General features: G+C 61.5%; 46 protein-coding genes (1 of these 46 only partly in view). 21 read left to right on the top strand and 25 right to left on the bottom strand.

Features of this window, described 5'->3' with window-relative positions; genetic code table 11:
• The 4 genes from HGP12_RS26095 to HGP12_RS26110 form a co-directional block, all read left to right on the top strand.
• Positions 1–459, top strand: partial view of a fumarylacetoacetate hydrolase family protein gene (locus HGP12_RS26095; protein ID WP_168841892.1) — the 3' portion only. It extends 384 nt beyond the left edge of the window; the window shows 459 of its 843 coding nt (coding positions 385–843); the start codon falls outside the window, past its left edge; its stop codon occupies positions 457–459.
• Between the two features lie 294 nt (positions 460–753).
• Positions 754–2031 carry a polyhydroxyalkanoate depolymerase gene (locus HGP12_RS26100; protein WP_168841891.1) on the top strand — a complete coding sequence of 426 codons (1278 nt, stop codon included), beginning with the start codon at positions 754–756 and terminating at the stop codon, positions 2029–2031.
• A gap of 321 nt (positions 2032–2352) precedes the next feature.
• Entirely contained in the window at positions 2353–2790 is a 438-nt protein-coding gene (locus HGP12_RS26105) for a DUF2852 domain-containing protein (RefSeq protein ID WP_168841890.1), read from the top strand.
• 191 nt (positions 2791–2981) lie between these two features.
• Positions 2982–3743, top strand: a complete 762-nt coding sequence (locus HGP12_RS26110; protein WP_168841889.1) for a M48 family metallopeptidase — start codon at positions 2982–2984, stop codon at positions 3741–3743.
• A 69-nt stretch (positions 3744–3812) separates the two neighbouring features.
• Here the strand turns inward: HGP12_RS26110 and HGP12_RS26115 are convergent, their stop codons facing one another.
• On the bottom strand, positions 3813–4244 hold the full coding sequence (locus tag HGP12_RS26115) for a helix-turn-helix domain-containing protein (protein WP_168841888.1): 432 nt from the start codon (positions 4242–4244) through the stop codon (positions 3813–3815).
• An 89-nt stretch (positions 4245–4333) separates the two neighbouring features.
• Between HGP12_RS26115 and HGP12_RS26120 the strand changes: the two genes are divergently transcribed.
• The 7 genes from HGP12_RS26120 to HGP12_RS26150 all read left to right on the top strand — a co-directional run bounded on the left by HGP12_RS26120 (position 4334) and on the right by HGP12_RS26150 (position 11442).
• On the top strand, positions 4334–5149 hold the full coding sequence (locus HGP12_RS26120) for an oxidoreductase (protein WP_168841887.1): 816 nt from the start codon (positions 4334–4336) through the stop codon (positions 5147–5149).
• 40 nt (positions 5150–5189) lie between these two features.
• Positions 5190–6191 (top strand): NADP-dependent oxidoreductase, encoded by a 1002-nt coding sequence (locus tag HGP12_RS26125; protein ID WP_168841886.1) that lies wholly within the window; start codon positions 5190–5192, stop codon positions 6189–6191.
• Positions 6192–6301: 110 nt separating this feature from the next.
• Complete coding sequence (locus HGP12_RS26130; RefSeq protein WP_168841885.1) at positions 6302–6976, top strand: phosphoribosylanthranilate isomerase; 675 nt, start codon at positions 6302–6304, stop codon at positions 6974–6976.
• Positions 6973–8187, top strand: a complete 1215-nt coding sequence (trpB, locus tag HGP12_RS26135) for a tryptophan synthase subunit beta (RefSeq protein ID WP_168841884.1) — start codon at positions 6973–6975, stop codon at positions 8185–8187. Before HGP12_RS26130 ends, trpB begins: the two co-directional genes overlap by 4 nt.
• Positions 8188–8197: 10 nt before the next feature.
• Complete coding sequence (gene trpA, locus HGP12_RS26140) at positions 8198–9037, top strand: tryptophan synthase subunit alpha (RefSeq protein ID WP_168841883.1); 840 nt, start codon at positions 8198–8200, stop codon at positions 9035–9037.
• A gap of 108 nt (positions 9038–9145) precedes the next feature.
• Positions 9146–10057: an acetyl-CoA carboxylase, carboxyltransferase subunit beta gene (accD, locus tag HGP12_RS26145; protein WP_168841882.1), complete on the top strand. Its 912-nt coding sequence runs from the start codon at positions 9146–9148 to the stop codon at positions 10055–10057.
• Positions 10058–10113: 56 nt separating this feature from the next.
• On the top strand, positions 10114–11442 hold the full coding sequence (locus HGP12_RS26150; protein ID WP_205926648.1) for a bifunctional folylpolyglutamate synthase/dihydrofolate synthase: 1329 nt from the start codon (positions 10114–10116) through the stop codon (positions 11440–11442).
• A gap of 260 nt (positions 11443–11702) precedes the next feature.
• Here HGP12_RS26150 and trxA read toward each other — a convergent pair whose 3' ends face one another.
• The 12 genes from trxA to HGP12_RS26210 form a co-directional block, all read right to left on the bottom strand.
• On the bottom strand, positions 11703–12023 hold the full coding sequence (gene trxA, locus HGP12_RS26155; RefSeq protein ID WP_004127513.1) for a thioredoxin: 321 nt from the start codon (positions 12021–12023) through the stop codon (positions 11703–11705).
• Between the two features lie 75 nt (positions 12024–12098).
• Positions 12099–15665, bottom strand: a complete 3567-nt coding sequence (gene addA / locus HGP12_RS26160; RefSeq protein ID WP_168841881.1) for a double-strand break repair helicase AddA — start codon at positions 15663–15665, stop codon at positions 12099–12101.
• Positions 15658–18849 (bottom strand): double-strand break repair protein AddB, encoded by a 3192-nt coding sequence (gene addB, locus HGP12_RS26165; RefSeq protein WP_168841880.1) that lies wholly within the window; start codon positions 18847–18849, stop codon positions 15658–15660. The genes addA and addB overlap by 8 nt, the downstream gene beginning before the upstream one ends.
• Positions 18850–18853: 4 nt before the next feature.
• Positions 18854–19585 carry a nucleotidyltransferase family protein gene (locus tag HGP12_RS26170; RefSeq protein ID WP_168841879.1) on the bottom strand — a complete coding sequence of 244 codons (732 nt, stop codon included), beginning with the start codon at positions 19583–19585 and terminating at the stop codon, positions 18854–18856.
• Positions 19586–19660: 75 nt separating this feature from the next.
• Positions 19661–21172 (bottom strand): tRNA (adenosine(37)-N6)-threonylcarbamoyltransferase complex ATPase subunit type 1 TsaE, encoded by a 1512-nt coding sequence (gene tsaE, locus HGP12_RS26175; RefSeq protein WP_168841878.1) that lies wholly within the window; start codon positions 21170–21172, stop codon positions 19661–19663.
• The gene (locus HGP12_RS26180) at positions 21169–23748 is read right to left on the bottom strand and encodes a PAS domain-containing sensor histidine kinase (RefSeq protein WP_168841877.1); all 2580 of its coding nucleotides are present in this window, start codon (positions 23746–23748) and stop codon (positions 21169–21171) included. Before HGP12_RS26180 ends, tsaE begins: the two co-directional genes overlap by 4 nt.
• A 205-nt stretch (positions 23749–23953) precedes the next feature.
• Positions 23954–25354 (bottom strand): adenosylhomocysteinase, encoded by a 1401-nt coding sequence (gene ahcY / locus HGP12_RS26185; protein WP_168841876.1) that lies wholly within the window; start codon positions 25352–25354, stop codon positions 23954–23956.
• Positions 25355–25533: 179 nt separating this feature from the next.
• Entirely contained in the window at positions 25534–25809 is a 276-nt protein-coding gene (locus tag HGP12_RS26190) for an HPr family phosphocarrier protein (RefSeq protein WP_168841875.1), read from the bottom strand.
• Positions 25810–25828: 19 nt separating this feature from the next.
• Positions 25829–26230, bottom strand: coding sequence for a PTS sugar transporter subunit IIA (locus HGP12_RS26195; RefSeq protein ID WP_015338202.1), 402 nt, complete (start codon positions 26228–26230; stop codon positions 25829–25831).
• Between the two features lie 152 nt (positions 26231–26382).
• Positions 26383–26835, bottom strand: a complete 453-nt coding sequence (locus tag HGP12_RS26200; RefSeq protein WP_168841874.1) for an HPr kinase/phosphorylase — start codon at positions 26833–26835, stop codon at positions 26383–26385.
• 8 nt (positions 26836–26843) lie between these two features.
• Positions 26844–28637: a sensor histidine kinase gene (locus HGP12_RS26205; RefSeq protein WP_205926649.1), complete on the bottom strand. Its 1794-nt coding sequence runs from the start codon at positions 28635–28637 to the stop codon at positions 26844–26846.
• Between the two features lie 91 nt (positions 28638–28728).
• Complete coding sequence (locus tag HGP12_RS26210; RefSeq protein WP_205926650.1) at positions 28729–29460, bottom strand: response regulator transcription factor; 732 nt, start codon at positions 29458–29460, stop codon at positions 28729–28731.
• Between the two features lie 351 nt (positions 29461–29811).
• On the opposite strand from HGP12_RS26210, the gene HGP12_RS26215 reads away from it, so the two are divergent.
• From HGP12_RS26215 to HGP12_RS26225, 3 genes are all read left to right on the top strand, one after another.
• The gene (locus HGP12_RS26215; protein ID WP_168841871.1) at positions 29812–31422 is read left to right on the top strand and encodes a phosphoenolpyruvate carboxykinase; all 1611 of its coding nucleotides are present in this window, start codon (positions 29812–29814) and stop codon (positions 31420–31422) included.
• A gap of 118 nt (positions 31423–31540) precedes the next feature.
• Complete coding sequence (gene arfB / locus HGP12_RS26220) at positions 31541–31975, top strand: alternative ribosome rescue aminoacyl-tRNA hydrolase ArfB (protein ID WP_168841870.1); 435 nt, start codon at positions 31541–31543, stop codon at positions 31973–31975.
• 291 nt (positions 31976–32266) lie between these two features.
• Complete coding sequence (locus tag HGP12_RS26225; protein WP_168841869.1) at positions 32267–32875, top strand: alpha-ketoglutarate-dependent dioxygenase AlkB; 609 nt, start codon at positions 32267–32269, stop codon at positions 32873–32875.
• Between the two features lie 3 nt (positions 32876–32878).
• Here the strand turns inward: HGP12_RS26225 and coaA are convergent, their stop codons facing one another.
• Genes coaA through hisB form a run of 7 tightly spaced genes read right to left on the bottom strand, consistent with a single transcriptional unit; the run spans position 32879 to position 37549 of the window.
• Complete coding sequence (gene coaA, locus HGP12_RS26230) at positions 32879–33874, bottom strand: type I pantothenate kinase (RefSeq protein ID WP_168841868.1); 996 nt, start codon at positions 33872–33874, stop codon at positions 32879–32881.
• A gap of 6 nt (positions 33875–33880) precedes the next feature.
• Positions 33881–34195, bottom strand: coding sequence for a phosphoribosyl-ATP diphosphatase (locus HGP12_RS26235; protein WP_168841867.1), 315 nt, complete (start codon positions 34193–34195; stop codon positions 33881–33883).
• Between the two features lie 13 nt (positions 34196–34208).
• Entirely contained in the window at positions 34209–34997 is a 789-nt protein-coding gene (hisF, locus tag HGP12_RS26240; protein WP_168841866.1) for an imidazole glycerol phosphate synthase subunit HisF, read from the bottom strand.
• Positions 34994–35737 carry a 1-(5-phosphoribosyl)-5-[(5-phosphoribosylamino)methylideneamino]imidazole-4-carboxamide isomerase gene (hisA, locus tag HGP12_RS26245; protein WP_168841865.1) on the bottom strand — a complete coding sequence of 248 codons (744 nt, stop codon included), beginning with the start codon at positions 35735–35737 and terminating at the stop codon, positions 34994–34996. Before hisA ends, hisF begins: the two co-directional genes overlap by 4 nt.
• Before the next feature lie 27 nt (positions 35738–35764).
• Positions 35765–36415 carry an imidazole glycerol phosphate synthase subunit HisH gene (gene hisH / locus HGP12_RS26250; protein ID WP_168841864.1) on the bottom strand — a complete coding sequence of 217 codons (651 nt, stop codon included), beginning with the start codon at positions 36413–36415 and terminating at the stop codon, positions 35765–35767.
• Between the two features lie 2 nt (positions 36416–36417).
• Positions 36418–36915 carry a DUF2628 domain-containing protein gene (locus HGP12_RS26255; RefSeq protein WP_168841863.1) on the bottom strand — a complete coding sequence of 166 codons (498 nt, stop codon included), beginning with the start codon at positions 36913–36915 and terminating at the stop codon, positions 36418–36420.
• A gap of 25 nt (positions 36916–36940) precedes the next feature.
• On the bottom strand, positions 36941–37549 hold the full coding sequence (gene hisB, locus HGP12_RS26260) for an imidazoleglycerol-phosphate dehydratase HisB (RefSeq protein WP_015338215.1): 609 nt from the start codon (positions 37547–37549) through the stop codon (positions 36941–36943).
• Positions 37550–37763: 214 nt separating this feature from the next.
• Here hisB and hslV point away from each other — a divergent pair, with 214 nt between their 5' ends.
• The 6 genes from hslV (at position 37764) to HGP12_RS26290 (ending at position 46636) form a co-directional block, all read left to right on the top strand.
• Positions 37764–38291, top strand: a complete 528-nt coding sequence (gene hslV, locus HGP12_RS26265; protein WP_168841862.1) for an ATP-dependent protease subunit HslV — start codon at positions 37764–37766, stop codon at positions 38289–38291.
• A 44-nt stretch (positions 38292–38335) separates the two neighbouring features.
• A complete protein-coding gene (hslU, locus tag HGP12_RS26270) occupies positions 38336–39646 on the top strand; it encodes an ATP-dependent protease ATPase subunit HslU (protein ID WP_168841861.1) in 1311 nt (436 codons plus the stop codon).
• A gap of 163 nt (positions 39647–39809) precedes the next feature.
• Positions 39810–40763, top strand: coding sequence for a DUF1402 family protein (locus HGP12_RS26275; protein ID WP_168841860.1), 954 nt, complete (start codon positions 39810–39812; stop codon positions 40761–40763).
• A gap of 118 nt (positions 40764–40881) precedes the next feature.
• Positions 40882–42276: a cytochrome P450 gene (locus tag HGP12_RS26280; protein ID WP_168841859.1), complete on the top strand. Its 1395-nt coding sequence runs from the start codon at positions 40882–40884 to the stop codon at positions 42274–42276.
• A 69-nt stretch (positions 42277–42345) separates the two neighbouring features.
• Positions 42346–44349, top strand: coding sequence for a hydantoinase/oxoprolinase N-terminal domain-containing protein (locus HGP12_RS26285; protein WP_168879647.1), 2004 nt, complete (start codon positions 42346–42348; stop codon positions 44347–44349).
• Between the two features lie 118 nt (positions 44350–44467).
• Complete coding sequence (locus tag HGP12_RS26290) at positions 44468–46636, top strand: malate synthase G (RefSeq protein WP_168841857.1); 2169 nt, start codon at positions 44468–44470, stop codon at positions 46634–46636.
• Between the two features lie 366 nt (positions 46637–47002).
• Here the strand turns inward: HGP12_RS26290 and HGP12_RS26295 are convergent, their stop codons facing one another.
• A complete protein-coding gene (locus HGP12_RS26295) occupies positions 47003–47695 on the bottom strand; it encodes a L,D-transpeptidase (protein WP_168841856.1) in 693 nt (230 codons plus the stop codon).
• Between the two features lie 181 nt (positions 47696–47876).
• Here HGP12_RS26295 and HGP12_RS26300 point away from each other — a divergent pair, with 181 nt between their 5' ends.
• Entirely contained in the window at positions 47877–48365 is a 489-nt protein-coding gene (locus tag HGP12_RS26300; protein ID WP_113233570.1) for an MmcB family DNA repair protein, read from the top strand.
• Position 48366: 1 nt separating this feature from the next.
• On the opposite strand, the gene HGP12_RS26305 is transcribed toward HGP12_RS26300, so the two are convergent.
• From HGP12_RS26305 to HGP12_RS34530, 4 genes are all read right to left on the bottom strand, one after another.
• On the bottom strand, positions 48367–48954 hold the full coding sequence (locus tag HGP12_RS26305; RefSeq protein ID WP_168841855.1) for an ActR/PrrA/RegA family redox response regulator transcription factor: 588 nt from the start codon (positions 48952–48954) through the stop codon (positions 48367–48369).
• A 75-nt stretch (positions 48955–49029) separates the two neighbouring features.
• Positions 49030–50322: an ActS/PrrB/RegB family redox-sensitive histidine kinase gene (locus HGP12_RS26310; RefSeq protein ID WP_205926652.1), complete on the bottom strand. Its 1293-nt coding sequence runs from the start codon at positions 50320–50322 to the stop codon at positions 49030–49032.
• A gap of 47 nt (positions 50323–50369) precedes the next feature.
• Positions 50370–52847 carry an ATP-dependent helicase HrpB gene (hrpB, locus tag HGP12_RS26315; protein WP_168841853.1) on the bottom strand — a complete coding sequence of 826 codons (2478 nt, stop codon included), beginning with the start codon at positions 52845–52847 and terminating at the stop codon, positions 50370–50372.
• Complete coding sequence (locus HGP12_RS34530; protein ID WP_281408238.1) at positions 52844–52966, bottom strand: hypothetical protein; 123 nt, start codon at positions 52964–52966, stop codon at positions 52844–52846. Before HGP12_RS34530 ends, hrpB begins: the two co-directional genes overlap by 4 nt.
• Between the last annotated feature and the right edge of the window lie 396 nt (positions 52967–53362).

Here is a 53362-nt window from a genome sequence, read left to right on the forward strand (position 1 = left end):
GTCATCGGCAAGAAGGCGAAATATGTCAGCGAAGCCGATGCGCTGGAGTATGTCGCCGGTTACTGCGTCTCGCACGACGTATCCGAACGCGCCTTCCAGACCGAGCGCTCGGGGCAATGGACCAAGGGCAAGTCCTGCGACACCTTCGGCCCGATCGGCCCCTGGCTCGTCACCAAGGACGAGATTGCCGATCCGCAGAATCTCGGCATGTGGCTCAAGGTCAACGGCAAGATGATGCAGAACGGTTCGACCAGGACCATGGTCTATGGCGTAGCCTACCTCGTATCCTATCTCAGCCAGTTCATGTCGCTGCACCCGGGCGATGTCATTTCCACCGGCACGCCACCCGGCGTCGGCATGGGCATGAAGCCGCCGCAATATCTCAAGCCGGGCGATGTCGTCGAACTCGGCATGGAAGGCCTGGGCTCCCAGCGGCAGACCTTCCTGGCTGACGCATGACGCGTAAAGCTCGGGAACTTTAACTTTTTGAGATCATTGTTGATGCCGGAGAAGCGATTCTCCGGCGTTTTTTACAGGAAGAATCGGCAGCCGTTATGTTGCTCTGCAGCAAAAGCTGCTAGGTTGGATAGTAAGAGCTTAAAGGATGAGGCGCAGAGGAGCCGCGATCATCCTGCTGCGCAGGGCGACTGGAGAAGCGCCACAGCGAAGATAGCGACACGCAAGGCGCGTGCGTTTTAATGATTTAGGTGATTTGCGTGGTCGCATACCCGCATCACGAAAGGTAAAGCCCCCATGTTTTATCAGTTTTACGAACTCAATCATGCCGCTCTCGCCCCTTTTCGCGCTGCTGCGGACATGATGCGCCTGGCCTATGCCAATCCGCTTAATCCTCTTTCGCACACCGTCTTCGGCCGCACCTTAACGGCCAGCCTCGAGGTTTTCGAGCGCACGACCAGGCGCTACGGCAAGCCGCAATTCGGGCTGCATGAGACGACGATTGAGGACAAGCCGGTCTCGGTGCATGAGAAGATCGTCTGGAAGAAGCCGTTCTGCAATCTCATCCATTTCGAGCGCAGCCTGCCCGCCGGCCATGGGGCGGATCCCCGCATCCTGATCGTCGCGCCGATGTCGGGCCATTATGCCACGCTGCTGCGCGGCACGGTGGAAGCCCTGCTGCCGGGCGCCGATATCTACATCACTGACTGGATCGATGCCCGCATGGTGCCGATGACCGATGGCACTTTCGATCTGGAGGACTATATCGATTACGTCATCGAAATATTGCATCATCTCGGGCCGGATACGCATGTGGTCGCCGTCTGTCAGCCCTCGGTGCCTGTCCTGGCGGCCGCCGCCGTGATGGAAGCGGCGGGCGACCGCCTGGCGCCTTCGTCGATGACGCTGATGGGAGGCCCGATCGACACCCGCATCAACCCGACCGCCGTCAACCAGCTCGCCAAGGAAAAGCCGCTGGAATGGTTTGCCGACAATGTCGTCATGAACGTGCCCTGGCCGCAGCCGGGCTTTATGCGGCCAGTCTATCCCGGCTTCCTGCAGCTTTCCGGCTTCATGTCGATGAACCTCGATCGCCATATGATCGCCCACAAGGACTTTTTCGTCCATCTCGTCAAGAATGACGGCGAGCCGGCTGAGAAGCACCGCGATTTCTATGACGAATATCTGGCCGTCATGGATCTGACGGCGGAATTCTATCTGCAGACCGTCGATCAGGTGTTCATCAAGCATGCGCTGCCCAAGGGCGAACTCATGCATCATGGCGAGCGCGTCGATCCCTCCGCCATCCGCAACATCGCGTTGCTGACCGTCGAAGGCGAGAACGACGATATTTCCGGCGTCGGCCAGACCCATGCGGCGCAGACAATCTGCACCAACATCCCAGAGCACATGCGCATGCACTATCTGCAGCCGGATGTCGGCCATTACGGGGTCTTCAACGGCTCGCGCTTCCGCCGCGAAATCGCGCCGCGCATTCTGGCCTTCACGCGCGAGCATGCCCGCACCGGCAGGCCAATCGTCAAGAGGGTCATCAAGGGCGGAAAATCTGCCTGAGAGCACATAAAATCAAATAGATAGCGCGACCGGACTGCGGATGGGAAGCCAAGCCGCCCCGGCAGCGCAAACTATTAGCTTTTGTTGAATTAATCTGGCGGATTCAAACACTTGTCCGATTCCGCCTGGCGATGCCATTGAAGCCTCACGAAGAGGTTACCATCTCGATTCCAGCGGTACCGCAGAGATGTCGGGCCGTTTACCGCGCCGCGCGTCCTTGGAACGCGCTGAGATGCAGGTAGAGCTTTAAAAACCGCGCAGAAGCCTTTCCATCGATCGCTGTCGGTCGAGGGGCAATGCGCCGTGCGAGGATACCTGACAATGAACCAATCTGCATTGCTTCGCCCGGATTGGACTCCGGCTACTATTGCCCTGATGGTGCTCGGCTTCGTGGTCTTCTGGCCGCTGGGCTTCGCCATGCTCGCCTATATTCTCTTCGGAGAACGTTTGCGGGATTTCAAACGGGACGTGAATGAAAGAACCGACGGCATGTTCGCCGGCTGCGGCCGTCATCGCGGCCGTCACCGCCATTCCTTCTCCACCGGTAACGTCGCCTTCGACGATTGGCGCAAGGCTGAACTCGAGCGCCTCGAAGAGGAGCGCCGCAAGCTCGACGAGATGCGTGCCGAGTTCGACACCTATGCCCGCGAGCTGCGCCGTGCCAAGGACCAGGAAGAGTTCGACCGCTTCATGCGCGAGCGCAACAGCGTCAAGCGCAATGACAATGGCGGCTCGCCGACTGAATTCCAGACGCCGTGACGGAAGTTCCGTCACGAGGTCAAAACCGGCATCGTTCGATGCCGGTTTTTCTTTGGCAGAAACCGCAAAGCAAGTCGCGCAAAAATGCGCAGCGGTTTTGCGATAACGACATGCGTAAATCAAAGACCAAAGCGCACGGAGCGAATCTGAAAGATTGCGACGCGCTTTGGCGAATCATATAAAACTGCCTCATGTTTCCGCTGCTCTCCAGATCCCGCAAACCGCCGGCCAAGCCGCCCGCGCCGGAAACGCGCACCCTCGATGTCGCCGGCCGGCTGATGCCGCTGACGATCCGCCAGCATGAGCGGGCGACGCGCATAACGCTTAGGATCGAGCCCGGCGGGCGATCGCTGAAGATGACCATTCCGCGCGGCCTTGCCGCCCGCGAGGTCAACGCCTTTCTCGACCGGCACCAGGGTTGGCTTCTGACCAAGCTGGCGAGGTTTACTGTCGACAACGGCCTGCGCAGCGGCAGCGAAATCCTCCTGCGTGGCGTGCGTCACCGCATCGAGCATACGGGCAGCCTGCGCGGCCTGACCGAAGCTATCGTCGTCGAGGGCGTTCCGGTGCTGCGCGTCAGCGGAATGCCGGAACATGCCGGCCGCCGCATCGCGACCTTCCTGAAGAAGGAGGCCCGCGCCGATCTGGAAAAACTCGTGGCGGTGCATGCCAAGTCCATCCGCGCCACGGTCACCTCCATCGCCATGAAGGATACCCGCAGCCGCTGGGGTTCCTGTTCCTCTCAGGGAAATCTGAGCTTTTCCTGGCGCATCGTCATGGCGCCGCCGCTGGTCATCGATTACCTCGCCGCCCACGAGGTCGCGCATTTGCGCGAAATGAACCACGGCCCGCGCTTCTGGGCGCTCTGTCGCAAGCTCTGCCCCGACATGGACGAGGCCAAGGCCTGGCTGAAGCGCCATGGCAGCCAGCTGCACGCGATCGATTTCGATTGAGAAGGCTACTTGGGCCGACAGAGACATGTTACCCCGCCTAAGGCCTTTGCCCCTCGCACACGGAACGGTTCATTCAGGTGCGACAATGCGGATGGGACGTGTTCCGATCGGGGCGCCGGTCGCACGATCAATGGTAATGGGGTCGATCTCACTACCAGTTTCAGCGTCAAAGAACCGGGTCACCCCGTCGCTTGAGCGATGCTTTCGCCCCCATGCGCCAATCGCAAACAAGACCGGCAGAAAGTCCTGTCCGGCCGCAGTCAGCACGTATTCATCGCGCGGAGGCCGCTCGGAGTAGCGGCGTTTCTCCAGCAGACCGTCTCCCGTAAGCGCGGCTAGTCGAGCGGTCAGCATCGTCGGCGCGATGCCAAGGCTCTTGCGAAACTCGTCGAAGCGAGTGAGCCCCGCATGGGCGTCTCGCATGATCAGCATGCTCCACGCGTCTCCCACCAGTGCAAGGCTGCGGGCAATCAGGCAAGGCTGGTTTGAAAGATTCTTCATGTCGATATCTTTTTGATAGTGACTTACTACGGATTTGATAGTAACAGAATGTCCATCGATGTTCCATGTCAAAATGAAAGCTGAAACCGATGAGCAAGACAGAACGCGGCGTCGCCCTGGTCACGGGCGCTTCTTCCGGCATTGGGCTGGTGACCGCACTGGCGTTGCAGCGCGATGGATATAGGGTATTTGGAACCAGCCGGAAGCCGATGGTCGCCGCTCCTGCAGGCGTGACAATGCTGGTCTGCGACGTCACTGACGACGAATCCGTGCAGCAAGCAGTTGATGAGATACTGGTCACCGCGGGACGGATCGATCTGCTCGTTAACAATGCCGGGATTGGATTGCTTGGCGGCGCGGAGGAATCCTCCGCGGTGCAGGCGAGGGCTCTTTTCGACGTGAACGTGTTCGGTGTCCTGCGGATGACGAATGCTGCCCTGCCTGTCATGCGACGCCAGCGAAAAGGCAGGATCGTCAATATGAGCTCTATACTTGGGCTGATTCCCGCTCCCTTCAACGCTCTCTATGCATCGACGAAGCATGCGATCGAGGGCTATTCCGAATCCCTCGACCATGAAGTCCGCACGCTGGGCATTCGCGTCGTTCTCGTCGAACCGGGTGTCACCCGAACATCCTTCGAAGAGAACATCACGCGGCCGGATCGGCCGCTCCTTCCGTACGATGCGGCTCGCGCCGACGCTGAGAAGCTGATGCGAGAAATCGTCGAGACAGGGGATGCGCCGGAGGTGGTCGCCGCCATTGTGGTCAAAGCCGCCAACGCCGCTTCACCCAAGAGGCGCTATACTGCAGGCAATGCGGCAAGACAGGTCCGCTTCCTGCGCCGGTTCCTGCCCGAATCATTGGTCGACAAGAGCCTTCGCAAATTTAACAGACTTCCCGCTTGATCTCCGCCACCGTAACCTCAGAAGAAGAAAGCTATGACTCATGAAGGCATTCCTGATCGATCGCTATACAAAAGGCGGCACTCTGCGACTTGGTACAGTACCCGAGCCGGAGTTGCGGGAACATGATGTCCTGGTCCAGATCCATGCCGCCAGCGTGAACATCCTGGATGCCAAGATCAGGAATGGCGAGTTCAAAGTCATCCTGCCCTATAGGCTACCGCTGATCCTCGGCAACGATGTCGCTGGGGTCGTGGTCCGAGTCGGCTCCAGGGTCCGCGGCTTTAAGCCCGGCGACGAAGTGTATGCGCGTCCGGCCCAGGATCGCATCGGCACGTTCGCGGAGTTCATCGCGATGAACGAGGCGGATGTGGCAATGAAGCCGCAGAACCTGACGATGGAAGAGGCAGCGTCTTTGCCTCTCGTTGCATTGACCGCCTGGCAGGTGCTCGTTGAGCGGGCAAATCTGAAGAAAGGGCAAAAGGTACTTATCCACGCTGGCTCCGGCGGCGTGGGGACGGTTGCCATTCAGCTCGCCAAATACCTCGGAGCGCATGTTGCGACGACGACGAGCACTGCCAATGTCGATCTCGTCAAAAGTCTCGGCGCGGATGTGGTCGTCGACTATAAGAAGGACGATTTCGAGAAGGTACTGCAGGGATATGACGTCGTTTTGAACAGCCTTGGCAAGGACACGCTGGAGAAATCGCTTCGCGTCCTGAAGCCCGGTGGAAAGCTCATATCGATTTCCGGTCCGCCGGATGCGGCATTTGCCAGGCAGAATGGTTCCGGATGGTTGCTTCAGCAGCTCATGGGGCTGCTGAGCTCCGGCATTCGTAGAAAATCAAAACGTCACGGCGTCAGCTATTCGTTCCTCTTCATGACCGCGAATGGCGGGCAGCTCGGCAAGATCACCTCGTTGATAGAAGCAGGGGTCATGAGAGCAGTCGTTGATCGGGTCTTCCCGTTCCAGAGCACGAATGAGGCGCTGGCTTATGCTGAGACCGGTCGCGCCAAGGGCAAGGTCGTGATTGCCGTGAAGTGAGCGCGAACTGTTGTTTCAGAAGGCCACCGCGTGGGGCTCAGGCCGAAAAACCGCGCCTGACCGTCGCCTTTAGGCTCGACTCTTTTGAAATTTCATGTCACTCCGCTGCCATGAACCCCGATGTCAAAATTTGTGGTCTGAAGACTCCGGAAGCGGTGGATCGTGCTCTTGAGCGCGGCGCTACCCATATCGGTTTCATCTTCTTTGAAAAAAGCCCGCGCTATATCGAGCCCGATCTGGCCGGCCAGCTGGCGGAGCGCGCGCGCGGCAAGGCGAAGATCGTTGCCGTCACGGTCAATCCCACCAATGACGATCTCGATGAGATCATGGCTCTGGTGAAGCCGGATATGTTGCAGCTTCATGGCAATGAAAGCCCGGAGCGCGTGCTGACCATCAAGGCGGTCCACAATGTTCCGGTCATGAAGGCCATGTCGGTGCGCGAGGCCGATGACCTGAAGCGGGTGGAATCCTATATCGGCATTGCCGACCGTTTCCTGTTCGACGCCAAGCCGCCCGCCGGCTCTGTGCTGCCGGGCGGAAACGGCGTATCCTTCGATTGGAGCCTGATGAGCTGGCTCGACGATCGCGTGGATTACATGCTGTCGGGCGGCGTCAACAAGGACAATGTCGCCGAGGCGCTGGCCTCCACCAAGGCCACCGGCATCGACCTTTCCTCCGCGCTGGAAAGTGCGCCGGGCGTGAAGGATCTCGGCAAGATCGACCAGTTTTTCGACGCTTTTGCAGAAGCATGTCTGCCGGAACCGGCAGCAGGGAGTAGAGAGTGAACCAGACGCCCAAACCCAATTCCTTCCGCTCCGGCCCCGATGAGGACGGTCGTTTCGGCATTTACGGCGGTCGTTTCGTAGCCGAAACGCTCATGCCGCTAATCCTGGATCTGCAGGAGGAATGGAATAGGGCAAAGGACGATCCAGCCTTCCAGGCGGAGTTGAAATCGCTCGGCACGCATTATATCGGCCGTCCGAGCCCGCTCTATTTCGCCGAACGCCTGACGGCCGAGCTTGGCGGCGCCAAGATCTACTTCAAGCGCGAGGAGCTGAACCACACCGGTTCGCACAAGATCAACAATTGCATCGGCCAGATCCTGCTCGCCAAGCGCATGGGCAAGACCCGCATCATCGCTGAAACCGGCGCCGGCCAGCATGGCGTCGCGTCCGCAACCGTTGCCGCCCGCTTCGGCCTGCCCTGCGTCGTCTACATGGGTGCGACCGATGTCGAGCGCCAGGCGCCGAACGTCTTCCGCATGAAGCTGCTGGGCGCCGAGGTCATTCCGGTGACGGCCGGCAGCGGCACGCTGAAGGACGCTATGAACGAAGCCCTTCGCGATTGGGTCACCAATGTCGATGACACCTATTATCTGATCGGCACGGCCGCCGGCCCGCATCCCTATCCGGAAATGGTTCGCGATTTCCAGGCTGTGATCGGCACCGAAGCCCGCGCGCAAATGTTGGAAGCCGAAGGCCGCCTGCCGGATCTCGTTATCGCTGCCGTCGGCGGCGGCTCGAACGCCATCGGCATCTTCCATCCCTTCCTCGATGACGAAAGCGTCAAGATCGTCGGCGTCGAAGCCGGCGGCAAGGGCCTGCAAGGCGATGAGCATTGCGCCTCGATCACCGCCGGTTCGCCCGGCGTGCTGCATGGCAACCGTACCTACCTGCTGCAGGACGGCGACGGCCAGATCAAAGAGGGCCATTCGATTTCGGCCGGTCTCGACTATCCCGGCATCGGTCCGGAACATTCCTGGCTGAACGATATCGGCCGCGCCGAATATGTGCCGATCATGGACCATGAGGCGCTGGAAGCCTTCCAGACGCTGACGCGCCTCGAAGGCATCATTCCGGCGCTCGAGCCGAGCCATGCGCTCGCCGAGGTGATCAAGCGCGCCCCGAAGATGGGCAAGGACGAGATCATCCTGATGAACCTCTCCGGCCGCGGCGACAAGGATATCTTCACCGTCGGCAAGATTCTGGGAATGTGAGTTAGACGCCATGACCGCACGTATGGACAAACGCTTCGCCGCTTTGAAGGCTGAAGGCCGCCCGGCACTCGTCACCTATTTCATGGGTGGCGATCCCGATTACGACACCTCGCTCGGCATCATGAAGGCACTGCCGGAAGCCGGCGCCGACGTCATCGAGCTCGGCATGCCTTTCTCCGATCCGATGGCAGACGGCCCGGCGATCCAGCTCGCCGGCCAGCGTGCCCTGAAGGCCGGCCAGACGCTGAAGAAGACGCTGCAGCTCGCCGCCGATTTCCGTAATGTCGATGCCGATACGCCGATCGTAATGATGGGCTATTACAATCCGATCTATATCTACGGCGTCGAAAACTTCCTCGATGACGCGATTGCCGCCGGCATCGACGGCCTGATCGTCGTCGACCTGCCGCCGGAAATGGATGACGAGCTCTGCATCCCGGCGATCCGCAAGGGCATCAACTTCATCCGCCTCGCGACGCCGACCACCGATGACAAGCGACTGCCGACGGTTTTGAAGAACACGACCGGCTTCGTCTACTACGTCTCGATGAACGGCATCACCGGCTCGGCCCTGCCGGATCCGTCGCTGGTCTCCGGCGCCGTCAAGCGGATCAAGCAGCACACGGACCTGCCGGTTTGCGTCGGCTTCGGCGTCAAGACGGCCGAACATGCCAAGCTGATCGGCGCTTCCGCCGACGGCGTGGTCGTCGGCACCGCGATCGTCAACCAGATCGCCACCAGCCTGACCAAGGACGGCAATGCAACGGCCGATACCATCCAGGCCGTGGCCACCCTGGTGCGCGGCCTGTCGACAGGCACCCGTTCCGCCCGCCTTGTTGCCGCCGAATAGTTTCCCCATATAGGCTTTTCGGCAATCCCCTGCGGATTGATGAAAAGGCCTATGGGCATTTGGTGACGACTGAGCTATCGATTAATTCGGTCGATTAGGAGTTTCGAATTGAACTGGATCACGAACTACGTCCGCCCGCGGATCAATTCCATGCTGGGCCGTCGCGAGGTTCCGGAGAATCTCTGGATCAAGTGCCCGGAAACCGGCGAAATGGTCTTCCACAAGGATCTGGAGGACAACAAGTGGGTCATCCCCGCTTCCGGCTTCCACATGAAAATGCCGGCCAAGGCCCGTCTTGTCGATCTATTCGACAATGGCGAATATGAAGCCCTGCCGCAGCCGAAGGTCGCTCAGGACCCGCTGAAGTTCCGCGACTCGAAAAAATACACCGATCGCCTCAAGGATAGCCGCATCAAGACCGAGCAGGAGGATACGATCCTTTCCGGCCTCGGCAAGGTTCGCGGCTTGAAGCTCGTCGCGATCGTGCATGAATTCAACTTCATCGGCGGTTCGCTCGGCATGGCGGCCGGCGAAGCCATCGTGAAGGCTTTCGAGCGCGCGATCGCCGAAAAATGTCCCGTTGTCATGTTCCCGGCTTCGGGTGGCGCGCGCATGCAGGAGGGCATCCTGTCGCTGATGCAGCTGCCGCGCACGACCGTTGCCGTCGACATGCTGAAGGAATCGGGCCAGCCCTATGTCGTGGTTCTGACCAATCCGACGACCGGCGGCGTCACGGCCTCCTATGCCATGCTCGGCGATATTCATCTCGCCGAACCCGGCGCCGAAATCGGCTTTGCCGGCAAGCGCGTGATCGAGCAGACGCTGCGTGAAAAACTTCCAGAAGGCTTCCAGACATCGGAATACCTGCTGGAGCACGGCATGGTCGACATGGTCGTCAAGCGTCACGACATTCCGGACACCTTGGCAACCCTTTTGAAGATCCTGACCAAGGTGCCCGCCAACGACGTGTCCGCCAAGAGCAAGAACGGTGCTGCGCTGGCGGTGGCGGCGAGCGCCTGACATTATCGATTGCGGACTGGCGGAGGTGCGGGATGACGGCTATGGATCAATCCGCAATGAGCGAGGCAGCACGGGAAATCGAGAAGCTCATGGGATTGCATCCCAAGGGCTTCGACCTCTCTTTGGAGAGAATTACCCGGCTCCTCGACGTCCTCGGCAACCCTCATAAAAAATTGCCGCCGGTGATCCATGTCGCCGGCACCAACGGCAAGGGCTCGGTGACGGCCTTCTGCCGCGCCCTGCTCGAAGCCGGCGGCTATAGCGTGCATGTCCACACCTCGCCGCATCTCGTCAACTGGCACGAGCGTTATCGCATCGGCGTCAAGGGCGGTCGCGGCAAGCTTGTCGACGATGCCGTGTTCGCCGATGTGCTCAGGCGCATCGCCAAGGCCAATGACGGGCAGAAGATCACCGTCTTCGAAATCTTGACGGCCGCGACTTTCCTCCTTTTTGCCGCGCATCCGGCCGATGCCGTCGTCATCGAGGTCGGCCTTGGCGGCCGCTTCGATGCCACCAATGTCATTTCCGATCCCGCCGTCTCGGTCATCATGCCGATTTCGCTCGATCACCAGCCCTATCTCGGCGATCGCGTCGAGCTGATCGCGGCCGAGAAGGCGGGCATTCTCAAGGCCGGCCATCCTGTCGTCATCGGCCATCAGGAATATGACGCCGCGCTCGACGTGCTGATATCGACGGCCGAGCGCCTTCGTTGCCCGACCGCCGTGTTCGGCCAGGATTTTTCCGCCCATGAGGAATATGGCAAGCTGGTCTATCAAGACGAGTTCGGCCTGGCCGACCTGCCGCTGCCGCGCTTGCCGGGCCGCCACCAATATGGCAACGCCGCTGCCGCCATACGGGCGGTAAAGGCCGCCGGTTTCGTCGTCACCGAAGCGATGATGGAAAAGGCGATGACATCGGTGGAGTGGCCGGGACGCCTGCAGCGGCTGACGGAGGGCGAGCTGATGCCGCATGCCCCCGAGCGCGCGGAAATCTGGGTCGATGGCGGCCACAATCCCGGCGCCGGCGAAGTCATCGCGGAGGCCATGGCGAATTTCGAGGAGCGTCGGCCACGGCCTCTGTTCCTGATCATCGGCATGATCAACACCAAGGACCCCGTGGGATACTTCAAGGCCTTCGCCGGCCTTGCGGAGAAGGTCTATTGCGTGCCGATCCGCGGCAGCGATGCGATGATCGACCCGGTTATCCTGGCCAATGCCGCCTATGATGCCGGCCTGATAGCCGAACCGATGTCGAGCGTGGTCGAGGCGCTGGATGCGATCAAGTCTGTGGCTGTGCCGAATGCGCCAGCGCCACGCATTCTGATCGGCGGCTCCCTCTATCTGGTCGGCGATGTCCTTGCCGACAACGGCACGCCGCCGCGTTAATTCCGGGGGGTTACTCACCACCCGCCCTCGTGGTTCGAGACGGCTCTGAGGGCCTCCTCACCATGAGAGCTATACTCTTACCCGGCTCGCAACTCACTCCGTCCTCATCCTGAGCCTGTCGAAGGATCAGGGCGGCCATGGGCAAGCGCAAACACGGCACGATTGCCGAGGTGCGAAGCCTCGAAAAGCGAGGATGGTCACTCTTTGACCAAAAAAAGCCCCGCCGAAGCGGGGCCTTTGTTCTATACGATCGATACCGATCAGGATGCGCTGGAAATCCAGTTCTGCAGGGCCGTCTTGGGAGCGGCGCCGACCTTGATGTCGGCGACTTCGCCGGCCTTGAACATGGCAAGCGTCGGGATCGAGCGAACGCCGAACTGTGCGGCCAGTTCCGGATTTTCGTCGATGTTGAGCTTGGCAACCTTGACCTTGCCTTCGAACTGCACGGCGAGCTCTTCGAGAGCCGGAGCGATCATCTTGCACGGACCACACCACTCGGCCCAGAAATCAACGACGACAGGCTCTGCAGACTGCAGCACTTCGGTGGCGAAGTTGGAGGTATCGACTTTAACGGTAGCCATAGGCTGCTCCTTACCAGAATTTACGAGTTGCTAGATATGTGATGGTGCGGTGCCCGGATGTCAATATTTGGTAGTTCACTTTGTCTCGATCTCTGCAAGCGTCAATGCAAGAGCCCTGTCGGACAGCCTGTAGATTGAGGCGTTTTCGGTGTAGACCAGCATGCAGTCGATGCGCTTTCCCGGATAAAGCGGCGAAAGGATCTCGCGGTAAATCGCAAGCTGTGCCTTATGCGCGAAGGGAATGGTGTTTTCCTCGCCGGGCGGCACGCGATTCGTCTTGTAGTCGAGAATGACGACCCGATCGTCCAGGTCAGCCAGGCGATCGATGCGGCCCGAGACGGCGTAGGACTGATTGGCGAGTTTCAGCGTGCCCATGATCGAGACTTCGGCCTGCGCGTGGGTGCTGAAAGTGCCCTGCAGATCCGGATGCGACAGCAGTGCCATGACGGACTTCACCAGCGCCTCCTGCTCGGCCTGCGGCCAGAAGCGCGCTGCCCGCTGGGCATAGCGCCGGGCAGCATCGGCGCGGTCCTCGGGCGCGATCTCGGGCAATGTCTGTAGCATGCGGTGAATGAAACGGCCCTTTTGCAGGGCGCGGTCGGACCTGGCTTTTTCGCCGAAGAGCGCGGACGTGACGAGCAGATCATCGGCCTCCTCATCGATGACTGTGCCGACGCCGGACGGGCTCAGCGGCCGAGGCAGGCTCTTTTGCGGCGGCAGCGGCCGGCTGAGACTGTCAGGCAGGCCAACGCGTTCCGAGCGCTTTTCATGCTCTCTCGCCGTCTCGAATTCGAGCTGCACCTGGGCAACCCGCCAGCTTAAGCCCTCCCAGTCTCCATCGGGGCCTGAAAAGGTCCTTTGGGTGCAATGCTGCTCATCCTGACGCAAGGCGGCGGAGATCATGGAATGCCAGGTATCGGCATTTTCCCGGATACCGCGGTAGCCGCAGATGATCAGCCGGTCGGCGGCGCGCGTCATGCCGACATAGAGCAGGCGGCGATATTCGTCCTCCGCCAGCGCCTGCAGCCGGGCCGTATCCGCTTGCGTCAGCGAATTGGCAAGCGCCGAGACTGGAACCCACACCGGCAGCGGGATCTCATTCGCACTGGTTTCGATCAGCCGCAGCTTCGGCAGATGCGTATGGGTGAAGGCCTTGCCGCCGCCATCGACGAGGAAGACGATCGGCGCCTCCAGCCCCTTCGAAGCATGCACCGTCATGATCCGCACTTCGTTGCGGCCCTTGTCCTGCTCGCGCTTGACCGTCGGCGCCTCCAGTTCCAGCGTCGAGATGAAGGACTGCAGACCGGGCAGGCCGCTGGTCTCATGATCGAGCGCGAAGGTCAGGAATTCGTCGAGGATATCGCTGACCTCGGTGCCGAGCCGCGCCAGGAACTGCCGTCGGCCGCCAAAGCTGCCAAGCGCGCGGGCATAGAAATCATGCACGGGAAGGCTCTTCGACAAAGCAAGGAAGGTTCGCAGCCGTTCGACCACGTTGACAAAGCGTTCGTGGCCGTCTCCGGCAAATCTTTGCAGGTGGCTCCAGACGCTTTCCTCGTCGTCGCGGTAGGCGGCAACCGCGAAGACATCTTCTTCGCTGAGGTCGAACAACGGGCTCTTTAGCAGCGCGCAGAGCGAGAGATCGTCTTCCGGCAACAGCAGGAAGCGGCCGAGCGCGAGAAGATCCTGGATGGCGATATGGCTGGTCAGGACAAGACGATCGGCGCCGGCGACGGGAATGTTGCCGCGTCGTTTCAGGGCGCGGGTCAGCGCGTTGACGAAGCTGTCACGCTTGCGCACGAGCACGAGAATGTCGCCGGCTTCGATGAAGCGGGCGTTGCCCTTCTCGATGATCTTTTCTCGCCCGACAAGATTGCCGATCGTCTGCGCCATCCGCCGCGCTAGAATGGCGGGAGGTGCACTCTCCGGCGTCGAATCGAAAGGCGCCGTCCAGTCTTCCTCCTTGGTGGCCGGTTCCGGCGCGATCATCTCCCAGAGATCGACGGCGCCGGGATGGCCGATACGGCTGGAGCGATGCACCACTGGTTCGTTGACGGCGCTGAGGCCCTTGGCATTGCCCGGGCTCGTGAAGACGTGGTCGACGGCGCCGAGCACGTCGGCTGTCGAGCGGAAGGAGAGTGGCAGGCGGATCGACGAGAATTGCTGGCCGCTGGCCGCCACACGCCGCCGGGTGCGGTCGCTCTCCTCGGAAAAGCGTTCGGGACGTGCACCCTGGAACGAATAGATCGATTGCTTCTCGTCGCCGACGGCAAAGATCGTGCGCAGCGTCGGTCGGGCGCTGTCGCCGGAGAAGAAATCCTCCGCCAGTGATTGGATGACGCTCCACTGGATCGGGCTGGTATCCTGCGCCTCGTCCACCAGAATGTGGTCGATGCCCTGATCGAGCTTGTAGTGGATCCACGGCCCGACATCCTTCTTGGTCAGAAGATCGGCGGTGCGGGTAATGAGATCCTCGAAATCGAGCTGGCTGCGCCGCTTCTTCAGCTCCTCATAGTCGCGGTTCAGGCGATCGGCGAGAACGAGGGCGGCGTGCGTGGCGCGATACATCCGCATCAGCTTCAGCCGGTCGCGGCAGGCAACGACATGGGCGCGCGCCGCAGCCACGGCATCGGCCAAGGCTGGCGCATCGGCCAGCATCGCCTTGACGAAGAACTGGCTGTCCGATTTCGGTTCGCCCTTGGCAGTCAGGACGGCTTTTTCGAGGATTTCGGCGCGGGCGAGCGGATTTGCCTCGCGCTTGGCAAGGCGCAGCGCATAGGCAACTTCCTGCGCCTTCGCGCCGCCCTTATCGTCCGCGAGCGTGAGATAAAGCTCCAGTGTCGCGCCAGACAGACCGGGAAGCGGCCAATATTGCTCCGCAATGCTCGTTTCCGTCTCGCCGGGGGAAAGGCCGAGCCGGGCAAGCAGCGCGGTTTCAATGCCGCTCTTGCGGCCGGCACTCTCGGTGAAGCGGCGGATCGCATTGCGATTGGCGACAATATCGCCGAGCAGCGTCTCGAGGCCGGATTCGTCGCCGAGGTCGAGTACATAGTCGAAGGCCCGAGCCAATTCGGCATCGCAATGTGGGCTGGTGGATGTTAGCAGCGCGCGTCGCGCGTCGTCGAGCAAGGTCTCCGCCGCACGATCGTCGAGAACGGAGAAGTGACCAGCGACGTTAGCCTCGAGCGGGAACTGATGCAGCAGGGCCTCGCAAAATGCATGGATAGTTTGGATCTTCAGCCCGCCGGGTGTTTCCAGCGCCTTGGCAAACAGCCGGCGTGCCTCGGCAAGCTTGAAGAGATCCGGCTCCCTGCCTTCGATATCGGCAATGCGTGTCTTCAGCTCCTCGTCCGGCATGGTCGCCCAGGCGGCCAACCGGTCGAAGACGCGGTTCGACATTTCGGAGGCCGCAGCCTTGGTATAGGTGAGGCAGAGGATGGCCGAGGGGCGCGCGCCAGCCAGAAGCAGGCGAATGACGCGCTGCGTCAGCACGTGCGTCTTGCCGGAGCCGGCATTGGCCGAGACCCAGGCCGAGCGCTCGGGGTCGGAGGCGATGGATTGCTGGATCGTCGTCCAGCTGATCCAGACGCCGGGATCGTCGCTTTCGGGTAGGGTGGCGATAGCGTCGGCGGGAAAATCACTCATCGCCGCCGCCTTCCTGCTCGGTCTCGGCTGTCGACCATTCCGAGACGCGGGCGAGGTGATCGTAATCCCCGCCATACTCGAACTGCTGCGCCGGAATCAGCCGTGAGGAAAAACCCTTCTCGCCGGATTGCAGGAGCGAGACGAACTTCACCAGCTGGTCCATCGACTCTTGCGCCAGATCCATAGCCGACTTCGTTTCCGTCTTGCCGCCGCGGCTGGAATGCTCGTTGTTGACCTGATCGACCTTGAAGCGGTCACCGGGCCGCAAGCGGACATAGAGCAGGTTTTCAGGGATCAGCGCGCCGATATTGCGGAAGGCACCGGCCTTCAGCGCATAGGCTTCCAGCGCCAGCTGCGGATCGAGCAGCGCGCGGGCCTGTAACGGAGAGGGATTATAGCCGGTCTTGTAGTCGATAAGGTCGGCGCCAGTGTCACTCTTGATGTCGATGCGGTCGGCAACGCCGGTGAGGCGAATGCCGATCGGTTCGATCTCGACGCTGGCCGGCACTTCCGTCGCCGTCTTGCGCAGTTCTGGCCGCCGCTCCGCTTCCCAGGCAAGGAAAGCTCGCGCCACTTCGCGAAAACGCGGCCGCCAGACACTATCAATATGAACGGGCAATCGTTCGGCATCAAAGAGGTCGGCAATAATGCCATCCATCGCCAGCGCCGCCTCCCGCGTGCCGGCCACATGTCCTTCGCGGACGAAACGGTCGATGATCTTGTGGTAGAGTGTGCCACGTTCGGCCGGGCCGGGATCGCGGTTGAACGGGTCGACCGGATCGAGCCGCAGCACGCGCCGGGCATAAATCGAATAGGGATCGCGCCGCAGCCGCCCCACTTCGCTGAAGGAATAGCTCTTTGGCTGCAGTTCCATGGGCGGTTTCGGTGCCGGGCGTAACGCCGGGGCCTGATTTTCGCCCTCATCGATCATCCCAGCCCAATGACGATACTGATCGCCGCGGGCCTTCATGTCCTCTTCCAGCTCCTTGCCGCCGAGCGCGATCAGCCGCTGCAGCCAGCGCGACGCAACCGTCGGCGTCGAGCCCTGACGCAGGGCGCGCGAATAGATCAGGTCGCGGGTGCCGTTCGCCATTTCGAAATCGTGAGCCAGCTGGCCGATGCGGCGCTCTGGCGGCTCCAGGCCGATCTCCGTCTTCATGCCGCGTGAAATGAAGGGGTTGTTCGCGATCTGCCCCGGCCACGAGCCTTCATTCAACCCACCGAGGATCAGCGTATCGACGCTCTGCAGGCGCGCCTCCAGCGTGCCGAAGATGAAGAGGCGCGGGTGGCTGAGCGCACGCGGCTTCACCGCCTGGCCCACGCAGAGTGCCGTCATGATGTCGATCCATTGCACTCCGTTGGCTTCGAGCTGACCATCCGTTTCGATGACATCCCGGAACAGGCTGGCAAGCGTGTCCCCGGCTTCGCCGGACCAGAGGTTCGCCAGGCTGCCGCGTTCGTCGACGGTTGCGGCTTCCAGAGCCCGGCCCGTACGCTCGGCCCAATCCGAAAGGGTCGGCAGACCCTCCGACGTGGGCAGGGAAAGTGCCGATACCAGTGGTTCGCATGCCGCGGTCACCCGCTGTGCCAGCGTACGCGCATGCCCGATGGCCTTAGGCGGCAGCGATTTGCGCCATTGTGGCGCATGGCGGTCATTGGCCTGTCCCGCCACGCGGTCGTCGAGCAGGGCTTCCAGCCTGCCGATATCGACATGGGCGACGCCGCCCCTGAGCGCCAGGATCTCCAGCGCATCGACGCCGGGCTGATGTGTTTGCGCCGGCAGGCCGAACAGGGCGAGGGGATGTTTCAGCAGCGCAACGACGGCAACGGGATCGCCGGGACGAAGGGACGCTTCCAGCAGCAATTGCAGCAACGTGCCTTGCGGCGTAGCGGTAAGCGGCGTGCCGGCCGAATCGTCGGCGGTGATGCCGAAGCGGGCAAGCTCGGCCGTGACTCGCCTTGCAAGATTGCGGTCGGGCGTGATCAAGGCCGCCTGGCTTTCGCCGCCGTTGCGGCCCGGCTTTTCCAGCGCCAGCCGCAGGGCGATGGCGATCGCGGTTGCCTCCTCGCGCTCATTGGCGGCTTCGATCAGCGCAACGTCGGCGAATGCGGCCGGGATCGCATCGGGAGCGAGTGTCTTACGCCAGCTTCCCCAGCCACTTGTAGCCTTGGCCGGCGCCAGCGCGCGCGACAGGATCTGCGCCCGCATCTGCATGGTATCGGCTGCGTCCGCAATGGGTTCGACATCGCGCCGCGTGATGCGCAGCCTCTTCAAGAGCAGCGAAAGACCATATTGCGGATGGCTGCGCGTAGCCGGATCGGCTCTTTCGCCGATGGAGGTTTCCGGCGCCACGAGCTGCCAATCCTCTTCCGGCATCGCAAGATCGAGGCCGGGCAGCACGATCACGCCTTGCGGCAAGGATGCAACTGCCGCGATCAGCTCCGCCGTCGCCGGCACCGAGCCGGTCGAGCCTGCAACGATGACTGGCCCGGGATGCCGCATGGTGGCGATGCGCTGCGCCTCGGCGCGCAGGATGGCATTGCGGTTGCGGGCTGGCGACGATTTGCCGAGTTCCTCGAGACGTGCCGGCCAGAATGCGCTGGCAATCGCCAGGAATTCGGCCGTCAGCTGCCACCAGAGCGCATGATCCTCTGCGCTGAGAGTGGCAAGCTCGCTCCACTCGCGGTCCTCTGTCTCAAGCGAATCGATGAGTTCGGCAAGATTGCGGGCGAGCCATATGGCATCCGCCGGGCTTGCCGGCGCCACCAGCGGCGAGTCGGAGTGGATGTCGCGTACGATCTGCGGCAGCTTGTTGCGCCAGGCAAGGATCAGCCGCGCCAGTTCCAGCAGCCGGGCGGTATTGGCAAGCGGCTGCGCAAGATCGGCCGTTTCCGGCAGGGTTTCCTCGAAATAGCCGCTGTCGTCATCGGTTTCGCCGAGCGGACGGATGACGGGCAGGATCGCGGAGCGGCCGCCGAGCAGATCGACGAATTCCGAGCGCAGCACGCGCGCCGCACGCCGCGTCGGCAGGAAAATGCTGACCTTAGCAAGCGACAGCGGGTCGCCCGGATCATGGCGGAAATGTTCGGTCAGCCGTCCATCGCAAAGAGCTGTCGCAAGGGTTTTCAGGAAGGGCAGGCCCGCCGGAATCGTCAGGATGCGCTGCCGGTGCCCGCCCGTCATAGGCTCACGCAAACGCCCGGAAGGTCCGGATCGCTTCCTCCGCCTCGCCGATCGCCTCCGGTGTGCCGACTGTCAACCAATGACCATCCATCATAGTTCCATAGAGCCGGCCGCGCTCGATGGCCTTGTCGAAGTAGATATTGACATTAAAGGCATCGTCAGGCGCGTCATCGAGGAAGGATGGGTTCATCGCGATTGCGCCGGCATAGACGACACCGTTATATTGGTTGTCGCGATATCGTGTGAGCCGGCCATCGTCAGCCATGTTGAAGTCATGCTTGCCATTATGGCCTGTGGTCCGTTCCAGTTCGACGCAGAGCATTGCCATGTCCATGCGCTGCTCGTTGTAGAATCCGGCTAACTTTTCGAGATTGGTCAGGCGGCCGGGCTTCTCACCGATCCAGAACAGATCAGCATTCATGACGAACACCGGGTCGCGGCTCAAAAGTTTTAAGCCCTTGACGAGACCGCCGCCATTGTTCATCAGCGCGTCCCGCTCGTCGGAAATCAGGATTTCAAGGCCGCGATAGCTGCGCAGATGCGCCTCCATCTGGTCGGCATGGTGATGGACGTTGACGACAGCCCGCTCGACGCCGGCTTCTGCCAGCGCATCCAGCGCGTAATCGATCATTGCCTTGCCGGCGATCTTCACCAGCGGCTTCGGGATGATGTCGGTGATCGGCCGCATGCGGGTTCCGAGCCCCGCGGCCAATACCATGGCTTGCTTGATGGTCATTTCGTCTCGAACCTTCGATTCGCTGTCTGCTTTCCTTTAGCATAAGGCCGGAAAGCCGTCGCCGGTCTCTGGCTGTTATGGTAGGCCGATCCCAGCTTTCTGGCACCATTCGCGCAAGGGGGCGAGCGCTTCATGCTCGAAGGCGATGGCGAGATAGGCGAGTGTGCGCGGCATATGCTTCAGATATCCGGGCTTGCCGTCACGCTGCAGCAGCCGCACCCAGAGGCCGGCAAGCTTGCAATTGCGTTGCGCCGACATGATTGCCCAGCTCCTCAGGAATTTCGCCTCGTCGAAACCGCCTTGAGCGTGCCGGAGCGCGAGATAGTCTGCCATCAGCCGGTCATGCAGATCGCGCTCGATCGTCACCCGTGCATCCTGCACTAGCGAGGCGACATCATAGGAGGTCGGCCCGATCATCGCATCCTGGAAATCGATGAGACCGATGCGTTGGATGCCCTTTTCCGTCCCTCGCCAGATGATATTCGGCGAATGCATGTCGCGCAGCAGCAGGTTCTTTTCTGCGTCTTCGAGCTGGTCGATCAGCTTGTCCCAGATCGCCAGATAGTCGGCGCGTTCCTCGTCGCTTGCCGGCGTGCCACGCTTCCAGGGTAGATGCCAGTCGAGCAGCAGCCGCGCTTCCATCTTCATCGCGGTCCGGTCGAAATCCGGAATGTGATGGATGTGATCCGGCGTGACCGGGATGTCGCGAGGAATGGAAAGGCTGTGCAGATGTGCAAGGCAGGCGACGCTAGCCCGATAACGCTCGGCAATCGGCTTTCCTTCGGCGTCAAGCACGCCGTCGGTGCCGAGATCCTCGATCAGCAGAATGCCCTGGTCGTAATCGGCGGCAAAGATTTCCGGGGCGGCAAAGCCATTCTCCCTGAGGACATTGGCAATCGCTACGAAGGGATAGGCATCCCAGGCAAGATGCGCGACCTTGGGATAGGGTTTGCCGTCGAGCACGGGCGGGCCTTCCGGCAGGCGCGGCCAATCCATCAGGATCACGCGGCTGCCGCCATCGCTCGGATAAATGGATTCGTAAGCCCGCAGCGAGGCATCGCCCGTGAGGAAGCGCCTGCCGGCACCGCGATAGCCATGCGAACCGAGAAAGGCGCGTATGGCTAACACGCGCTCGATGCGCGCCATCTGCTTTGCCGGTGCCGTGATCACGGCGCGCCGTCCTTCGCCCTCATGCGTGAGCCTGAGGTTCACACGCTCCTTCGGCAGCTCGCCCTCGGCCATTTCGGGCCATTCGACCAGACAGATGCCGGTCTGCAGGGCTTCGTCAAAGCCGAGCTCCGTCAATTCGCTGGGGTCGCCGAGGCGATAGAGATCGAAATGCGAGACCGGGATGCGCAGCTCGTAGGATTGCACGAGCGTGAAGGTCGGGCTTGGCACGTCCATTTCGGCATCGTCAGCCATGGCGCGCAGCAACGCGCGTGCGAGCGAGGATTTGCCCGCGCCGAGATCGCCTGATAGTGCCAGGCAGTCACCGACTTTCAACGCCAGCGCCAGATCCTCGCCAAGCTGAGCCGTGGCCGTGTCATCCGCGAGGAAAAGGGAAATGCTGCTGCCGGAGGCGGTCATTCTGCTGCGACGGAATGGGGCAATTCGGCCGAAGGAATCCGGCAGGTCACCATCGTCCCCTTGCCCGGCTGGCTTGCGATGGAAACCTCGCCTTCATGCAGGCTGACGAAGCTTTCGACGATGGAAAGGCCGAGGCCCGCGCCGCTGCGTTTGCCGCCCTTGCCGCCGGAGGCGAAGCGGTTGAAGACCGTGTGGATCAGTTCTTCCGATATGCCGGGACCCTTGTCGGAGACCGAGAAGACGAAATCCGTGCCTTCGCGCCCGCATTTCAGCGAGATCGTCGATCCCTCGGGTGCGAAATTGGCGGCATTGGTCAGAAGCTTCAGCAAAATCTGCTTCAGCCGCTGCTGATCGGCGACGATAGAGCCGAGATGCGCCGGCACGGTGATTTCTAGCGTCACGCCGCTTTCCTGCAGCCGGTCGGCGATCTGCATCGACACTTCGTCGAGCAGGTCAGAGAGTACGATCTCGGAATAGTTCAGCCGCATGATGCCGGCATCGACTGTCGCCAGATCGAGAATGTCGTTGACCAGTGTTAGAAGCACGGAGGAGGAGGTCGAGATATGGTCGATATATTCGGCCTGCCGATCGTTCAGCGAACCGATGCCCGGCGTCTTCAGGAGGTCGGTAAAGCCGATGATGTTGGTAAGCGGCGAGCGCAGCTCGTAGGAGACATGCTGGACGAAATCGTTCTTCAGCTCATCCGCCTTTAGCAGCGCCTCGTTTTTCTCGGTCAACGCCCGTTCGGCGCGCACGCTATCCGTCTTGTTGACGAAGGTCAGCATGGTCTGCGCATTCGGTAGCGGAATGACGGCGTAGTCGAGCACCAGATTGGAAAAGAGCTCCAGCGTCCCCTGTGAGGACGGGCGCTCGTCGTCGAAGCTGGTGATCTGCTCGGCAAAGCGCTTCCAGCCGTCGGGCCGGTCATAGGAGGGAGCGCAGGCTTCGGCCAGAGCCTGGATATGCGTTCCGGGCTTGGCCTGCGCCTCGGTGATGTTCCAGAGAATGCGGAAGGCCGGGTTGGAAAGGCGGATGCGGCCATCAGGCCCGAAAACGGCAACGCCTTCGGACAGATGGTCGATGGTTTCGCCTTGGACCTTGACCAGCGTGTTGTAGCGCGTTTCGAGATCGACCTGCTCGGTCAGGTTCTCGAATACCCAGGTGGCGCCACCCTGCGGATGCGCCGTGGCAAAAACCCGAAGGATCTGGCCATTGGGCAGATGCCAAAGGTCGGCCTGCGTATCGAGTGCGCGATAGACCGAAAGGACATCGTCCTTCCATGTCTTCCAGTTCAGCTGTTCGGGCAGCTTCTTGGCGCTGCGCAGCCTTTCCAGAAGCTCGCTGTTGTCGGGTCGCTTTTCCAGGAACGCGATGTCGAGTTCCCAGAGCTGGACGAAAGCCTGATTGTAGAATTGCAGCCGCCGCTCGCCGTCGAAGATTGCAACCGGCGTTGCCAGATGATCGAGCGTTTCGGCGTGGCTCTTCAGCGTGCGTGCGAGCTCGGCGCGAACCGATTCCGCCTCGGACACGTTGATGGCGATACCGGCCGATCCATTCGGAGCCCTGACGTCGACGACGTCGAAGAAGGTGCGGTTGCCATGCACGACGGTCGAAATCTTGTCATGGAAGGGCGATTCCGGCGTGGCCGCCGCACGAATGCGCTCGCGTGCCACCGTCGTCAGGAATTCGCGTCCCTCACGGAGGGCCTCTTCTGCGGAAACCGCTTCCACCGCCTCGCTATAGGCCTGGTTGACCCAGGTCAGCGTGCCTTCGGTATCACGTTGCCACACGGGCAGGTCGATGGCATCGAGCAGGTGCTGGAAAGTGGAGATCGAGGTCATCAGCCGTTCACGCTCGATCTTCAGCTCGGCGAGTTCCGCGCGCAGATTGTTGAGCGCGATGAAACGGACGAAGGCCCGCCCGCCGGAAATGCGACCCTGTGCCTCCAGGATTTCGTCGCGGTTGGTTTCGACCACCATGTCAAAACTCTGGCCGCTGCTGCGCAGCTTGTCGATCGCCTTGTCGAGTTCGCCGGCCGACCATGATTTCAGCCAGCGTCCGAAGGCGAGGAATTCATTGTCCTGCGGCGCGCCGGTCTCGACCGGAAGCTGGCCGAGCAGCTCGGGCCGTGAATTCTGGCCGTCCCAGATGACGATGCGGCGGTTCTTGTCGGCAATCAGCGCCTGATATTGCGAAATGCGCTGGTTGGCATCGGAAAGAGCCGTGCGGATCTCGCGGCTTTCGCTTTCCATATTGCCGCGCTGCCGCACCATCCACATGGTCGACAGAAGTGCCGCGGAAATCACGCCGATGATGATGGAGAAAACGGCCATTTCCGACGAAGTGAAGAGGCGCATGCTCGCCTGAGCGGCGGTGTTGCCCTGCGCGAGGACCGGGCCTGCCAGACCGGTCAGGAGTCCGGCGAAAACGCTGAGCCGCAGCAGGCGGCTCAAAGAAGCGAGCCGACCCCTGCCGGGCTTTGCCCGTGCTGGGTACCAATATGCGCCGCCCTGCTGCAACCGCGCCGCCGCTTGGCGTAGCACTAGCTGATGCAGGTTGTCTTCCCCTTCAGTCATAAGAGGTCTGTCTCCGTCCTATAATGTGCCGCATCCTGACAAGACATCCCATTTTCATGGCTCCGGGCACGCCCGGTTCGTCACGAATCAAGTGTAAAAACAATACTGCCTAAGGGAATCTGCGGGAAGGGAGCTGGCTAAAAAATAAGCCCCGGCATTTTGTCAATGCCGGGGCCACAAGATGTTGTGGATATTGATTTTGTAATCAGTATCTGTAGTGGTCGGACTTGAACGGACCCTTCGGTGTGACGCCGATATACGATGCCTGCTCTTCGGAAAGCTCCGTCAGTTTGACACCGAGCTTGGCAAGATGCAGGCGGGCGACCTTTTCATCGAGGTGCTTCGGCAGCACGTAGACCTGGTTCTTGTACTGGTCGGGCTTGGTGAAGAGCTCGATCTGCGCCAGTGTCTGGTTGGTAAAGGAAGCCGACATGACGAAGGACGGGTGGCCGGTGGCGTTGCCGAGGTTCAAGAGACGGCCTTCCGACAGCAGGATGATGCGGTTGCCCTTGGCGAACTCGACCATGTCGACCTGCGGCTTGATGTTCGTCCACTTGAGATTACGCAGGGCGGCAACCTGGATCTCGTTGTCGAAGTGGCCGATATTGCCGACGATCGCCATGTCCTTCATCGCACGCATATGGTCGATGCGGATGACGTCCTTGTTGCCGGTCGTGGTGATGAAGATGTCGGCCGAGGAGACGACGTCCTCAAGCTGAACGACTTCATAGCCGTCCATGGCGGCCTGCAGGGCGCAGATCGGATCGACTTCCGTGACCTTGACGCGGGCGCCGGCACCGGAGAGCGAAGCGGCGGAACCCTTGCCGACGTCGCCATAGCCGCAGACGACGGCGACCTTGCCGGCCATCATGACGTCGGTGGCGCGACGGATGCCGTCAACCAGCGATTCCTTGCAGCCATACTTGTTGTCGAACTTCGACTTGGTGACGCTGTCATTGACGTTGATGGCCGGGAAGGGAAGCAGGCCCTTTTGGCTGAGCTGGTAGAGGCGGTTGACGCCGGTGGTGGTCTCTTCGGTCACACCCTTGATGGCGTCGCGCTGCTTGGTGAACCAGCCCGGCGATGCCTGCAGGCGCTTCTTGATCTGTGCGAAGAGGATTTCCTCCTCTTCGGAATGCGGATGGGAGAGCACGTCCTCGCCGGCCTCGGCGCGGGCGCCGAGCAGGATGTACATGGTGGCGTCGCCGCCATCGTCGAGAATCATGTTGGAAACGCCGCCATCGGTCCACTGGAAGATCTTGTCCGTGTAGATCCAGTAGTCTTCGAGGCTTTCGCCCTTGACGGCGAAGACCGGAACGCCGGAAGCGGCGATCGCGGCTGCGGCATGATCCTGCGTGGAGAAGATGTTGCACGATGCCCAGCGCACCTCGGCACCGAGGGCCACCAGCGTCTCGATGAGAACGGCTGTTTGAATCGTCATGTGCAGCGAGCCGGTGATGCGCGCGCCCTTCAGCGGCTGTGCTTCGCCGAATTCGGCGCGGCAGGACATCAGGCCCGGCATCTCGGTTTCGGCGATCGTGATTTCCTTGCGGCCGAAGTCGGCAAGGCCAATATCAGCGACGACGTAGTCCTTTTCAGTGCTCATCAGGGGTCTCCAGCCTGAACGATGCAGTCGCCGCTGGCGGACGCCTCGGCCGAATGCAACAAAAATTGCACGCTGACAGCGTGTGGAATGATGCCGTGTAGCAGGCTTCAGGGTGGAAATCAATGACGACATAAAGAGGTCTTTATGTCTTTATGTCCCGGTGGCGGACGGAGGAAAACTTATATTTCCTCGCCGAACTTGTTTGCCACCAGCTGGTCGAGCGCCTCGAGCGCTTCGGCGGCCTGATTGCCGCTTGCGGTCACCAGCACGCTGCAGCCGGGGCTTGCGGCCAGCATCATCAGGCCCATGATCGAATTGCCGCCGACGGTGGTGCCGTCTCTCGAAACGGTGATGGCGGCGTCGTATGCCTCGACGGTCTGGACGAATTTTGCCGAGGCACGGGCATGCAGGCCCCGTTTGTTGATGATCAGGAGTTCCCGGGAAAGCTCGGTCATGGGGGCTGTGTCTGCCTCGTTATTTGCCACTGAGCACACGGCTGGCCACATTGATATATTTGCGCCCGGCCTCTGAAGCTTCCACCAAGGCCCTTTCCATGTTGTTGTCGCCGCGCACGCCTGCGAGCTTGATCAGCATCGGCAGATTGACGCCGGCGATGACCTCGGTGTGGCCGCTATTCATGACGGAGATTGCGAGATTGGAAGGAGTGCCGCCGAACATGTCGGTGAGGATGATGACACCGTGCCCGTCATCGGCGCCGGCAACGGCCTGCAGAATGTCCTGCCGGCGCTTGTCCATATCGTCTTCGGGACCAATGCATACCGTCTCTATGAACTTCTGCGGACCAACGACATGCTCGACGGCATGCCGAAACTCTTCAGCCAGCTTGCCATGAGTGACAAGCACAAGTCCAATCATGATATTACTGCTCCCATGGCATACGCAAACAGGTGGCCAATATCGCAATGCAGCAATGTCGTCCACCGGTGGGGGGACATCTTGGCGATGAAAAGGCGAAGTGCAAGCTTAAAATATAGGATTTGCATGCCTATGCGGGCCTAAATGGCCGTTTAATCGAAACTCGCGCCGATTTTCGCCATTATGACGGCGAGGGGATTCGTGGAGGTTGCGGCCAGACGGATCAGGGGCAACCTGATGGAGTCGGTGATATCGATCTGCTCGTCCTCCGGCGGCAGCCTTTCGGCCGCTGCCGGGTCCACCGCGCGAACGGCGAAGTGCATTTCGCCCCGCGAAACATAAGGCATCCGAACAATCCCGGTATAACGGATTTCCATTAATCCGGCGATTGAGGGCGGACATTCGGCGATGGTGGAACCGTTGCGCTTGGCTATCAACACGCGATCATCGGCAATCAGGCTCGCCGCAAGTCCGAGCGGTTTGGCCGCCGCCAGGCATGAGAAGGCAAGGGTGGATTTGCCGCTGCCCGAGGGGCCGAGAAACAGGAATCCGGTCCCGCCGATGACGATTGCAGTCGCGTGGATATTGGTCGCGTCGTCGGTCATGCGGGCGCTCACGCCTGTGTCTGCGCGGGCAACGACAGGATGAAGCGGGCGCCGAGCAGCGTCGTGCCATCGCTGTCGACGATGTTCTCGGCGCGTAGCGAGCCGCCATGCGCCTCGGCGATCTGCCGGCTGATCGACAGGCCAAGGCCTGAATTCTGCCCGAAACCTTCCGATTCCGGCCGGTCGGTATAGAAACGCTCGAAGATGCGATCGATGTTTTCGGCCTGGATGCCGGGGCCGTTATCCTCGATATAGATGATACAGCGCGTTCTCGTGCGCGTCAGCCGCACCGTGATCTTGCCGGTGCCGTTCGGAACAAAAGATCGAGCGTTTTCAATAAGATTGGTGATAATCTGGCCGATACGCAGATCGTGACCGACGACGGTGAACTTTGCTTTGTTGGCCGGCTTGGGGTCGGCCACATATTCGATCTCGACCGCCCTCTTGCTGTGGCCGACCTGACGGGAAATGTCGATCATGTCGCGCAGCAGCACTTCCAGATCGAGCGCTTTTTCATCCGAGCGGGCGAGTTCCGCGTCGAGACGCGAGGCGTCGGAAATGTCGCTGATCAGGCGGTCGAGGCGGCGGACGTCATGCTGGATTACGTCCATCAGACGCTTCTTGGAATCGTCGCTCTTGGCGAGCGGCAGGGTTTCAACCGCGCTGCGGAGCGACGTGAGGGGGTTCTTGAGTTCATGGCTGACATCGGCCGCGAAACTTTCGATCGCGTCGATGCGGTCGTAGAGAGCCGACGTCATGTCACGAAGCGCGATCGAGAGGTTGCCGATCTCGTCCTGGCGGGCCGAGAAATCCGGAATTTCCTCACGCTCCTTCGCCCCGCCGCGGCGCACGCGGATGGCCGCGGCCGAGAGCCGGCGCAGCGGATTGGCGATGGTGGAGGATAAAAGCAGTGACAGCACGACATTGACAAGCGTCGCGACGCCAAAGACGCGCATGATCGCCAGACGCTCGGCATGAACGATCTTGTCGATGTCGCCGGCCTGGGTCGAGAGCAGCAAGACACCGAGAACAGCGCGGAAGCGCTGGATCGGCACGGCGACGGAAACGATCAGTTCGCCCTTTTCCGTGGTGCGGACGACCGCGCCGCGCACACCCGTTAGCGCGTTCATGACTTCCGGATAGATCGAGCCGTCGCCGCCGGGTGCCTCCTTATATACAGGCAAGTTGCCCGGCTGCAGCATCTTGTTGAGCAACCCGCTGAACCAGTCGGACCAGCTCTGCTTCTCGTCGTCGACCGGCGGCAGATCGTAACGCAGCACCTGGCCGCGCGAATAAAGATGGCGGCTGTCGAGCAGCAGATTGGCATCAGCGTCGAAGATGCGGGCGCGGGTGCGCGTCGGCGAAATCAGCCGGGTCAGCACCGGCGCCACCTTTTCCGGATCGATCGGGAATTCCAGGTCTTCGTCGTTTGGAACGGGCGTGATGCTCTGGCCGGCCTGCAGCTCCAGGAGCTTCTGCGGATCGATGGTGATGGAGTTGGTGTCGACCGATGCCGAAGCCGAGACGGCGCCTGCGATGATCTCGCCCTGCGTCAGCAGGCTTTCGACGCGGGCGTCGATCAGGCCCTCACGGAACTGGTTGAGGTAGAGAATGCCGCCGACGAGGACGACGAGGGCGGCGAGATTGAAGAACAGGATACGCCGCGTCAGGCTCGAAAAGACGGCATTGCCGAAGATGCGGCGGATCAGGACGAAGGGATGGGTCCAGCGCCGGCGCGCGATTCGAGCGCCGCTCGGGCTTTCCGAGTCGTCTATCTCTCTATCCTGCACTAGCTGTGCCAAGCCAACGGCCCTTTCGAAGGACGGGATCGGCGACCCCGTCCGCATGCTCTTATTCCATCGCCCGCCGTATGGTCTATGGTCCAGTTAACTATCAGGCGGCTTCGCGGAAGCGATAGCCGACGCCATACAGCGTCTCGATCATATCAAAATCGAGGTCGACCATCTTGAATTTCTTGCGCAACCGCTTGATGTGGCTGTCGATCGTGCGGTCGTCGACATAGACCTGCTCGTCGTAGGCGGCGTCCATCAGGGCGTCGCGGCTCTTCACAACGCCGGGGCGTTGCGCAAGGGAATGCAGGATGAGGAATTCCGTGACGGTCAGCGTCACCGGCTCGCCCTTCCAGGTGCAGGTGTGCCGTTCCTGGTCCATGACGAGCTGGCCGCGTTCCAGCGAACGGGCCTGTTGCGGCGCACCCGGCTTGGCGGCCGCATTGCCGCCTGCAGCATTCGCGGCTTCGCGGGCCGAGGCGCGGCGGAGCACCGCCTTGACGCGCTCGACCAGCAGACGCTGCGAGAATGGCTTGGTAATGAAGTCGTCGGCGCCCATTTTCAGGCCGAAAAGCTCGTCGATCTCTTCATCCTTCGAGGTCAGGAAGATCACCGGTATATCGGATTTCTGGCGCAGGCGGCGCAGCAGCTCCATGCCATCCATGCGCGGCATCTTGATATCGAAGATCGCTAGTTGAGGCGGCCGGGCAAGCAGGCCGTCGAGCGCCGAGGCTCCGTCCGTATAGGTTTCTACCTTATATCCCTCTGCTTCCAATGCAATCGATACGGAAGTGAGGATATTGCGGTCGTCGTCAACGAGCGCGATTGTCAACATGGTGTTCGTCTCCGTCATCAGTGCGCGTCTCCCGGATTTGGAATCCAGCCCAGGCGGTCTGCCAGCTCGGTCGGCGGTAACCTGGCGCGCTTATGGGGATAAAGGTGGAACAAATTGTGGCAAAGATAAAGGGGAGGATTGTCGCGGAGAAAAACCCTTGCGCAATGGTTGTGCGACGAAACATCTCGCCATGCCTCATTCAAACGATTTAAAATTATCGATGTTTATTTAAATCGATTAAATAACTGATATCATTAAAGTTTTTTTGTTTTTTGCTCTTGTGCTTTTAAAAAGAGCCCTCTACGCTTTAGATAGTTCTAACGGCCAAGCCCCTTTGTAGAGGAAAATGTGATGGAGCAATTCGGCGTTCGCAATCCCGCAACCGAACTGGGATCGATCGGCTTGGGAGCCGCCGCCAGTGTTCGCTATAACCTCATGGAAGCCCACCTTTACGAGGAAGCGATTCGCCGTCAGGAAGCCGATCTGACCGCCGACGGTGCGCTCAGGGCTCTGACCGGACAGCACACCGGCCGTTCCCCGAAGGACAAGTTCGTCGTGCGCAACGCCACCACCGAAGATCAGATCTGGTGGGATAACAACAAGCCGATGTCGCCGGAACATTTCGAGCTGCTGCATGAAGATATGCTGGCGCATGCACGCGGCAAGGACCTGTTCGTCCAGGATCTGATTGGCGGCGCTGACGTCGAATATGCACTGCCGACGCGCGTCGTCACCGAATTCGCCTGGCACTCGCTGTTCATCCGCAATCTGTTGATCCGGCCGGAGCGCATCGCGCTCGAAAGCTTCGTGCCGCAACTGACGATCATCGATCTGCCGAGCTTCCGCGCCGATCCGGAGCGCCATGGCTGCCGCACCGAGACGGTGATCGCCTGCGACTTCGTCAACGGCATCGTCCTGATCGGCGGTACGTCCTATGCCGGCGAAATGAAGAAATCGGTGTTCACGGCATTGAACTACATGCTGCCGGAGCGCGGCGTCATGCCGATGCACTGCTCGGCCAATGTCGGTCCCGAAGGCGATGCCGCGATCTTCTTCGGCTTGTCTGGCACAGGCAAGACGACGTTGTCGGCCGATCCGACCCGCACGCTCATCGGCGACGACGAGCATGGCTGGGGTGAAAACGGCATCTTCAACTTCGAAGGCGGCTGCTACGCCAAGACCATTCGTCTGTCGGCGGAAGCCGAACCGGAAATCTACGCAACGACCCGCCGTTTCGGCACCGTGCTGGAAAATGTCGTGCTCGATGAGCATGGCCGTCCGGATCTCGACGATGGCTCGCTGACGGAAAACACCCGCAGCGCCTATCCGCTGCATTTCATCCCGAACGCTTCGGAATCCGGCATGACAGGCCATCCCGAGACGATCATCATGCTGACGGCCGATGCCTTCGGCGTCATGCCGCCGATCGCCAAGCTGACGCCGGACCAGGCAATGTACCACTTCCTATCCGGCTACACCGCCAAGGTCGCCGGCACGGAAAAGGGCGTCGTCGAGCCGGAAGCTACCTTCTCGACCTGCTTCGGCGCTCCCTTCATGCCGCGCCATCCGGCCGAATACGGCAACCTACTAAAGGAGCTGATCGCCCGCCACGGCGCTCGTTGCTGGCTAGTCAACACCGGCTGGACTGGTGGCGCCTACGGCAAGGGAGGCCGCATGCCGATCAAGGCGACGCGCGCCCTGCTGGCCGCTGCCCTGAAGGGCGCTCTCGACAATGTTGAGTTCCGCATCGATCCGAACTTCGGCTTCGCGGTCCCCGTTGCCGTCGAGGGCGTCGACAGCGCCATCCTCGACCCGCGCTCCACCTGGGCCGATGGCGATGCCTATGATGCGCAGGCCGAGAAGCTGGTGCAGATGTTCGTCACCAACTTCGCCAAGTTCGAGGATCACGTCGACGGCAACGTTCGCGATGCCGCGCCGGGAATGCCGGTCGCTGCAGAATAATCATCCACAGTGGGAACGACTCACGTGAAACCCGGCGGCCAGGTCGCCGGGTTTCATTTTATTCGGCAGTAGTTTTCAACCGCGCACTGATGTGGGATAGACAGGCGCGGAGAAAATCATGGCCAGCGAAGCGCTTTACATCAACGACCGGATCACGATTGCCGGCTGGGAGCTGACGGAACAGTTCGTTCTGGCGGGTGGTCCCGGCGGTCAGAACGTCAACAAGGTCGCAACGGCTGTCCAGCTTTTCTTCAATGTCCAGAACTCTCCCTCGCTGACGGATCGAGTCAAGGCGAATGCCGTCAAGCTTGCCGGTCGGCGTGTCTCGAAGGATGGCGTGCTGATGATCGAGGCCAGCCGTTTCCGCAGCCAGGATCGCAACCGCGAGGACGCGCGCGAGCGCCTGAAGGAACTGATCCTCGAAGCCGCCGCCCCGCCGCCGCCGCCACGCAAGAAGACCAAGCCGACCAAGGGGTCGATCGAGCGCCGGCTGAAGGAAAAATCCGGTCGTTCCGAGGTCAAGAAGATGCGCGGCAAGCCGGGTGGCGATTAGGCCGGCTTTTCGGGCTGTGGTTTTGGTTCGGTTGGATGAAAATGGTGGTTGTTGGGTGAGAGCGAGTTTGCCGTGACTCCTTGTCTGGCCCCTCATCCTGGCCTTCTCCCCGCATTGCGGGGAGAAGGGACAAGCGCACGAAGCCGCAAAGCCTCTGTTTGTAAAGAGCCCGCTTAAGGCAAGATAGACTCCTCGCCCCCGCTTGCGGGGAGAGGGTCGGGGTGAGGGGCCAGGCACAATAACGCGGCAATGATATCTTCACCTGACCGGCACCATCGCAGGAACCAAAAAATGCTGCTCCCCAACGGAATTCGCCATCTGCCTGATTATCTCGATCGTTCCGCCCAGGAAGCGCTGGTCGAAGCAATCCGCGTCGTCGTGGCCGAGGCGCCGCTCTACACGCCGGTCATGCCCGGCACGGGCAAGGAAATGTCGGTGCGGATGACCAATTGCGGCTCGCTTGGCTGGGTCACGGACAAGCAGCGCGGCTACCGCTACCAGCCGACACATCCGGTCACCGGTCGCCCCTGGCCGGCCATGCCGTCGCAACTGCTCGATTTCTGGAGTGATATAGCAGGCTATGAAAAACCGCCGGAGGCCTGTCTCGTCAATTTCTACTCTGACGATGCCCGCATGGGCCTGCATCAGGATCGCGACGAACAGGATCTCAACGCGCCCGTACTGTCGATCTCGCTCGGCAACACCTGCCTTTTTCGGGTCGGCGGTCTCAGCCGCGATGATCGCACGCTATCCTTCAAGCTTTCCAGCGGCGATATCGTCGTTCTCGGCGGCGAGGGAAGGCTGTGTTTTCACGGCGTCGATCGCATCTACCCGGCCACGTCGACATTGCTGAAGAACGGCGGGCGGATCAACCTGACGCTCAGGCGCGTTCAACCCTGACCCTCAAAGCTTCCTGAGTGCCACCTGCTCGATCAGATGATTCTTGCCCTTCTGCAGGATAAGGTCGGCGCGCGGGCGCGTCGGCAGAATGTTCTGGCGCAGGTTCTTCAGGTTGATGTTCTTCCAGAGTCCCTCGGCAATCGCCAGCGCCTCTTCTTCGCTGATCGAGGCGTAGCGGTGGAAGAAGGAGTTGGGGTCGCGGAACGCCGTTTCGCGCAACCGCATGAAGCGGGCGACATACCAGTTGTGGATCAGCTCCTCGTCGGCGTCGATATAGATCGAGAAGTCGAAGAAATCCGAGACCATCGGCACGATCTTGCCATCAGCTGGCAGATGCCGCGACTGCAGCACGTTGATACCCTCGAAGATCAGGATATCCGGGCGGTCGACGGTCTTGAACTCGTTCGGCAGCACGTCATACACAAGATGCGAATAGGAGGGCGCCTGCACGTTCGGCTGGCCGGCCTTGATAGCCGAAAGGAAGCGCAGCAGCGCTGCTGTGTCGTAGCTTTCCGGAAAACCCTTGCGCTGCATCAGGTTGCGGCGCTGCAATTCGGCGTTCGGATAGAGAAAACCGTCCGTGGTGACGAGATCGACCTTCGGGCTCGACGGCCAGCGGCCCAGCAATTCCTTCAGGATACGGGCCGTGGTGGATTTGCCGACGGCGACCGAGCCGGCGATGCCGATGACGAACGGCGTCTTGGCGATGTCGGAAAGGCTGAGGAACCGATTGCGCTGCTCAAACAGGATTTGTGAGGATTCCACATGCGAGGAGAGCAGTCGTGACAGCGACAGATAGATGCGCCTGACTTCGTCGAGATCGATCGGGTCCCCCATGGAGCGCAGCCGCTTCACTTCGTCGGCGGTCAGCGTCAGCGGCGTGTCGGCCCGGAATTTCGCCCACTCTTCCGAGGAAAAGAAATAATAGGGCGAATAGGCTTTGGCCTGGAAAATATCGAGTGTCTCGTGTGCTGGCTCGGTCTTGGTGGCTATCGTCATTGCGTTTTACCGGCTTGCCTTCTCTTGAAGGCCGGATTGAGTAGTGCGCCTTTCGAGCTCACCCATGACATTCTGCAACGGAATGTCGGCAATCTTCAACACGACCATAAGGTGATATAGCAGATCGGCGGCCTCATAAGTAAGGTTGTCGCGATCGTTGGTGACGGCAGCCATTACGGCTTCGATCGCCTCCTCGCCCAGTTTCTTCGCCGCCTTCGGCTGGCCGCCAGCAATAAGCTTCGCCGTCCAGGATTCCTCGGGCGAAGCCTTGGAGCGCTCCTCGACGATATGTTCGAGGTCGGAAAGGGTAAATCCGCTCATTGGTCGCTGTCTCCTAATCCAGCCGCATGGGAATGCCGCGCTCGGCCATGTAGCGCTTTGCCTCGCCCACCGAATAGGTGCCGAAGTGGAAGATCGAAGCGGCAAGAACCGCCGTCGCATGACCTTCCTTGACGCCGGCAACGAGATCGTCGAGATCACCGACGCCGCCGGACGCAATGACGGGGACACGCACGGCATCGGCAATCGCCCGCGTCAGCTCCAGATCGTAGCCGACCTTGGTACCGTCGCGGTCCATGGAGGTGACAAGCAGCTCGCCGGCGCCGCGCTCGACCATCTTGCGGGCAAAATCGACGGCATCGATGCCGGTCGCGTTGCGGCCGCCATGGGTATAGATCTCCCAGGCGCTCAAATTGTCGCCGCCGAGCGCCTCGGTGCGTCGCCGCTTGGCGTCAATGGAAACGACGATGCACTGGTTGCCGAATTTGTCGGCCGCCTCGGCGACGAAATCCGGATTGTTGACCGCCGCCGAATTGATCGAAACCTTGTCGGCGCCGCAGAGCAGCAGCTTGCGGATGTCGGCGATCGTGCGCACGCCGCCACCGACTGTGACGGGCATGAAGCATTGTTCCGCCGTGCGGGCCACCACGTCGAAGATCGTGTCTCGATTGTCTGAGGAGGCGGTGATGTCGAGGAAGCAGAGCTCGTCGGCCCCGGCGGCGTCATAGGCCTTGGCAGCCTCGACCGGATCGCCGGCATCGACGAGATTGAGAAAGTTGACGCCTTTGACGACGCGGCCGTCCTTGACGTCGAGGCAGGGGATGACACGGGCTTTCAGGGTCATTGCGCTGCCTCCTTGGCCTGCTTGATCAGGGCCAGTGCCTCTTTCGGATCGATCCGACCATCATAGAGCGCGCGGCCGGAAATCGCACCCTCCAGTTTGCGGGCGTCCGGCTGGATCATGCGGCGGATATCGTCGAGCGAGGCGAGGCCGCCAGACGCGATGACGGGGATGGAAACGGCATTGGCCAGTTCGAGCGTCGAGGGCCAGTTGATCCCGGTCAGAATGCCGTCACGGTCGATATCGGTATAGATGATGGCGGCAACGCCGGCGCCCTCGAATTTCTTCGCCAGTTCGATGACGCCGAGTTCGGACGCCTCGGCCCAGCCCTCGACCGCCACTTTACCGCCCTTGGCGTCGATGCCGACGGCGATGTGACCCGGAAACCGTCTGCAGGCCTCGACGACAAGCGCCGGATCGCGCACGGCCACCGTGCCGAGGATGACGCGGGCAAGCCCGCGCGACAGCCAGTTTTCGATATGGTCGAGCGTGCGGATGCCGCCGCCGAGCTGCACCGGATTTTTCGTCGCCTTGAGAATGGCGTCGACGGCAGCGCCGTTCACTGTCTCGCCGGCGAAAGCGCCGTTGAGATCGACGACATGCAGCCATTCGAAGCCCTGGTCTTCAAAGGCTTTCGCCTGGGCGCCTGGATCGGGATTGTAGACGGTCGCCTGCTCCATGTCACCGAGCTTCAGGCGCACGCATTGCCCGTCCTTGAGGTCGATAGCGGGAAAGAGAATCATGTTGTTTCCGTTTCTTTCGCGCGAGCCTTACGGCTTCCAGCGCAGGAAATTGGCAATCAGGGCGAGGCCGAGCTTCTGGCTCTTTTCCGGATGGAATTGCGCGCCGGCGATGTTGTCGCGCCCGACGAAGGCGGTCATCGGCCCGCCATAGTTCGTCGTCGCGATCACATCGTCCCCAAGGTCGGCGGCCAGATGGTAGGAATGGACGAAATAGGCGTGCAGGCCGTCAGGCCCGGTCTCGATCCCATCGAAGAGTGCGTGCGGGTGGCGGATATCCAGCGTGTTCCAGCCGATCTGCGGGATTTTCAGGTTAGGATCGCTCGGCGTCATTTCCTTGACGTCACCCTTGATCCAGCCGAAGCCTTTCGTGATCGTCTTTTCCAGCCCGCGCGACGACAGCAGCTGCATGCCGACGCAGATGCCAAGGAAGGGACGCGCCTTGTGTTCCACGACGTCGACGACGGCTTCCGCCATGCCGGGCACGGCATCGAGGCCCCGACGGCAATCGGCATAGGCGCCGACGCCTGGAAGCACGATGCGGTCGGCGGTGGCGACGCGCTCGGCGTCATCGGTCAGGTCGATCTCTGCGTCGATGCCTGCCTCGCGGGCGGCCCGTTCGAAAGCCTTGGTGGCCGAGCGCAGATTGCCGGAACCATAGTCGATAATCGCGACGCGCATGATCAGCGTCCTCCGTCGTAGCCGGGAAGGCCGAAGCTCGGGCCCGGGCGGCTGCTATTGGTGTTGGTAGCCGGAATATCCCAGTTTTTCGGATGGATATCCTGGCCTGCTTCCTGCTCTAGCTGGGAAAAATGGATTTCCTCTGCGGTTGCCAGATCGTGCGCGGAGACGAGATTGCTTAGCTTCCAGCCGCGGCCGACAAGGCGGTCGCTCAGTGCATGCGGACCTTCGAGGGCAGCGAGAATATGCAAACCGAGCAGAAGTGCCGCGCCGGCGGCAAAGAAGCCCGGCTGGCGCATCAGCTCCAGCGCAATGCCCTGCAGCAGAAACGCGGCAATCGCATGCAGCCAAAGTCGATGGAAGAGCATCCAGAGCGTCGGAAACAGGAACACCGTCCACGAAAAGCCGTCGCGGATGAACCGCGTTTCGTCGCGATACCGATCCGATACTTCAGATCGGCTCGGCGCTCCTGGCGGAGTCAAAATTAAATAGCTTGCCATCTCTTCACTTTCCCCATGACGGGGCTCAGGCGAGCGTGCCTTTCGTCGAGGGCACTCGGCCTGCTTGCCGCGGATCGATCTCGGTTGCGGTGCGCAGTGCGCGCGCAACGGCCTTGAAGCATGTCTCGGCTATATGGTGATTGTTGGCGCCATAATGGTTGAGAATATGCAAGGTGATGCCGGCATTCTGCGCGAGCGCCTGGAAGAATTCGCGCACCAATTCGGTGTCGAAGGTGCCGATCTTCGGCGCGCTGAACGAAACGTTCCACACGAGAAAAGGCCGGCCGGACAGATCGACGGCGGCTTTCGTCATTGTCTCGTCCATGGCAAGGTCGATCGAAGCATAGCGGGTGATGCCGCGCCGGTCGCCCAGCGCCTTGGCAATCGCCTGGCCGATCGCGATGCCGGTATCCTCGACGGCATGATGGTCGTCGACATGCAGGTCGCCCTTGGTGTCGATTTCCATGTCGATCAGCGAATGTCGCGACAGTTGTTCCAGCATATGGTCGAAGAAGCCGACACCCGTTGAAATCGTCGACTTGCCGCTGCCGTCGATGTTGACGGAAACGGAGACCGAGGTCTCGTTGGTCTTGCGGGAAACGCTTGCCGTGCGGCTCGCTGCGGTCTCTGCCATGGGCTGCTCCATCGGAATACGGCCGTTCCATATCAGGCGTATCGGGAAATATCCAGAAGTTACGCGTGGGGCCTGCGTGTTTAGCCGGCTTGCCGCCATCATTCGGTCGCCGCCGCCATTTGCAATCGGAAAAACCCCTCTTACATAGGTGGCTGACGGGGCCGATAAGCGGCCCGGCAGAAAGCCCGCCGGAACGGGGGCAAACAGGTGTTAAATGACGACAATCGTGACTATTCGCAAGGGTGGCAAGGTGGTGATGGCTGGTGATGGCCAGGTGAGCCTTGGCCAGACCGTGATGAAGGGCAATGCGCGCAAGGTTCGCCGCATCGGCAAGGGCGATGTCATCGCCGGTTTCGCCGGCGCAACCGCCGATGCCTTCACTCTGCTCGAGCGCCTGGAAAAGAAGCTCGAACAATATCCCGGCCAGCTTATGCGAGCCGCCGTTGAGCTCGCCAAGGATTGGCGCACGGACAAATATCTGCGCAACCTCGAAGCCATGATGCTGGTTGCCGACAAGAACATAACGCTCGCCATCACCGGCAACGGCGATGTGCTCGAGCCCGAACATGGCGCCATGGCGATCGGCTCCGGCGGAAATTTTGCGCTCGCCGCCGCACGCGCGCTGATGGATAGTGACAAATCAGCGGAAGACGTCGCCCGCCGTGCCCTCGATATTGCTGCCGACATCTGCGTCTACACCAACCACAATGTGGTCGTCGAGACGCTTGATGCCGAAGCCTAATTTCCTCTCTTGATAGTTTCTAGCCCTGACAGGGAACATACGAAATGACCACTTTTTCCCCCCGCGAGATCGTTTCCGAACTCGATCGCTACATTGTCGGCCAGCATGAGGCCAAGCGCGCCGTGGCGATCGCATTGCGCAATCGCTGGCGCCGGCAGCAGCTCGAGCCCGAGCTGCGCGACGAAGTCATGCCCAAGAACATTCTGATGATCGGCCCAACCGGCGTCGGCAAGACGGAAATCTCCCGCCGCCTTGCCAAGCTCGCCGGCGCTCCCTTCATCAAGGTCGAAGCCACCAAGTTCACCGAAGTCGGCTACGTCGGCCGTGATGTCGAACAGATCGTCCGTGATCTCGTCGAGGTCGGCATCGGCCTGGTGCGCGAAAAGAAGCGCGCCGAGGTGCAGGCAAAGGCGCATATGAGCGCCGAAGAACGCGTGCTCGATGCGCTGGTCGGTGCTACCGCATCGCCGGCGACGCGCGATAGCTTCCGCAAGAAGCTGCGTGACGGCCAGCTCGACGACAAGGAAATCGACATCGAAGTTGCCGACACCGGTTCCGGCATGCCTGGCGGTTTCGAGATCCCCGGCATGCCCGGCGCCAATATCGGCGTCCTCAACCTGTCCGAAATGTTCGGCAAGGCCATGGGCGGCCGCACGAAGAAAGTGCGCACGACGGTCAAGGATTCCTATAAGGAACTGGTGCGCGACGAATCCGACAAGCTGATCGATAACGAAGCAATCCAGCGCGAAGCCGTGCAGTCCGCCGAGAATGACGGCATCGTCTTCCTCGACGAGATCGACAAGATCGCCGCTCGCGACGGCGGCATGGGTGCCGGCGTTTCGCGCGAAGGCGTGCAGCGCGACCTCCTGCCGCTGGTCGAAGGCACGACGGTTTCGACCAAGTATGGTCCGGTCAAAACAGACCATATCCTCTTCATCGCCTCTGGCGCGTTCCACGTGTCGAAGCCGTCGGACCTCCTGCCGGAACTGCAGGGTCGCCTGCCGATCCGCGTCGAGCTCCGGCCGCTGACCAAGGAGGATTTCCGCCGCATCCTGACCGAGCCGGAAGCCAGCCTCATCCGCCAGTACAGGGCGCTGATGGAAACGGAGGACCTGAAGCTCGACTTCACCGACGATGCCATCGACGCTCTCGCCGATGTCGCGGTGCATCTGAATTCTACAGTCGAGAATATCGGCGCCCGCCGTCTGCAGACCGTCATGGAACGGGTGCTAGACGATATTTCCTACAACGCTTCAGACCGCGGTGGCGTATCGGTGACCATCGATGCCGCCTATGTTCGCGAGCATGTCGGCGACCTCGCCAGCAACACCGACCTGTCCCGCTTCATTCTGTGAGCGAGCCGGCAAAAGCGATTTAAGACAGTAAGCACTCGACAGCGGGCCGTTAACTTTTTAGTTAGGGGCCCGTTTCTTTGTGTCGGATGGCTTTATTCGGCCCAGATTATCCGTCAGGCAGCCGCACGGAAACATTGGTTGAAACTTCGACAGGACAGCCATCTTGCGACGCATACTGATCACCCTTCTTCTGGCGGTCGCCAGTCTCTCCTGGTTGCCCGCCTATGCGGACGCGGCGACCGCGGTGCCTCCGGGCAACCGCAATGCCGAGCAGCCGCCGGTTCCCGGCGCTTCCGTGCGCCGCACGCGCGGCACGAATTCGACCTTTGAACGCAAATACCAGAAGGTCCGCGAACTGCTGGCGACCGACACCAAGCTGATGGCGAAGATCAAGTCGACTGCGCGCGCCTACGGCATCGAGCCGATCCACATCATCGGCGCGCTCGTCGGCGAGCACACCTATAATGTCGATGCCTATGACGGCCTGCAGTCTTACTATGTCAAGGCTGCCTCCTATGCCGGCCAGAGCTTCCGTTTCGCCTACAATGGCGAAAACGTCGACGATTTCGTCGCCCGGCCGCAATTCGACAGCTGCAAGGGCAAACAGGATTCCTACACTCTCTGGACCTGCCGCGAGGATGTCTGGGAAGACGATTTCCGCGGCAAGACGGTGGGCGGTAAGTCCTATCCCGACAATCGCTTCAGCGCGGTTTTCTTTCAGCCTTTCTATGCCGGCCAAACCTTCGGGCTCGGTCAGGTCAATCCACTGACGGCACTCGAGCTTTCCGATCTGGTCAGTCGTACCTCGGGTATTGCGAAGCTCGACGAGAAGGATGCCGGCGGCGTCTACAAGGCGATCATGGATCCGGACTTGTCGCTGGCCTTCGTTGCGGCATCGATCCGCAAGTCGATCGACGACTACCGCTCGATCGCGGGCATGGATATCTCAGGCAATCCGGGCATTACCGCGACGCTCTACAATCTCGGCAATTCCCGCAAGCGCGCTGCCGCCCTTGCCGCCAAGAACCGAAGCTCTTCGCAGCCCGTCTGGCCCGAGGAGAACTACTATGGCTGGCTCATCAATGATAAGCTGAGCGACCTGAAGTCGCTCCTTTAAACGCCCCTGCGCGACGTTTTATCGTCTGGATTTTGCTGGCGGCGTTCACCATATGGGATGAGCGGCCGCTCGGCCGCATGATTAGGCGACGGCCCGGTCTTCGAGGAGAATGGATCCCATGGACATGATTCCGGAAGCCTTTTCCCCGCCGGCGCCGATCCCGCGCACCGTCCCGCCGTCGCGATGGACGATCATCAAAACCATCCTGCGCAATCCGCTCGAACTCTGGGGTGAGCCGTCCTATACGCTACCGTGGATCAAGACGAAGTTCTTCAACGAGCGGACGCTGATCGTCAATGATCCCGGCCTCATCAAGCATGTTCTGGTCGACAATGCCGCCAATTACCGCATGGCCGACATCCGCCAGCTCGTGCTCCGGCCGATCCTGCGCGATGGTCTCCTGACGGCGGAAGGGCCGGTCTGGAAGCGTTCGCGCAAGGCTGTGGCACCGGTATTCACGCCGCGCCATGCGCAGGGCTTCGCCGGCCAGATGCTGAGCCAAAGCCTGGAATATCTGCATAAATACGATGAGATCGGCGACGAAGGTGCGGTGTTCGATATCGCTACCGACATGACCGAACTGACCTTCGCCATTCTGGCGGAGACCTTGTTTTCCGGCGAGATCGTCACCGAAGGCGAGCATTTCGCCGATGAGGTCAATGAGCTGCTGCACCGCATGGGTCGGGTCGATCCCATGGATCTTTTGCGCGCCCCTGCCTGGGTGCCGCGCATCACCCGCATCGGCGGCCAGCGCGTGCTTGACAAGTTCCGCGGCATCGTCCGCACCACCATGGACCAGCGCCTGGAAAAGATGCGCGGGGACAGAGCCAGCGCACCCGACGATTTCCTGACGCTGCTTCTGGAAAAGGCCGGTCCGGACGGGCTGACCATGGAGGAGATCGAGGACAATATCCTCACCTTCATCGGCGCCGGCCATGAGACGACCGCCCGTGCTTTGGCCTGGACGCTTTATTGTGTCGCCAATAGCCCGCATATTCGCGAGGCCATGGAAGAGGAAATCGACCGGGTGCTCGCAACCGATGCGAAGCCGGTCGCCTGGCTCGACCTGATGCCGCATGTCCGCGCCGCCTTCGAGGAAGCGATGCGCCTCTATCCGCCGGCGCCGTCGATCAACCGGGCCGCCATCGCCGATGACGAATGGACGAGCGCCAAGGGCGAGCGTGTGACGATAGAAAAGGGGATCACCGTCCTGATCATGCCCTGGACGCTGCATCGCCACGAACTCTATTGGGAAAAGCCGCGGGCTTTCATGCCGGAACGCTTCCTTCCGGAGAACCGGGCCAAGATCAACCGCTTCCAGTATCTCCCCTTCGGCGCCGGTCCGCGCGTCTGTATCGGCGCGACTTTCGCGCTGCAGGAAGCCGTCATCGCCCTTGCCGTCATGATGCGTCGTTTCCGTTTTGACTTGACGGAAGAAACCGATCCCTGGCCGGTGCAGAAGCTGACGACCCAGCCGCGCGGCGGATTGCCGATGCGGGTGAAAAGGCGATAAGAGTTGCGAATGCGAGATAGGGTTTCGCGTTTGCCGCTTCGATTTCATATCCCAAGGATAAATTGATCCGTGACATCTCACTTCCTGCTCGGCATCGATACGGGTGGAACCTACACCGATGCCGTTCTCTTCCATGAAACCGATGGTGTGGTTGCCAAGGCCAAATCGCTGACCACGCGGCATGATCTGGCCGTCGGCATTGCCGGCGCCGTCGATGCCGTCATCGCCAAGGCCAACATTCCCGTCTCGGCGATCGGCCTCGTCTCGCTGTCGACGACACTCGCCACCAATGCGCTTGTCGAAGGGCAGGGCGGCCGCGCCGGGCTGATCATGATCGGTTTCGGGCCGGACGATCTTAAGCGCGACGGTCTTGCGGAAGCGCTCGGGTCCGATCCCGTGCTCTATCTTCCAGGCGGCCATAATGTGCACGGCAATGAAAGTCCGCTCGATTTGACGGCATTGCGCGACGCGTTGCCGGAACTGGCGAAGTCGGTCTCCTCTTTCGCTGTCGCCGGCTATTTTGCCGTGCGGAATCCGGCTCATGAAATCAGGGCGCGCGATTGCATCCGCGAGCTCTCGCATCTGCCCGTCACCTGCAGCCATGAGCTTTCCTCGAAGCTCGGTGGGCCACGCCGTGCCCTGACAACGCTGCTCAACGCCAGATTGGTGTCAATGATCGATCGCCTCGTCGGCGCCTGCGAAGGGTTCCTGGCGACGCGCGGTATTTCCGCGCCGATGATGGTGGTGCGTGGTGATGGCGCTTTGATTTCGGCTGACGAGGCCAAACTCAGGCCGATCGAAACGATTCTGTCGGGTCCGGCCGCAAGTCTCGTCGGCGCGCGCTATCTCACCGGCCTCGACGATGCCGTCGTTTCCGATATTGGCGGCACCACCACCGACGTCGCCGTCATGGAGAATGGTCGGCCGCGACTGGATGCCGAAGGCGCCGTGGTCGGAGGCTATCGAACCATGGTCGAGGCCGTCGCCATGCGCACCTACGGCCTCGGCGGCGATTCCGAAGTGAAGATCAATGATCGCGGCCTTGTCGCCGCCTTCGAGCTTGGGCCGCGCCGGCTGCTGCCCCTGAGCCTCGCCGCCCACATGCATGGCGAGGCAGTGCTTGATATGCTGGAACAACAGCTACGGGCGCCGCATCTGGCCCGCAACGCCGGCCGCTTTGCGCTCCGCACCGGCGTACCGGATCATCTGGCAAGCGGTCTTACGGCGCCCGAGCAGGCGCTGTTCGACCGGATCGGCGCCATTCCCGTGGCGCTCGACAAGCTTTTGACGATGGCCTCGCAGAAGGCGACGTTGGATCGGCTGGTGGCGCGCGGCCTCGTGCATCTGAGCGGCCTGACGCCTTCGGATGCCATGCATGTGCTCGGCCGGCAGGGCCAGTGGAATACAGAGGCGGCGCGCCTCGGTCTGGCTTTGGCGATGCGGCTTAAGGATGGTTCCGGGCGCGCCATCGCCGCATCCGTCGAGGAACTCGCGCAGAAGATCATCGATCGGCTCACGCGCCAGTCCGCGGATGTCATTCTTGCGGCCTGCCTTGCCGAGGATGGCGTTGCCGATCTCAATCCGGCAAAATCCATCTCCATCGATCGCGCTCTTCGCCGTGCGCCGGGGATCGCCCGTTTCGCCATTTCGCTTGATCGCCCGCTTGTCGGGCTCGGCGCTTCCGCCCCGGTCTACTATCCTGCCATCGCAGAAATGCTGGCGACGGAGAGCGCCATTCCCGGCGATTCGGATGTCGCCAATGCCGTCGGCGCCGTCGTCGGTCAGGTGCGCACCAGCGTTACCGTTTTCGTCACCGTGCCGGAGGACGGCATCTATATGCTGAACGGCGCCGGTGAAAGCCTGCGCTTCACCGACGAGGACCGGAGTTTCGCCGGTGCCCGCTCACGTGCCGCCGAGGCGGCGATGGCCCAGGCAAGGCTCAACGGCGCGGTGGATCTCGTGTTGGCGATGGATGAGCGGGTGGATGCGCCTGAGGTCGAGGGCAGTCGAAAACTGATCGAGGCGCGGTTCATCGCGACGGCCAGCGGACGTCCGCGAATCGCAACGGATTGATTATTTCCCTCAACGCATAAATCTTTCGAACTATTGCCAAATTGACGGAAGCGAAACGATCGGCAAAGTGGCAGCATGTGAAAAATGAGCCATCAGATGGCCTTGAGGAGTATTTGGCATGAGCCGCATTGAGAAGAACGGGATGCAGATCGAACCGGTGCTTTATCATTTCCTCGTCAAGGAAGCGCTGCCGGGTTCAGGCATCGACGCCGACGCCTTTTTTGCCGGCTTCTCCAAGATCGTCCACGATCTCGCGCCGAAGAACCGCGAGCTGCTCGCCAAGCGTGACCACATGCAGGCAGCGCTTGACGACTGGTATCGCAAGAACGGCGCGCCCGTCGATCTCGCCGCCTACGAGGCCTTCCTTCGCGACATCGGCTATATCGTGCCCGAAGGCCCGGCCTTTACGATTTCGACCGCCAATGTCGATCCCGAGATATCGGAGATTGCCGGCCCGCAGCTCGTCGTTCCCGTCATGAATGCCCGCTATGCCCTGAACGCGGCCAACGCCCGCTGGGGATCGCTTTACGATGCTCTTTATGGCACCGATGCCATTCCTGAGACTGATGGCGCCGAGAGGGGCAGGACCTATAACCCCAAGCGCGGCGAGAAAGTCATCGCCTGGGTTCGCGATTTCCTCGATTCCGCCGTGCCGCTTGCCGGCGCAGGCTGGAAGGACGTCACCGGTCTTGCTGTGAAGGATGGCGCACTGGCGATCACGACAAAAGGTGGCGTTACGGCGCTGGCGGATCGCAGCCATTTCGCCGGTTATCTCGGCGATGCAGCCAATCCCTCGCATATCCTGCTGAAGCAGAACGGCATCCATATCGAAGTCGTTATCGATGCCGGCACCGATATCGGCAAGGCCGACCCGGCAAACATTTCCGATGTCCGGCTGGAATCGGCGATCACCACGATCATGGATTGCGAGGATTCGATCGCGGCCGTCGATGCCGACGACAAGGCGGAGGTTTACCGCAACTGGCTCGGCCTGATGAAGGGCGACCTGACCGAAGAGGTCGCCAAGGGCGGCAAGACCTTCACGCGCCGCCTCAACCCCGATGTCACCTATACCGCGCCGGATGGCAGCACTTTCGATCTGCATTGCCGCTCGCTGATGCTGGTGCGCAATGTCGGCCACCTGATGACCAATCCGGCCATTCTTGACCGTGATGGAAACGAGGTGCCCGAGGGCATCATGGATGCCGCGATTACCGGCCTGATCGCACTTTATGACATCGGCCCGAACGGCCGCCGCAAGAATTCCCGCACCGGCTCCATGTACGTCGTCAAGCCGAAGATGCATGGTCCGGAAGAAGTCGCTTTCGCGGTTGATATCTTCTCGCGCGTCGAAGACCTGCTTGGGATGCCGCGCAATACTATCAAAATGGGCATCATGGACGAGGAGCGCCGCACGACGGTCAACCTCAAGGAAGCCATCCGCGCCGCCCGCGAGCGCGTCGTTTTCATCAATACCGGTTTCCTCGATCGCACTGGCGACGAAATCCATAGCTCGATGGAAGCAGGCCCGATGATCCGCAAGGGTGATATGAAGCAGGCGGCCTGGATCGCGGCCTATGAGAACTGGAACGTCGATATCGGCCTGGAATGCGGCCTCTCCGGCCATGCCCAGATCGGCAAGGGCATGTGGGCCATGCCGGATCTGATGGCGGCCATGCTCGAGCAGAAGATCGCCCACCCGAAGGCCGGCGCAAACACCGCCTGGGTGCCGTCCCCGACGGCGGCGACGCTGCATGCCACCCATTATCATCGCGTCAATGTCGCCGACGTGCAGAAGAGCCTGAAGAGCCGCGCCCGCGCCAAGCTTTCCGACATTCTCTCCGTGCCGGTCGCCTCGCGGCCGAACTGGACGCCGGAGGAAATCCAGCGCGAGATCGACAACAATAGCCAGGGCATCCTCGGCTATGTCGTGCGCTGGGTCGATCAGGGCGTCGGCTGCTCCAAGGTTCCCGACATCAACAATATCGGCCTCATGGAAGATCGCGCCACCCTGCGCATTTCTGCGCAGCACATGGCCAACTGGCTGCACCACAAGGTCATCACCGAAGCGCAGATCATCGAGACGATGAAGCGCATGGCTGCCGTGGTCGACCAGCAGAACGACGGTGATCCCCTCTATAGGCCGATGGCCGGCAATTTCGACGGTTCGGTCGCCTTCCGGGCAGCCCTCGATCTCGTCCTCAAGGGCCGCGAGCAGCCGAACGGCTATACCGAACCGGTCCTGCACCGCCGCCGCATCGAGCTGAAGGCGAAGCAGGCGGGGTGATCCCTTCCCTCCATCTGGGGCCACCTCGATCCTTCGAGGCCTTGTCGCCTTCGCCGGCAAGGCACCTCAGGATGAGGTGGAGAGGATCTTGCGGTTAGAGCGTGATGCCGAAAAGTGTAGGCGGTTTCCAGGCGACATCACGCTCTACTTCTTTGTTTCTAGAGCGGATTCAGATTTTTGGTCGAACAGACCTAAAATCATCCGGCTCTAGGGGAAAAGATCAGCTCTCATCCTGAGATGCGCAGCCGAAGGCGGAGCCTCGAAGGACGAGGGCGGGTAGGGTGATATAGCATCGACCCCGTTCCCCAAACAAAAAGGCCGCCGGATATCGATCCGGCGGCCTTTTTCAATCCGAATGTCCAGTGATTACTGGATGACGACGACCTTGGTGCTGTGACCAGGCAGAACGCGGCTATAGAGGTCGATGACGTCCTGGTTCATCAGGCGGATGCAGCCCGAGGAAGCGGCCGTGCCGATCGACGCCCATTCCGGCGTGCCGTGCAGGCGGAACAGCGTGTCCTGGCCCTTGTCGTTGTAGAGATACATGGCGCGCGCGCCGAGTGGGTTCGACAGGCCGGGGTTCATGCCGCCATCGACGTATTTGGCGATTTCCGGACGGCGGACTGCCATTTCTTTCGGCGGATGCCAGCTCGGCCATTCCTGCTTCCAGGCAACGTAAGCAGTGCCCGACCAGGCGAAGCCCTGCTTGCCGACGCCGATGCCGTAACGCATCGCTTCGCCGTTCCCGAGGATATAGTAGAGATGGCGCTCGCGCGTGTTGACGATGATCGTGCCTTCAGCCTCGTCGGACTTGTAGGAAACGATCTGGCGGCGGAACTGCGGCTTCACCTTCTGGATCGGGATCGCCGGCAGCTGGAAGCCGTTGTCGCTCGTGACGCCATAATCGCTGTCGAACGTCTTGAGGGCGTCGGTAGCGGGAGCGGCAATGGTGGCGGGATTGGCAATGGCGGAGGGCTTGGCTGCCGCAGGGATGGCATAGCCAGCCGCTGCGAGCGTTGCGACAAGGCCGAGTGCGGTCATAGCATTACGGATGCGCATGGAAGTCTCTTGAAATTTCGTGGCAGGGAACGGATGGTTATCTACCATCTTTGTCTACAGTTTATTTTCCATTAAACTTAGCTTTGCAAGCGGCTGTGGCCCTACAAAAATAGCGCCGGCGCGCAAATTAGAAGGACATGGTTTTTTTGCAACAATGCTTGCCCGGTTCCCGAGACAATTCATGACGATTTTGAACGTTTACAATAACAATCCGTTAATAGATGGCCGACAATCGGAAAGGGCCATGCTTGTACGCAAGGGCGTGCAACTTTTACTGCACGACATGCGTCACGCGGTCTTGCCGGAGTTGCCGCTTGCCAGCGGCCGCCGCGCCGACCTCATCAGCCTCTCGGAAAAGGGTGAGATCTGGATCATCGAGATCAAGACGTCGATCGAGGATTTCCGCGTCGATCGCAAATGGCCCGAATACCGGCAGCATTGCGACCGGATGTTCTTCGCGACGCACAAGGACGTGCCGCTGGATATCTTCCCCGAGGATTGCGGGCTATTTCTGTCGGATGGTTACGGCGCCCATATGCTGCGCGAGGCGCCGGAGCATCGGCTGCCGCCGGCGACGCGCAAGTCCGTGACGCTGAATTTCTCCCGCGCCGCCGCCCAGCGCCTGCTGCTGGCCGAATGGGCGACGGGCAAGTCCTTCGCTTCAGAGTAGCCTATTTCGGCGCGCGCTTGGCGAGGATGCGCTGCAGCGTGCGGCGATGCATGTTGAGGCGGCGGGCCGTCTCGGAAACATTGCGCTCGCACATTTCATAGACGCGCTGGATATGCTCCCAACGCACCCGGTCCGCTGACATCGGGTTCTCAGGCACCTCGGCCTTTTCGCCGGGGCGCTGCGTCAGCGCGGCGTAGACGTCGTCGGCATCGGCGGGTTTGGCGAGATAGTCGAGCGCGCCGAGTTTGACGGCGGTCACCGCCGTCGCGATATTTCCATAGCCGGTCAGGACGACGATATGCGTATCGTCGCGCCGCTGACGGATCGCCTCGATCACATCCAGTCCTGTGCCGTCGCCCAACCGGAGGTCGACCACGGCGTATTTGGGCGGGCTCGCCTTGGATTTGGCCACGCCTTCCGCCACCGATTCCGCCGTCTCGACTGCAAAGCCGCGCGTTTCCATCGCGCGTGCCAGCCGACGCAGAAACGGGCCGTCGTCGTCGACGATCAGCAATGTGGCATCCGGGCCGATATGGGCCGCGGCATCCTTCGCTCCCGCGTGTGGGGCAGCGCTCTCTTTTTCCGTCATTTTATCTTCTATCCCGGCGACCATCCGCCTGCATATTCAACCGATTTTGACGACCGCTGTTTTAAGCCGTGAAAATCATTTTGTCGAATTACTGTCGATCAGTACGCGCGGCCATTCGACGCGGACGCGCGCGCCTGGCGCCTCCGAATCGCGATTGCTGAAGGAAAGTGCGGCGCCTGAGCGTTCGAGCAGCGTCTTGGCGATGAAGAGGCCAAGCCCGAGGCCGCCGGCGGTATCGTCCCGCTGGCGCGATGTGACATAGGGTTCGCCGATCCGTGCCAGTATTTCGGGCGAATAGCCGTTGCCGTCATCTTCGATGACAATAGTCAGAGTGTCGACGGTATACTCCACGGTGATGGTCACCGTCTTGCGGGCATAGTCGACCGCATTTTCGATGAGGTTGCCGAGGCCGTACATGATGCCGGCATTGCGGCTGAGGACGGGTTCCCCGGAGCGCGGGCTCTTCTCGATCAGTTCCAGCGTGATCCCGAACTCGCGATGCGGTGCGATGATCTCCTCCATCATCGAGGAGAGCGTCAGCCGCCGCATATGCGCCTCGTCTTCGGAGGAGAGCGTCGTCAGCCGCCGCAAGATGTCGCGGCAGCGCTCGCTCTGGCTGCGCAGCAGCGCCACGTCCTCGCGGAAGCGGTCGTCCTCGCGCAGTTCGCGCTCCATCTCCTTGGCGACGACGCTGATGGTCGCAAGCGGCGTGCCGAGCTCGTGCGCCGCGGCCGCCGCCAGCCCGTCGAGCTGCGACAGGTGCTTTTCCCGCTGCAGCACCAGCTCCGTCGCCGAGAGCGCATCGGCGAGCTGCGAGGCTTCCATGGAGACGCGATAGGCATAGAAGGCGGCAAAAGCCATGGTGGAGGCAATCGAGCACCAGACACCGAGCTGCATCACATTGTGGACGTTGATCGAGATGCCTTCATACCAGGGAAGCGGAAAGGGCGAGAAGGCAAGGCCGGTAATGCAGATCATCGCCAGCAGGATCAGCGGCATGCTGTAGCGGATCGGCTGCGATGCGAAGGAAATGATGACGGGTACGCAAACCAGTGCCGAGAAGGGGTTGGCAAGCCCACCGGTGATCAACAGCAGCCCGCAGAGCTGCAGAAGATCGAGGCTGAGCAGGGCAAAGGCCGCCGGCGGCTCCAGCCGGTGCGTCGGTGGATAGCGCAGTGTCAGGAAGAAGTTGATCCAGGCAAGGCAGGCGATCAGCACGCAGCAGGGCAGCAGCGGCATGGGGAATTTCAGCCAGAAGGCGACGATCATCACGGTCACCGTCTGGCCGCCGACCGCAAGCCAGCGCAGGCGTACCAGCGTCTGCAGCCGCAGCCGCCGGCTGGTGTGATGGCCCTCCTGCGCTTTCATTTCGGCCTCGGACAGCTTTTCCAGTCCGCGGAAGAAGCGTGCCATTGTCAGGTCCCCCGTGGCTTGGCGCGTGTGGTCGGCAAGGCTTCCGCCGGATCTTCCGGCCAGGGATGCCTTGGGTAGCGCCCGCGCATGTCGGCGCGCACATCCTTCCAGGAGCCCGCCCAGAAGCCCGGCAGGTCGCGCGTCGTCTGGATCGGCCGATGTGCCGGCGATGTCAATTCGAGCAGTAGCGGCAATCTGCCGCCGCCGATGGCCGGATGCTGCTTCAGTCCGAACAGCTCCTGGACGCGAATGGTCAACAGCGGTTCCTCGCCGTCATATTGTATGGGATGGCGCTGCCCGGTCGGCGCTTCGAAATGCGTCGGCGCCATCCGGGCGAGATCGCGCTGCAGCTCATGCGGCACCAGCGACATAAGCCCGCTGGAGAGCCCGCCGGCGGAGATATCGGAAAGGCCGCGCGCATCGGCCTGAAATGGCGTGAACCAGTCATCCAACCGCGCAAGCAGCGCCTCGTCGCTAACGTCAGCCCAGGGCTCGCCGATCGTCCGTTGCAGGAAGCCGATCCTTTCCCGCAGTTGCGCAGCTTCCCTGGAAAAGGGCAGGACGCCGATCCCGAGCTCGCGAATGCCGTCAGCGAGCGCCTTCGTCGCCTGCTCGCCGGTTGGGCGCGGCAGCGGCGTTTCCTCGAAGATGATCGCGCCAAGCCGTGTTACCCGCCGCGCCCGCACCTGGCGGCTTGCTTTGTCAAAAAAGCTCTGATCCTCGGTGCGGATTTCGCCCGGCAAATGCTCTTCCACATCGGCGCGGGAAATCTCCGCCGCGGCAACAATGCGCGCCTGCGGCGCCCGGCCGGTGAGGTCGGCAATGACAAGCATCTGCGAGCCGGCAAGCCGCTCGGTCTCCGGCAGCTCCGCGCCGCGACCATTGGCCATGACGAAGCGCCCCCGTCCGCCGCGCTGCAGCGCAATCCGATCGGGAAAGGCATGCAGGAGCAGCACACCGGCGAGCGGAGGAGTAGAAGAGACGGGGCTGCCGTTGCCGCCCGCCGCCTGGGCGAGGCGCCCGGCCAATCGACGCGAGGCTTCCGCCCGTTCGCCCTTTTCCGTCTTGAAGCGCCGCAGCCGGTCTTCGAGGTCGATGCTTTGCCCGCCGAGCCCCTGTTCCGTCAGCAGCACCGAAAGCAACGCCGCCTCGCGCGCCTGGCCGAATTCGCTGGCCGATATCACCATCGCCGCCAGCCGCGGCGGCAAGGCGAGTTCGCGCATCAGCCGGCCCCGCGCCGTCAACCCGTTTTCCGCGTCAAGCGCTCCCAGCTGCCGCAGCAAGGTCCGCGCCTCGGCAAGCGTTATCGCCGGCGGCTGGTCGACAAAGGCGAGCGTCGCCGGATCCTGCACGCCCCAATGGGCCAGATCGAGCGCGAGGCCCGAGAGGTCGCTCGAAAGGATCTGCGGCGGCGTAAAGGCCGGAAGCGCCGCCGTCTGGCCCGGATGCCACAGGCGAATGGCGATGCCCGGCTCGGTTCGCCCGGCACGGCCGGCCCGCTGATCGGCCGAGGCGCGGGACACGCGCACCGTCTCGAGCCGCGTAATTCCGGTCGAAGCCTCGAAGACCGGCAGCCGCTGCAGGCCGCTGTCGATGATGATGCGCACGCCGTCGATGGTGATGGAGGTCTCGGCGATCGAGGTGGCAAGCACGATCTTGCGCGTGCCCTGCGCTGCTGGCCGGATCGCCGCGTCCTGTTCCTTCTGGCTGAGATTGCCGTAAAGCGGCGCGATCATTGTCTCCGATCCGAACCGACCCTCGAGCCGTTCCGCCGTCCTGGTGATCTCGGCCTGCCCCGGCAGGAAGGCGAGGATCGAGCCCTGTTCGTCCGCATGCGCGTCGAGGATCGTCCGCGTGACCGTATCTTCGATCCGCTCGCCCGCCGGCCGGTCCTGATGGCGAATGTCGATTGGAAAGCTGCGGCCCATGCTCTCGATGACGGGTGGGTTTTCGAGCAAGCTCGCGACGCGTTCCACGTCCAGCGTTGCCGACATCACAAGGATGCGCAAATCCTCGCGCAGCGCCGACTGCACGTCGAGCGCCAGCGCCAGGCCGAAATCGGCATCCAGCGAGCGCTCGTGGAATTCGTCGAAGATGACGGTGGAAATGCCGGAGAGTTCCGGGTCGTCGAGGATCATCCGGGCGAACACGCCCTCCGTCACCACCTCGATGCGGGTCTTGGCGGAGATGCGGTTGTCGAGCCGCATGCGATAGCCCACGGTATCGCCGACCTGTTCGTTCAGCAGCGAGGCCATCCGGGCCGCCGCCGCCCTTGCCGCCAGCCGTCGCGGTTCCAGAAGAATGATCCTGCCGTCGCCGCGCCACGCCTGCCCCAATAGATAAAGCGGTACCAGCGTCGTCTTGCCGGCGCCGGGTGGCGCGGAAAGCACGGCGCGTCGATGGTCGGCGAGTGCGATGCCGATATCGGCAAGCACATGCGAGACCGGAAGTTCCGGTAGTGAAGGCGTCTTATAGGTCACGCCTGCCGGCTCCGCGCATGTTCACAGGTAGCCATCGTGATCGTGAGGACTTCGAGCGCTGCGATCAAGGCCGGCCAGGGCAGCGCCGCGTGCGTCCGCTCTTCGTTGAGAAGCAACATGCTCCGCTCCATGTAATCGTTCGATGTCTATTAGGTCTTGGGCGCGCAGCTGGCAATGAGACGCAATCCCGTCCGCCGGCCCATCTACCGGCAGGGGAGGTGCGGAGGTGGTTCTTAGGCCTCTATTTGGACGATTCCGACGCGCCACGCAAAATGAATCCCGAAAGCGCGTCCTGCCAGGTAAAACCGCCCACTAATTTCGACATCGCATCAAATTCCGTTTTACAATCAATAAGTTACAAAAATGTCAGAATTTTTACAGTGATAGTGTTGACTTGGTTCGGAGGTAGGGTCTATAAGCCCGATCACTGAACGAGGGCGGCGGCGCTGCTGGCGACGACGACTTTCGCTCTAGTGTTTCCTTGATTGGCTGCGATGCTGATTGGTGGTTCTGGG

This window comes from Rhizobium sp. P28RR-XV, from assembly GCF_012641385.1.
Lineage (GTDB): Bacteria > Pseudomonadota > Alphaproteobacteria > Rhizobiales > Rhizobiaceae > Rhizobium.

Coding starts and splice junctions, on each gene's coding strand:
- HGP12_RS26100 (WP_168841891.1), top strand. CDS start 754: ATGTTTTATCAGTTTTACGAACTCAATCATGCCGCTCTCGCCCCTTTT.
- HGP12_RS26105 (WP_168841890.1), top strand. CDS start 2,353: ATGAACCAATCTGCATTGCTTCGCCCGGATTGGACTCCGGCTACTATT.
- HGP12_RS26110 (WP_168841889.1), top strand. CDS start 2,982: ATGTTTCCGCTGCTCTCCAGATCCCGCAAACCGCCGGCCAAGCCGCCC.
- HGP12_RS26115 (WP_168841888.1), bottom strand. CDS start 4,244: ATGAAGAATCTTTCAAACCAGCCTTGCCTGATTGCCCGCAGCCTTGCA.
- HGP12_RS26120 (WP_168841887.1), top strand. CDS start 4,334: ATGAGCAAGACAGAACGCGGCGTCGCCCTGGTCACGGGCGCTTCTTCC.
- HGP12_RS26125 (WP_168841886.1), top strand. CDS start 5,190: ATGAAGGCATTCCTGATCGATCGCTATACAAAAGGCGGCACTCTGCGA.
- HGP12_RS26130 (WP_168841885.1), top strand. CDS start 6,302: ATGAACCCCGATGTCAAAATTTGTGGTCTGAAGACTCCGGAAGCGGTG.
- trpA (WP_168841883.1), top strand. CDS start 8,198: ATGACCGCACGTATGGACAAACGCTTCGCCGCTTTGAAGGCTGAAGGC.
- HGP12_RS26150 (WP_205926648.1), top strand. CDS start 10,114: ATGAGCGAGGCAGCACGGGAAATCGAGAAGCTCATGGGATTGCATCCC.
- trxA (WP_004127513.1), bottom strand. CDS start 12,023: ATGGCTACCGTTAAAGTCGATACCTCCAACTTCGCCACCGAAGTGCTG.
- addA (WP_168841881.1), bottom strand. CDS start 15,665: ATGAGTGATTTTCCCGCCGACGCTATCGCCACCCTACCCGAAAGCGAC.
- addB (WP_168841880.1), bottom strand. CDS start 18,849: ATGACGGGCGGGCACCGGCAGCGCATCCTGACGATTCCGGCGGGCCTG.
- HGP12_RS26170 (WP_168841879.1), bottom strand. CDS start 19,585: ATGACCATCAAGCAAGCCATGGTATTGGCCGCGGGGCTCGGAACCCGC.
- tsaE (WP_168841878.1), bottom strand. CDS start 21,172: ATGACCGCCTCCGGCAGCAGCATTTCCCTTTTCCTCGCGGATGACACG.
- HGP12_RS26180 (WP_168841877.1), bottom strand. CDS start 23,748: ATGACTGAAGGGGAAGACAACCTGCATCAGCTAGTGCTACGCCAAGCG.
- ahcY (WP_168841876.1), bottom strand. CDS start 25,354: ATGAGCACTGAAAAGGACTACGTCGTCGCTGATATTGGCCTTGCCGAC.
- HGP12_RS26190 (WP_168841875.1), bottom strand. CDS start 25,809: ATGACCGAGCTTTCCCGGGAACTCCTGATCATCAACAAACGGGGCCTG.
- HGP12_RS26195 (WP_015338202.1), bottom strand. CDS start 26,230: ATGATTGGACTTGTGCTTGTCACTCATGGCAAGCTGGCTGAAGAGTTT.
- HGP12_RS26200 (WP_168841874.1), bottom strand. CDS start 26,835: ATGACCGACGACGCGACCAATATCCACGCGACTGCAATCGTCATCGGC.
- HGP12_RS26210 (WP_205926650.1), bottom strand. CDS start 29,460: ATGTTGACAATCGCGCTCGTTGACGACGACCGCAATATCCTCACTTCC.
- HGP12_RS26215 (WP_168841871.1), top strand. CDS start 29,812: ATGGAGCAATTCGGCGTTCGCAATCCCGCAACCGAACTGGGATCGATC.
- arfB (WP_168841870.1), top strand. CDS start 31,541: ATGGCCAGCGAAGCGCTTTACATCAACGACCGGATCACGATTGCCGGC.
- HGP12_RS26225 (WP_168841869.1), top strand. CDS start 32,267: ATGCTGCTCCCCAACGGAATTCGCCATCTGCCTGATTATCTCGATCGT.
- coaA (WP_168841868.1), bottom strand. CDS start 33,874: ATGACGATAGCCACCAAGACCGAGCCAGCACACGAGACACTCGATATT.
- HGP12_RS26235 (WP_168841867.1), bottom strand. CDS start 34,195: ATGAGCGGATTTACCCTTTCCGACCTCGAACATATCGTCGAGGAGCGC.
- hisF (WP_168841866.1), bottom strand. CDS start 34,997: ATGACCCTGAAAGCCCGTGTCATCCCCTGCCTCGACGTCAAGGACGGC.
- hisA (WP_168841865.1), bottom strand. CDS start 35,737: ATGATTCTCTTTCCCGCTATCGACCTCAAGGACGGGCAATGCGTGCGC.
- hisH (WP_168841864.1), bottom strand. CDS start 36,415: ATGCGCGTCGCGATTATCGACTATGGTTCCGGCAATCTGCGCTCGGCC.
- HGP12_RS26255 (WP_168841863.1), bottom strand. CDS start 36,915: ATGGCAAGCTATTTAATTTTGACTCCGCCAGGAGCGCCGAGCCGATCT.
- hisB (WP_015338215.1), bottom strand. CDS start 37,549: ATGGCAGAGACCGCAGCGAGCCGCACGGCAAGCGTTTCCCGCAAGACC.
- hslV (WP_168841862.1), top strand. CDS start 37,764: ATGACGACAATCGTGACTATTCGCAAGGGTGGCAAGGTGGTGATGGCT.
- hslU (WP_168841861.1), top strand. CDS start 38,336: ATGACCACTTTTTCCCCCCGCGAGATCGTTTCCGAACTCGATCGCTAC.
- HGP12_RS26280 (WP_168841859.1), top strand. CDS start 40,882: ATGGACATGATTCCGGAAGCCTTTTCCCCGCCGGCGCCGATCCCGCGC.
- HGP12_RS26290 (WP_168841857.1), top strand. CDS start 44,468: ATGAGCCGCATTGAGAAGAACGGGATGCAGATCGAACCGGTGCTTTAT.
- HGP12_RS26295 (WP_168841856.1), bottom strand. CDS start 47,695: ATGCGCATCCGTAATGCTATGACCGCACTCGGCCTTGTCGCAACGCTC.
- HGP12_RS26300 (WP_113233570.1), top strand. CDS start 47,877: ATGACGATTTTGAACGTTTACAATAACAATCCGTTAATAGATGGCCGA.
- HGP12_RS26305 (WP_168841855.1), bottom strand. CDS start 48,954: ATGACGGAAAAAGAGAGCGCTGCCCCACACGCGGGAGCGAAGGATGCC.
- HGP12_RS26310 (WP_205926652.1), bottom strand. CDS start 50,322: ATGAAAGCGCAGGAGGGCCATCACACCAGCCGGCGGCTGCGGCTGCAG.
- HGP12_RS34530 (WP_281408238.1), bottom strand. CDS start 52,966: ATGTTGCTTCTCAACGAAGAGCGGACGCACGCGGCGCTGCCCTGGCCG.